Raw genomic sequence first — 53,679 nt, 5'->3', positions numbered from 1 at the left:
GGACAGGCTCGCCAAAGCGCTCGAGTCCGAACTACGCGCATACCAGTCCATCGGAGCCAGCGTCCGGGCGATGTTCAACGTCGCCGGCCGCGGGGAATAGGAGACACCCATGAGCGATTACACATTGGGCCAGCGCGTCCGCTTCACCCGCCCGATGACCCGGCGCGGCATCCGGACACGGGAGGTGAAGGTGGAGTCCAGCGCCTTCGGCGCCCCTTACACCTACACGAAGATGATCAACAGGGAGTGGCAGGGCAACGAGCACGCCGCCGAAGCCGAGGGCATCATTATCGGCCAGCGAACGCTCTCCAACGGGTATGCCCAGTGGGATGAGGACGGGAGCCAATACAGCATGGCCGAGCACTTCACCGCCTACCTGATCGTGACCGGCCTGCGCTCGGCGCCGGTCCACGTCCTGCCCGAACACATCGAGCCGGCATGAGCAAGGACATCCGAGCCCAGGTGAACAGCATCGTCCCGTGGGGCGGCGGCGTGAACACCGTCGAAGTGACGCTACTCGTCACCACCGAGGGCGCCGAAGCACTCGCAGGCCAAGACACTGTGACCATCAACGTGAAGGAAAGCTGATGGCACGCATACCGGACAAGGTGCGGGCACTCATCTACGCCCGCGACGGCGAGCACTGCCCACACTGCGGCACCACCGAAGGACTGGGACTCCAACACCGAGTCTCGAAGCAGATGGGCGGGAGCAAGCTCCTGGACATCCCGTCCAATTTGCTGACCTTCTGCAATATTTCGAACGCTGCCATGGAGGCGGACCCGGAGCTAGCCGCTCAGGCCAGATACAACGGCTGGAAACTCTCCCGGTGGGACGATCCACTCGGGTCCACCTTCTACGACGTCACGGACGGCGCTTGGCATCTCATCGACAACACTTATGGAAGGAGGCGTGCCATATGACACGCGGCGACTTGCCGCAGGGCATGGTGACCATCGGAGAAGCTATGGCCGGGCTCCTGGCCGAGCTCGAAGAACGCTGCACCAACCAGGAAGGAGGGAGTGATGTCAGTTTCCAACAGAACCCGGTACGAGGTCCTGCGCCGCGACAACCACGCATGTCGCTACTGCGGCGCTAAGGCACCGGGAGTGCATCTGCAGGTAGACCATGTGATTCCCAAGTCCCGCGGGGGATCGGATGATCCGTCGAATCTGACGGCAGCTTGCGTCGGCTGCAACCAGGCGAAGGGTAACGGGGTCCCTCACGAGGATGTCATCCGGGACGTCCGGCATGACGAGCACTACTACCAATCCAGCAAGGGGTTCCCGGTATACCAGTGCATCCACTGCGGCAAGCCGGTCCAGCATCTCCCGGACGAGGAACTGCCAAGCCAGTGCTCCCCATGCAATGAAGAAGTCTGCAAGGCATACGACGCCGGCATTGAGCACGAAAGGAGGCGGTGGCAGATTGCCGTGGTTCAAAATTGACGACGGGTTCCACGGGCACCCGAAGGTATACGAACTGAGCCTCGCTTCCGTTGGGCTCTGGACGCTGGCCGGCAGTTGGTGTGCCAAGTACCTCACGGACGGCGCGGTGACACCGAAGGCGATCATGCGGCTAGGTGGTACGGACGAGCAGTGCGCGGAGCTCGTAAAGGCCGATCTGTGGATTCCGTCCGAAGGTGGCTACCAGTTCAAAGACTGGGATGACTACCAGCCGTTGAAGGACGACGTAGAAGCTGAACGGGAAGCAGCCAGGGAACGCATGAAGCGGGTTCGGGCGAACAAAAAGGGCGTTTCGCCGGTTGTTCAGCCGAACGTTCAAGCGAACAACATCGGAACGTTCGAGGAAACTTCGGAAGAAGTTCGCGTTACCCCATCCCAGTCCCAGTCCCATCCCAATCCCGTTCTCTTTCCAGTCCCTTCCGGGCCAGAAAAGACCGGGCGCAGGGCGCCGGAGCTACCACTCCCGGTCACATGGAAACCGTCTGCATTACATGAGGAAAAAGCGAGAGAGAAGTACCTCGACGTGAATCTCCAAGCAGAGACGTTCCGCAACCATGCCGAGACAAATGACCGCCGCGCCCGCAACTGGAACGCAGCGTTCAACAACTGGCTCATCAAGGCAACACCCGGCGCGGCGCCTATGGCAACGAAGTCGAGCCCTTGGTCCAAGGAGTTCCACAATGGATGAGTTCGAGGGCCAGGCGCATAACGTCGCGGCCGAGCAGTCAGTCCTAGGCGCGATGCTTCTCTCCCGTGAAGCTATCCAGGATGTCTCGGAGATGCTGAACGGCCCGGACTTCTACCGTCCGGCGCACGACATGATCTATCGGACGATCATGCAGCTGCACGGCAAGGGTGAGCCGGTGGATCCAGTGACGGTCACGGAGGCGCTGACGCGGGAGGGTGAGATTGCCCGGGTGGGCGGGCCGGCGTACTTGCATGAGGTAGCGCAGGCTGTCCCGTCCGCGTCGACGGCAGGGTATTACGCGGACATCGTGGCCCGGGCGGCGATGCTGCGCCGACTGGACCAGGCAGGCAAGCACATCAGTGAGCTTTCCCGTTCTGGCGGGGACGAAGCGGAACTGGTGGAGGCGGCGCGGAAAGCGATCGACCAGACCTCGAAAGCGACGACAGCGCCCGTGTTGTCGTTCGGGGACACGATCGACGTGATGCTGGGGGAGTTGACGGAGAAGCCGAGCCAGTGCCCGACACCGTGGACGTCGTTGAACGAGATTATCGGCGGGCTCCGGCCGGGCGGACTCTACGTGGTGGCAGCACGGCCGTCCGTTGGCAAGTCCGTGGTGGCTCTGCAGCTGGCGCGGGCGTTGACGGCGAAGGGTGCGGTGGCGTTCTCGTCGCTGGAAATGTCGGAGTCCGATGTGCAGATCAGGGCAGTGTCGATGGATTTGCAGATCAACATGAGCAGGCTCATTGAGCGGCGGCTGACGGACAACGACTGGGGGAAGATCCGTTCCCGCCGGGCCGCGTGGCAGGACGTCCCGCTCTACGTCGATGACCGTTCCGGCGTGACCATCACGGACATCAAGCGCTTCGCCCGCAGCGTGAACCGCCGCAAACCCCTCGCCGGCCTTGTTGTCGACTACCTGCAGCTCATGGCCCAGGCGCCGGGGGACAAACGCCCACGGCAGGAGTTCGTGGCGGACATGTCCCGGCAGTTGAAGATCCTGGCGATGGAGATGAAAGTCCCCGTCATCGCACTGTCCCAGTTGAACCGTGGCAGCACGCAGCGGGAGGACAAGCGCCCGGCGATCAGCGACATGCGGGAGTCGGGCGCGATCGAGCAGGACGCCGACGTCGTGATCCTGTTGCACCGGGAAATCATGGGCGAAACCAAGGGCGACCTCGAGTTGCTTGTCGCGAAGAACCGCAACGGGCAGACGAACATGGCCCAGCTGGATTTTTGGGGGCACTACAGCATGGCGCTCGACAAGGGGGCCCACTTACCGAAGGAGAACTAGATGGCCTACCAGTACCGCGGCGCGCAGACGGGAGACAAAGACCCGTGGCAGACCCGACACAGATCAGTCCCGCCGATACAGCAGCCTCGGACGCCGTGCGGCACGTACCCGGCGGCGCTGCGGCACTACCGCCGCAAGGAAGCGCTTTGCGGGCCATGCAGGGCAGCGAAGAACGCCTACCAGAAAGAGCGGCGGGAGAAGGTCCAACGTAAATCGTGGACCCACGGCACGTATTCCGGCGCGGTACAGCACCGGAAGCAGCGAGAGAAACCATGCGAACCATGCCGGGAGGCGTGGAACGTCTATCAGCGCGACTATCGCGCGACCAAGAAGGAAGCAGCACAGTGACGAAGACCATCACCATTTACAGCCGGCCGGACTGCCAGCCGTGCAAGCAGATCAAGCGCTGGTGGAAGGGCAAGGGAGTCACCTTCCAGGAGGTTGACGTCGAGCAGCACCCGGAGAACAAGGCTTCGATCAAGGCCCTCGGCTACGACGGTGTGCCCGTGATCGTCGTCAGTAACGGCGACCCGGAGACGGACATGCACTGGCAGGGCCTCAATATGGATTTCCTCATCAAGTACACCCTCAACGAGAAAGCAGCCTAGACATGGCAGACATCATTTTCACCGGAAACACTGGCAAGGACGACGCAGTTCTGAGGTTCACCCCATCGGGCCGCGCAGTGCTGAACTTCTCCGTCGCGGACTCCAAGTCGAAGCCTGACGGCAACGGCGGCTGGGAGAAGCTGGCTGAGCAGTGGTTCAGCGTCACCATCTGGGGCGACCTCGCTGAGTTCTACTCCGACAAACTGCCGTCAGGCTCCCGAGTCAAGGTCTACGGGGAGTTCTACCAGCGCAAGTACGAGACGAAGGAAGGAGTTGCGGGAACAAGTCTCGACGTCGTGGCGAAGGGCCTGGACATCTTCCCGCCGAAGAATGGCAACGGCCAGCGCAACAGCAACGGCGGCGGCAGCAACCAGCAGCAGAACAACAGCCAGCAGAGCGGCTGGGGCAACCAGCAGCAGGACGCCGGTGGCTGGGGTAACGGAGGGGCCGACGATGCCCCTCCGTTCTGAAACCAGGTGGAACGCTAGGGCGGTCCCCGAGCGCGTGAGGCTGCGCGCGCACACGAGATGGGAAGCTGACGGCGACTGCTGGATCAGCACCTACTCGACCGCAAGCCACGGTTACGCGCAGATTGGATGGCAGGACGGCGAGGGCTTCGGAGTTGTCTTAGCCCACCGCGCGTCTTGGGAGCAGACCAATGGGCCAGTGCCGATCGGAATGACACTCGACCATCTCTGCAAATCACGCCGCTGCGTCAACCCCGGCCATCTCCGGGTACTGCCGAACCATGAGAACGCGCGACGGACATCCGGGAGAGATTGGCCGCTTGGCCAGTGCGCTCACGGGCACCCGAATAGCGAGCTATACACTCAGCCCAGCGGCAAGCGCGTCTGCCGGCCCTGCAAGAAGGTTTGGCAGAATCGGTACTACGCCAGGCAACGGTCACGGAAGGCAACCCCGTGATCCTCGCTGAACTGTCAGTCCCGGCGCCGTGCAAGCTGATGAACAGCAACGACCGGCCGCACCCGCAGGCGAAGGCAAAACTCACCCGGGCATGGCGATTAGCCGGCGCCGTCGCCGCAGCAGGCGAGACACGCCCGGACCTGCCCAAGCCGGTACAGATCATCGCTTACGTGTGGAAGCCGATCAACAACCGCTACGACCCCGGCAACCTGTACCCGACAGCGAAAGCCATCGTTGACGGTGTTGTGGACGCGAAGTGGCTCCCCGACGACGACAGACACCATGTCGAGGGCCCGGACATGCGTCATGGCGGTATCGGCCCGGCCCGCATTGTCTTGCATTTCGTGAACGTTTAGTGCCCGGCCCCGTCCCATATGGCACGACTGGCTCGGAAAGCAGCCACCAGCGCCCGTATGGGGCGGGACCGGCCCCATTACCCCACCCAGCCCAAACTAGGCCCGCAGAAGGGCACAGAAAGGCTCCACCATGTCAGCCGAAGCCGAACCGCGGTACGTCAAAGGCTTAGCGCCTTGCGCGAACCCCGAATGTGGCAACATCACCAGGTCATCCCGGCAGCCCGAAGAAGAAGCCCCCGGCACCGTTCGCCGCGGCGGGAACGGCCTATGCGAAACCTGCTACCGACCGGCACTCCGTGAGCGCGGCCGGTCATTGCAGCCCAGGTATCCGGTGCTGCAGTGCCCGACGCCAGGCTGTGAAACCCTCACCCGTTCCAGCGCGGACAGCGCCGAAGCCGCGCCGGGCACGAAGAAGCGCTTCAAGGGGGTCTGCGTCGATTGCTACAAGGAGCTTGCCGGCACCGGTACCGCCCCGGTGGGCGAGACGAGGAAAGTCCTCGAAACGTACTTGGCCGGCAGGAACGCACGGCTAGCCCGCACCAACCACCGACAACTGACAGGAGCACGAGCATGACCGAGACATTCTACTGCCCGGTCCAGACTCACCCGGCAACCCGGGATTCGCCCCCGGAGTGGTGCGAGAACGAAGTCCCGGGCGAGGGCGACTTCTGTACCACCCATGACGCACCCGAACCCGACTGGGACGCGATCCGCAAGGACGCCCGATACGACGCGAGGCACGGACTGTGAAGACGATCAAGACGACGACCCGCCCCCTCCACTTACCCGAGGACGAGGACACCACCATGAGTGAGCGCGACGAACTGGCGAGGGCGGTGTACATCGCCGCTAGCCCTAGCGCGGAGGCAGATGCCCAATATGACTGGAACTACCTCCAGACGCGCACCCTGCGCGCCAAGGAGAGGGCGCTCGCCGAGCAGTACCGGATCGCCGACGCCCTCCTAGCAGCCGGCTACAGGAAACCCCGCACCATCAGCAGTGTTGAAGAACTCGACGCACTACCGGCGAAGTCGGCCATTCTTGACCGCGAAGGAACGCCTTGGGTTGGTGATGGGGACAAGGTGGAGCCGTGGGCAAGCGTCTGCGAAGACCCTTTCGGCGGTCCAATCTGGAAAGACAGCCGTGACATCGCCCTCCCCGCAACGGTCCTGTACGGGGCCGCAAAGTGACCGCCCAACCAACCCCGGCGTCAGTGTTGCGGATCGCGGAAGCGGTCCCGGAGACGGCTGAGAACTACCCCATCCTGCGGGAACTCAAAGCAGCCCTCGCCAAACTTGTCGAGGTGGCAGCATGAGCGCCCGTGTAGAAGCCGCCGCCGAAGCCATTGAGGGTTACTCAGGAGCGTTGTACCTGTCAGAGATTGAAGCTCGCTTTTATGCGGAAGACGCCCTCTCCGCTGCTGACGCGGTCATGTTCAACGAGGCTGCCGTGGGGCGGGTGGCGCGGGCCATCGCAAGCAATAGCGGGGCGTGGAGTTCTGAGGAATGGGATAAGGGGCGCGTTCCCGACCGCTACATGGAGCGGACCCGCCATCAGGCCCGCGCCGTGATCGCCACGCTCAAGGGAGCTGGGCAGTGAGCCAGGAACAGATCGCCGGGGTGCTCGAAGGGCACCCGCACTGGGAGTGGAGCATCGGGGATCACGCCGTGATCTGCGGCGGCTGCCATTGGACGAAGCGAATCCCGATTGAGGTCTCGGCCACTGACACGTTCCGAGCCCATCAGGCCGCTGTCCTCGCCCCCCTCATTGTCGCCGCGCAGGCCGAAGCGTTACGGGATGCTGCGGACGCGCCTCTGCCAGCACCGGAGCGCAAGGGCATGACATCGGGCTTCCGCTTCTGGCTCCGCAACCGCGCCGCGACACTCGAAGCCGAGGCGGACCCGGAAGGCCTGGCACTCGTCCAGGCAATCCACGACAGGAAGGCGCAGGGATGAGCACGGTCAAGATGTGCGACGTATGCGGCAAGGTTGCCGAGAAGATGGCCGTCAAGGTCACCGAGGACAAGCCCCGCGAGGTATGGGAGGCATGCACTGTCGAGTGCTACCTAAAGGGCCGCAGAGAGCGCGAGGCACAACGATGAGCCGTTCAGTGACGACAGACTACGAGGCCCTGCGCGCGCAGCAGGCCCGCCAGCAGGAACCCGCCACCTGCATCTGCTACTGGACCGACCAGAAGTACTGGACGACGCACTACGGAGCAGTCGAGCCGGGATCCACGATGGAACCGAACCCGGATTGCAAGGTCCACTTCTGATGGCCCTCGATCACAACGGCGTGAACCATCCCGACGTCGGCACCGGGTCCGAGTCTTTCTGGCACCGGCCGACGAACCGCTACCCGGGATGCACGTGCCCGCCGTGGCGCTACAACCCGAGATACCCGAAACCCACCAACCCTGCTTGCGAACAGCACGGGGAACAGGAGACGCCATGATCGCCAAGACCCCAACGTGCCCGTCCTGCTTCCGCCCCGGAGGCGCACTCACCGCCAAACCCCACTGCGCATCCGGGAACTGCAGTTGGAACATCTGCAACTGCGGCACCATCTACGACCGCAAGACCCTGGCCGGGTTCGGGAACAACCCGAAAGCCGTCCACTACCCCGCACCGGAGGCGAAATGAAGATGGAGCAGGACGGCAAGACGGCCATCGTCTACACCCCCGACACCGCTGCAGGGATCCGCGCCGCGCTAGCCCGCGTACTAGGTCAGGCGCCGACAGTCGAATGGGCACGCAAGGTCCCGCGTCCATCGAACGAGCGCCCCTGGCACAAGCACACGCTACCGAACAGGAGACGCCGATGAGCGCCATAGACCCCGCAGCGGTATGGCAGGGGCTCCAAGAGGTCCATGACGGCGCGGACCCCGCAGACATCTACGCGCGGATTGTCAGCGATTCGGTAGACCCGCTCGAAGCCATCGAGAACGACTACCAGGACTGCTACGAGGAAGCCCATGACTTCCCCGAGTGCCTGCATAAAACCGTGATGACTCACTTCTGTCACGGCTTCACATGCGTCCCCATCCCGGGCGGGAATATGATGACCGACTGCCCCTGCAAATGCCACAAGGAGGAACTATGACCTGCGACTGCGGGACCACACTATGCCCGGAGCACACCCGGAGCTTCTTGGACATCCTGGCCGATGTCCCCGCCCAACTCACAGCCATGAACGCGAGCATCACGAAGCAGGCTGTTGCCGGAGGGCAGGGCGGGAAGCCGGTGAACGATGACGACAGGCCAATGCCGATCAACTTCGGCGCTGCGGAAGCACAACGGGACCTCATGCTCGAGCTCGCCCGTGTCACCCGCCGCATCCGCCACTGCCTCCCCGAGGGCACCTGCCCGTCCTACCCGAGCATCCCCAAATGGATGACAGGACTCATGCCCCGAATGGCGGCGCACCCGGAAGCCGTGGACTGGTATCACGGGATCCGCACAGCCTACGAGCGCACCGTCAAAGCGATCGACCTGCCACCCGAGCAAGTCCGCGCCGGCACATGCGCCGAATGCAACGCGCCCCTGTACTGCGCTGCCGGCAACGCGAAAGTCCGCTGCCGGCCATGCGGAATCAGCTACGACGTGGACGCGCTGCAAGGCGAGATGCTGGAACGGGTCCTCGACTACAACAGCACTGCCCAACAGGTAGTCCGAGTCATGACCGCCGCCGGCATCAAGATCAAGCTCACCCGGCTGACGATGTGGGCTGACCGCCGCCAGGTTGTCTTCACTGACAGCGACATAGGAAGAATCTTCACAGTCCGAGACGTATTGGAGACACACAAGGCCATGAGTAAAGGAGCCGAAACCGCGTCTCACATGGGACGATAGTTGCCGTATGGCACCTTGTGGAGTAACCTAGGAGTATTCTTTGGCAACAGGTGAGGATGAGGGAAGGGCCGGGACTAGCGTTCCGGCCCTTCCCTCGTTAACACTGGGGGTCAACCCTGGGGTGCACCCTATGGGGGTCCCCAATCCCAGGTTGGAAAACTTGGTTGGAAAAAGCACGTTAGAAACACCCTGGGGGAGACTGCACGATGCCGTCACGTATCTGCTCCAAACCCGGATGCCCGACCATCCACGACGGCGACACCGGCTCCCGCTGCCCCACACACACCCGCGAAGCGATGAAAGCCCACTGGGCCCGCACACGCGCATACAGCAGCAAAGGCCACCGGGAAGTGTTCCGCGCCGGCGTCCTCGCCCGCGACCATGTATGCGTACTCTGCCGCAACGCCATAGCGACGGTAGCCGACCACCACCCCAAATCACGGGCCGACCTCGAGCAGCTTGGCATGAACCCCAACGACCCGGCCCACGGCCGCGGCCTCTGCAAACCCTGCCACGACACCGAGACAGCCCGGAACCAACCCGGCGGCTGGAACATGCACAACTGAGACTGTGCACAAACCATACGTACCAGCCAAAGCCGCCCCGCGGGAAACACAAAAGGCGGGCCCGCAAAAATACAGGTCCGCCAAAAATACAGCTAAGCCACAAAAATACAGCCAGCGGAGGTCCCCGGAAATCGGGTAGAGCCCACCGCCGGCGCTGTTCCATCACTGGCCGTCCGTCATCGCCGGCCGTCCTAAGCTCACCGGGCGCCCGCCATCCCCCATAGGCGCGCGCCCGGTGCCAAACCTGGCACCATACGGCGCCGTAACCTATCCCGCGGGCGCCGTAGCATCCCGCGCCGTCTCATCCCGGATCTACTCACAATGTCCCCAATCTCGCCGGCCCCGCCGTTATCGCTTAGTCCAGGGGTAAAGACCGGCGATGGCCGGCCCCGCGTATCCGTATTCGCAAAGGTCGCCCTCGTTGACGAGCTCACCAGCCGTAACCAGTGCAGTAAGCACCGGCCAATCATTCGCCGGCTCATCGTCTTGTATCGCGTGTTGCCTGGCGTAGTCAAGGGACGTCGTAACCCAATCCCCAGTGTTGATGACGTCGACACCCTGGGGGACGGCGCGGAATATCCTGACCTCAGCATGAGGCCGGCCGCGTAGCTGCTTAGCAACGGCGAACGCTGCTTTCCATTCGGCGCCGTGCACGTAGAGATGCGGCATAGCGTAGATGTCCGGCATGACCGGTTCTAGGTTGTCCAGTGTCGCCGCCGATCCGTCTTCGACTGAATCTAGGCCTGGCGCCTGGTGCTGTAGCTGGTAATCCATTGCTCAATCCTTCCCTAATGGTTGAAACGGGTAAACCCGCTAGGCGTCATGTCCTAGCGGGAATATCCGGCGCAACTACTTGCGTAGGCAGGTCCGGCACGTAACCGCACTGTCTGCCCACACGGCCGGCCGTGTTTCGTATGTGGCGCCCGTTTCCGGTGCAACGCCGTGGTAGTCCGAGTAGCCAACGACTCCACACCGGCCGATAACGCGGATGCTTGTAGGGAACGCGCTAGGGTGATGCACCGTCTTGGACTTGCCAACGGTGAACGCGCGCGCATCCCAGATCTTTTCCGAGTTGTTAGATCGTGCCATGGCCCTAGTCTCCATTCCTAGACTGTCCACACGTTGCGCAGTGCCAGCCCTGCCAGACGTGCGCGTGGCGGTGTGCTTTCGTGAAACTCATCTTGTCCCCTTACTTGTTCGAGTAGATGACAGTGGAACCAGTCCACGTGAAAGACTGGCCGGCGCCGTTGCCCTGGGTCTGTGCATCCCAGTAGCAGGCAACGGGGCCGGAGTAGTCTTCTTCCTGGCAAGCCGGCTTGGCGGCCGGCGCTGCACAACCTGCTAATAACGCGCCCGTGACGGCGATAACGGCGAATGTCTTTTTCATTGTGTCCCCTTGCTTAGTAGTGGATCCGGTCTAGCTTGCCCGGCGGCGCCCCATATGAACCGTTTGAGCCCATATGGAGCACCGTCAAGCAAGCTAGACGAGTTCCCAGCCTGTAACGCGGCCGGCCGGCGTGAGAGTCAGGGTAGCGGCCACGCCGTCGCCGTTGTTCAGTGACTCGTTGACCTGGAAAGTGTTTGTGAGCGCGTAGGCCATTGCCGTATTGGCTTGGGTGCGGAACTGTCCGTGATCCGTGTGGAACTTGAACATCGGGTTTCCGTAGCTAGTGCTCTTGGTCCGCTCCACGCGGAAGACGGTGACGGTGATAGTGGTATTCTTAGCCATTGTGATCATGTCCTTTAGTTAGTGGTCACCTGGCCCCGGGATATTTGCCGTATCCGCGGGGCCGTTTCTTTGCTGCTTATGGATCTATCTTAGCATAGTTTCTATACTGCAAACCAGCTTTACGGGAGCTTCCCGTCATTGTTTTTCTTGACGATATTGTTCAGTGCAACGCGCGTCATGCCCGTAGCCGTCTCCAACTCAGGCCAGGTAATGCCGGCCTCACGCGCTTGGATGATCCACTCATGCCTTATGGCCAGGTCTAGGCGTAGCTGCTCCAAGTTCCGTACTGCAGCGGCGCCGCGCTCCCGTGCACGTAGATCCACACTCGCCGGCTTCATATCCTGCATGAAGTCAGACCATGTCATCCGCGGATTAGCGTCGAACCATTCCCGCGCATCCTCGGTGATGAGTGTTGCCCAATGGTGCCAGGGGCCGGCGAAGATATCTTCCGCCCGCTTCCCCTTCGCGCGTGCAGCGTCGGTTAGGACGTCGCCGCCACGGCAGTGATTACCTAGCTGCTCTATTGAGTTGTCGCGGTAGCTCTCCCATGTCATGCGCAGGTCCCGACGTTCGCTACTATCCATACGTTTGGTCATGTATACATTCTATACCCTTACGCATGTAAAGCCTAATCAAAACACTTACGCAATGTGCGAAACATTGTGCACGAGTGGACATGTGTAGCACGAGCTCCCAGGACGGCCGGCACACGAGCTCCCAGGGCACCGAACCCGGGGGGTGGCCCCCCTCGCAGCCTGTCAAGGGGACGCGCCGGGGAGGGCAAAAAAACCGCGAGTGAGTTCAAAGGGTCCGAAACGTGCGGATTTTCGAACACATGTTCGAGTGATTTCCCCGAAGTCCGGGGTTGCCGGAACGAGTGATTCCGCCCGGCTTTCAGTCTGAGGAAGTGATTTCTGATGGCGAGTGGTGGTTCTAGGGCTCGAAGTGGGCCCCAACCTGATCTAGACGCTTTTGCCCGTGAGTTCGACAAGGGCGAGTGGGCGATGCTGCCGGCGCAGTGGGACTACCCCGCGCCGAAGTGGCCGCTGAACGAATCTTTTGGCCTGACGCAGGGCCGCGGCGAGGATGCGGTCTACACGGAGCTCCATGACCGGGAGATGTACTTCTGGAATAACCTCTGGTCCCAGGGCCAGGCGCCTATGTGGCTCATCAACAAGCAGACGATGAACGTCGCGCTGTACTGCAGGGCGTTCGCAATGGCCGAAGCGTCTTTGGCGCCGTCGTCATCCGGCCTGCTGGGCGAGCTTCGGCAGGCCCGGGAGGATCTTGGGCTGTCCACTGCTGGGCTGTCCCGGAACAAGTGGCGCTTCGCCCGGCAGGATGAGATTTCGGTTGCGACTGCCGAGAAGGTGCAGGACGCGGCCCCGAAGGGTGGCCGGAAAGCCAAGGGCGCCGACGTCGTGGATTTGTTTGCCGGGGTGACTACTCGTGCAGGCTCATGAGGGTTCGATCCCGCAGGTGACGCTTGGCCGGCTGGCCGCGTCTTGGATGTACGCGCACCTTGTCGTCCCGGATGGGGATGCCGCGGGGGATCCGTTCCGGCCGACGCTGGACCACATCGTGTATCTCGGCAACTTCTACGAGGTCCGCCCGACTGCTAAGCCGGGGGAGCGGAACGTCGCTTTCCGGTATCGCACCGCGTTGTGGATGGCTGCGCAGAAGGTGGGCAAGTCTCCGGGCATCGCTGCTGAGGCGTGCTTCGAGTTCGTGGGCCCGGCAGTGTTCAATGGCTTCGCCACGTTCGGTGAGACGTACCGCTGCAGGGATCATGGGTGCCCGTGCGGCTGGGAGTACGAGTATGCCGCCGGTGAGCCGATGGGGCGCCCGTGGAGCACTCCGCGGATCCAGATTGCGGCCGTCGTGGAAGACCAGGTGGAGAACACCTGGGGCGCGCTGGTGCCGATGATCGACAACGGGCCCCTGGCGAACCTGCTGAAAACGGGCGAGGCGTTCATCAAGCATCCGAACAAGAACCGCGACTCCCGCATTGAGACTGTGACGTCGAAGGCTGACGGCCGACTCGGTGCGCGTATCTCCCGCGGCCTCTGTGACGAGATTGGGCTTTGGACTGACTCGAACAAGATGAAGAAGTTCTGGCGCACCCTGGCGCGTGGCGCGGCCGGTATGGGCGGCAGGTTGGGTAACTCGACTAACTGCTATGACCCGGCTGAGGCTTCGCAGGCTCAGGAGTTGCACGAGTCGCGGCAGAAGGACGTCTACAAGCACTACTTTCCGCCGCCGACGTCGCTGGATTTCCGGTTGAAGGCTGACCGGCGGAAGATCTTCGCTTTCAACTACCGATTCAGCCCGTGGGTGGACACTCGTTCGATCGAGTCTGAGGCGTCCGCGGTGATGGAGTCGAACCCGGCTGAGGCTGAGAGGTTCTTCGGGAACCGGATTGTGGCTGGCTCGAGGTCTTGGCTGCAGCCGGCGCAGTGGGAGAAGCGGAAGGCGTCTTTCACGGTGTCGCCGCGCACGAAGGTCTGCGCTGGCTTCGACGGTTCGGAGACGAACGACATCACTGGCATCCGTTTGGAGACTCTGGACTTCCAGCAGTTCACTCCCCGCTATTTCAACGGTGAGCGCGAAACGATTTGGGATCCGACGAACTGGGACGGCCGTGTGCCGCGCCCGGAGGTTCACCGCGCGTGGGAGGACATCTTCCGGGAGTTCGACGTGGTGAGGGCCTACTGCGACCCGTTCAAGTTTGAGACTGAGCTTGACGAGTGGAAGGCCATGTACGGCGACACCATTTTCTTCGAGTGGCGGACTAACCGTATCTCGCAGATGCACGCCTCGCTCGAGCGGTTCAAGACGGACATCATCGAGCCGGACTCCAAGTTCTCCCATGACGGGTGCGAGACGACGGCGATCCACATGAGGAACGCTGTGGAGCGCGCCCGGCCCGGGCAGAAGTACATCTTGGGCAAGGCCACGGAAATGCAAAAGATCGACCTCGCCATGTCATCCACGCTCGCCCATGAGGCGGCTGCGGACGCGGTGGCGAACGGCGACCGGAACATCATCGACACAACAACATACGCCTGGCTTTAGGCGGGAACGGGGACGGGATGCTCGCAGACGAAGCGTTGCGACTTGTGCACCACATCCACGCCCGTATCGTGGGCCGGCGTTCGGAGATTGACAAGTACGAGCGGTATTACTTGGGGGATCAGAACCTCACGTATGCGACGGCTGAGTGGTTGAAGGCGAACGCTGCCCGGTACTCGCAGTTTTCGGACAACTGGTGCGCGCCGGTGGTCAACGCGATCAGTGAGCGCGTCGAGGTTACGGGTATCAAGTTCCGGGACAGCGGCGACAAGGCTGACGGCCTGTGGGATGACTGGCTCCGCAATGAGATGGAGATGCAGTCCTCGCAGGGCTTCTTGACGTCGTTCAACGCGAAGCGGTCTTTCGTGATTGTGTGGGGCTCTGACGATGACGAGCCTGTCATGTCGTGGGAGCACCCGTCGAACGTCGAGATTGAGTACGAGTGGTGGAACGGGCGCCGGCGCAAGGCGGCTCTCAAGACTTGGGTGGACGGCAACACGGAGTACGCCACCCTGTATGCCCCGGACGAAGTGTTCAAGTATTCCCGCGAGATGGGCCGCGCCGCGAATGAGCGCGAGGCCCAGTCGAAGCAGGAGCGGGCGGACGACAATGAGGGCGGCTGGCTGCCCCTCGAGGTTCATGGGGAGTCGTGGCCGCTGCCGAACCCGCTCGGCGTGGTCCCCGTGGTGGAGGTCCCGAACCGGCCGATCCTCCGCGGCGAACCCGTCTCCGAGGTAGCCCAGGTCATTCCCTTGCAGGACGCCATCAATATCCTGTGGGCGTATGCCATGTACGCCGGCGACTACGCTTCCATGCCGGCCCGCGTGTTGTTGAACGTGAATCCTCCCATGCGGAAGATCCTCGACAAGGACGGCAAGCACATCGGTGATTCTCCGGTGACGATGAAGGAGCTCAACGAGTCGCGCTTTGCCGTGTTCAACGGCGGCGTCGGGAATGACGCGAAGATCGACTCTTGGCCGGCGGCGAAGCTGGACGTCTTCACGGACGTCATTGAGCTCGCGGTGGGCCACATCGCTGCACAGACCCGCACGCCCCCGCATTACCTGGTGTCGAACAAGGGACTGTCCAACCTGGCGGCTGACGCATTGAAGGCTGCCGAGATTGGCCTTGTGAAGAAGACGCAGGAGTTCCAGAAGTTCGCCACACCGGCGGTGCGGGAAGTGTTCCGGCTGATGGCGCTCGTGAAGGGCGACAAGGGCTTGGCTGAGCAGGTCCGGTTGGCGAAGGTTGTTTGGCAGAACCCGGAGATGCGGTCTGAGGCTCAGTTGGCGGACGCCTTGGTCAAGAAGAAGACCATTGGCTACCCGATGGAGTACCTGATGGAGCTCGACGGGCTTGGACCTACGGAGATTAACCGTGTGAAGGACATGATCCGCGATGAGCAGGACGCGGCTCAGGAAGATGCGATGAAGGCGGCGGCTGAGTTTGAGCAATCTGGCGGAAATAGCGTCTCAGCACCAGTTGGACCGGTTGCACCTGGCCAACAAGCTCACGGCGGCTCTGGCGCGGCAGTGGCGTAACGTCGATTTCGGCAACATAGCGGCGTCTGTCCTGTCTCTCACGGCCCCGATGGCTTATCTGCTGGTGAGTGCCCAGGAAGCGGCTGCGCGGCAGTCTGTGGGCTTCATGGGGGCTGTGGATGACTTCTACGGCATCTCGTCGGACGCGCAGATCAACCCGGGAGCGTTCGCGGGGATGAATGAGGACGGCCAGGGCGTCGATTCGGCCATGCTGTTCTCGTCGCAGGTCATGTTCGACAAGCTCGCCACCGGTGCGGGCCCGGATGATGTGTTGCGCGCCGGCGGGAACTTTGTGTCCGCGACGGCGCGTACCGCGCTTCTGGACAGTGGCCGCACGGCTGACAGGGTGCAGATGTTCGCCCGGCCGGAGTACAAGCAGTGGGTCCGGCAGATCGGGCCCGGCGCGTGTTCCCGGTGCATCATGCTCGCTGGCATGTCTTCCTGGCGGAAGGCGTTCGCCCGGCACCCGAACTGCCATTGCGTCGCGGTGCCGGCGGGGGAGACGTTCGACGCGGCGATTGAGACTACCCCGAAGGCGTACTTCGACTCGCTATCCCAGGAGGAACAGGCGAGACGGTTCACGAAGGCCGGCGCCCATGTTATCCGTGAGGGCGCTGACATCTCCCGTGTGGTCAACGCCCGCCGCGGCGCTTTGGGTATCAAGTACGGGCCCCGGATCATCCCGGAGCCGGGGAAGCGGTCCATGCTTCCCCGGAACATCGGCACGCAGGACAAGCCGATATGGGTCTACGAAACGGTGGAGCTTACCGGCAAACGCGCCCGCAAGACGTACTCGTATGGCTCGCTGGACAAGCGACTCCCGCAGGGGACGCGCTTGATGCCGGAAACCATCGTGAAGATCGCCCGCGGCGACCGCGCCCGGCTCAACGATTTGCTCCGACACTATGGCTACATCATCTAAGGGGAACCCCATGACACCTTCCATCGGGCGAATCGTCCACTACCACTCCTACGGCACCCCGGGCGGCGAGTACCTGCCCGAGCCGCGCGCCGCGATCATCACGGCCGTCGAGCTCGTGGCCGAGGAACCTGGCACCTACGTCGCGTCACTGTGCGTCCTCAATCCAACGGGGATGTTCTTCAACGAGGGCGTGGAGTTCTCCGAGACGCCGGCGCCCGGGCATTGGACCTGGCCCCCGCGCGCATAGACCCATAACTGAATAGGCAACTGAATAGCCCCCCCCCGGAACATGAGCCGGCGGGAGGGCTGAAAAAGTTTCGCGTCCCAGGGATGCGAGCAGGAGCGTTACCTGCCAGCCCGCTAGCCCGTCCCTGTTGGGGCGGGGTTTATGCGGCGTGATGCCGCAATGTCCCACCCAACTAGGAGTGATTCCGCAATGCCTGATATTGAACCCGGAACCCAGGAGCAGTCCACGGACGAAACCCAGGGCCAGCAGGGCGTGACGCCCGACAGCACGAACGTTGAACCTGCCGGTGAACAGCAGGAGCAGCAGCCCCAGCCAACCGCCGAGGACATCGCCAAGCTCAAGGACGCGCTCGACAAAGAGCGCAAAGCCAACAAGCTCACGACGAAGGAACTCGCCACCCTCAAGGCTGAGCGTGAAGCTCAGGCAAAGACACCCGAGGAAAACGCCCTCGCAGACGCACGCCGCGAAGGTGAGACTGCCGCCGAGAAGCGGGCCAACGAACGACTCGTGAAGTCGGAACTGCGGTCTGCTGCGAAGGGCAAGCTCTCCAACGTGGCCGACGCGCTGGTGTTCATCGACGTGTCCGCGATCGAGGTTGGCGACGACGGCGAAGTGGATCAGGGCGCGCTTGACACCGCCATCGAAAAGCTTCTGGCCGACCGCCCCTACCTGGGGGTCCCGGAGCAGAAGCGATTCCAGGGCAACGCAGATCAGGGATCCGGCAAGGCCGGCGCCCCCAAGCAACTCACACGAGCCGACCTGGCGAACATGTCCCCGCAGGCGATCGTTGCCGCGGAGAAGAACGGCCAGCTTGTCACGCTCTACAAAACCACCACCTAAGAAAGGGTGACCAGAAATGGCTATCGTCAACTTCATTCCCGAGGTCTGGAACGCAAAGCTCCTTGTCGGCCTCGAGACCTCCCACGTCTACGGCGCCGCTGACGTCATCAACCGCGACTACGAGGGTGACATCTCGCAGTACGGCGACACGGTTCACATCACGAACCTCGTGGATCCGACCATCGGCAACTACACCGCGCACACGGACATCACCATCGAAGATGTTGATGACGCCGACACGGTGCTGACCATCAACCAGTCGAAGTATTTCGCTTTCGAGGTTGACGACATCGAGAAGCGCCAGGCGCGCGGCGACGTCATGAACGAGCAGGCACGCAAGGCTGCCTACAAGCTCAAGGACATCTCGGACAAGTACCTCGCCGGCCTCATGGCTACCGGTGTTGCTGCGGGCAACCTGATCGCTGAGCAGACCATCTCCGAGGGCACCAATAAGGCGTACAACATCCTTGTTGGCCTGCGTGTGAAGCTGGACAAGTCCGACGTCCCTTCCGATGGCCGCTGGGTTGTTGTGACCCCGGACTTCCACGGACTGCTGCTGCAGGACTCCCGCTTCATCGCCGCTGGTGATGCCCAGGGCGCCGACGTCCGCACGAACGGTCACGTCGGCCGCGCCGCAGGCTTCAACATCAAGGTGTCGAACAACGCACCTGACGGCCCGGGCGCGGGCGCTGGCAAGCTCATCATCGCCGGCTACAAGGGCGCTACTTCCTTCGCGGAGCAGATCGCCAAGACCGAGGCCACCCGCAAGGAGAAGGGCTTCGCGGACATCGTGAAGGGCCTGCACTTGTACGGCGCCAAGGTCATCCGCTCGACCGGCCTCGCCGCTGCGGACGTTATCGTCTCCTAGCGCGTGCCATATGGCCCGGCTCGCTCCACATGGGGCGGGCCGGGCATCCCCAATCGTTCCTAAAGAAGGGTGGACTTCCAATGTCCGAGAAGGTTTTTGTGAAGGGCCCCAATGGGCTCGTTTTTGGTTTCGATGCAGGCCTTGCCGAGGGCCTGCTGCGGCACTCCGACATCAGCAAGGCAAAGGCGTCTGCCGATTCGCCAGCGCCGGAGCCTGTAGACGCCACGGACACCCCGGGTGCCGAAGACAAGCCGGCCGGGAACGCGCCGACTGCCGACTGGCACTCCGACATCAGCAAGGCAAAGGCGTCTGCCGATTCGCCAGCGCCGGAGCCTGTAGACGCCACGGACACCCCGGGTGCCGAAGACAAGCCGGCCGGGAACGCGCCGACTGCCGACTGGCACTCCGACATCAGCAAGGCAAAGGCGTCTGCCGATTCGCCAGCGCCGGAGCCTGTAGACGCCACGGACACCCCGGGTGCCGAAGACAAGCCGGCCGGGAACGCGCCGACTGCCGACTGGCACTCCGACATCAGCAAGGCAAAGGCGTCTGCCGATTCGCCAGCGCCGGAGCCTGTAGACGCCACGGACACCCCGGGTGCCGAAGACAAGCCGGCCGGGAACGCGCCGACTGCCGACTGGCACTCCGACATCAGCAAGGCAAAGGCGTCTGCCGATTCGCCAGCGCCGGAGCCTGTAGACGCCACGGACACCCCGGGTGCCGAAGACAAGCCGGCCGGGAACGCGCCGACTGCCGACTGGCACGCCTACGCCCTAGCCTCCGGCAAGACCGAAGCCGAACTTGAAGGGCTCGGCCAGCGGGACATCCGAGCACTTTTCGACCAGTAGGAGGCACCCATGACTGCTTTTGCCACGCATGAAGCACTGAGCGCCCGCATGAAGCGGACCTTCACCACGGATGAGCAGGCATGGGCAACTACTCTGCTGGAAGACGCTGCAGGGTTCCTCCGCGGCGTCATGCACGCGGCGGTCTACCCGGTCACGACGTCCACGTTCACGGCATGGCCGTCCGGTGGCAGGGTTGACCTGCCGCAGCCGTTCGTGTTCGTTGTTGACGGCGTGACCCGGGGCGGCGTGCCGCTCCCGTTCAAGCGCCGCGAGGATTCGGTCTACGTGGACGGCGACGACGAGTGCGACGTCACGTTCACCTACGGGCTTGCCACGGCGCCGCCGGACCTTGTGGGTCTGAACTGCGCGATCGTTTCGGGTCAGATCATGCTTGTCGAGGCCGAACTTGGCCTGCAGGTAGGCGGGCTGTCGTCCGTGGCTTTGGATGACTTCAAGATTGCGTTTGCTGACGGCGGCGCCGCGACGGGCCTGTCTCTCCCGGATCCGCAGTTGCGGTATCTGCGGGAAACCTACGGCACGTCCGGCTGGGTTGTTGGGACGTCCCTGTGATCGGCGGCGTCCTGGGTATGGGCAGGCGGTTCGCCCGGGCCAAGATGCGCGATACGTGCAGGATCGTCCGCTATGGCGCCCCTGTGTGGGATGAAGCAACATTGTCCAACGTTCCGTCCGAGACGATTGTCTACGAGGGCCCGTGCGGGCTTCTCCTGCCGTACCGGGCGCCTACCGAGTCGAGCACCCCGGGGCAGGTCGAGACGGACCAGATGGCCCGGCTGTCGCTTCCGGTGGTGACTTCGACGGGCATCCGTGACCAGGATGAGGTTCGCTACCTGACCTCAGCGTCGGACCCTGACCTGCCGGGGAAGAAGTTCACCGTGTCCGGGTACGCGCACCAGTCGGATGCGACGGCCCGGCGAGTTCCTGTCCGGGAGCACTCGTGACGCAGATCAACGTCCGCGGGCTCCAAGCCGTCATCAAGCACATCGACGGCGTGGAACCGAAGCTGCGGAACAACCTTCGCAAGGCTGTGGAAATCACGGCCCGGCACATCAAGGACGACGCCAAGAAGAACATTCAAGGCATGTCCACCCCGTCAATCTCGCACATCCCATGGCTCAAGAACGCCGTCCAGTACCAGATGCACGGAAACCGCTACTACGTGTCGGCCACCGTGAACGCAAAGGGCAAGCAGGCCCGAATGATCGGCGTCATTGAGTACGGTTCCCCGACGTCGGCGCCGCACCCGTTCCTTATGCCCGCGGCCCTGTTCAACCGTGCTGACTTCCTCAAGGGCGTCCGCCAAGCAGTAAAGGACTCCCTTCAATGACTGACCCGATCCGCGGCCACGTAGATGCGTTCCTGGCGAAGCTCGAGGCGGATCCGGTGTTCGCCGGCAAGGTGGTGGACACCAACGATCCGAAGTCCGCTGACCCGCGTCAGCCGCCGTACGTCGTGGTCTACTCCGACACTGGCTCGGCCACGTCTGAGCGGGCGACGGGGGAAGTCCCGAACAGGCTGGATTTCCAGTTCACCGTTCACTGCGCGGGGCAGGACGCCAACCAGGCGCGGGCGTGGGCTGGCCGGCTGCTGGACCTCGTGGGTTGGCGCCCCGTCGTGGACGGCTGGAAACCCCAGGGCGTCACGAAGCGGCGCCAACCCTTGCCGCTGCAGTTCGACAAGACGTTCACACCCGAACTTGTGTACTCAGTTGACATTTTCGACCTAGTGACCCGCCGAGCCTGATTGGAGATTGCGATGGCACTCGTGCCTGTGCGCGACAAAGAAACGGGGGAGGAACGCATCGTCTCTGAGGCGTGGCTGACCCGGTGGCCCGATGATTTCGAGCCCTCTGATTCCCCCCAGGAAACCCCAACGCCGGCTACCGGCACCAATAAGAAGGAGAAGGTCTAGTGGCCCTCGAAAACACTCCCGGTTCCGTCGCATCAGACGGCAACCTCACTCTCTGGTTTGTCCCCTACGGCGTGTCCACCAACCCTGCGTCCAAGGCTGTAATTGACGCCGGCACTACGAAGCTCATCACGTATTCGTTGACCCCGGACGGGTTCAACCACACCACGGATGAGGCGACTGTGGAGGATCCGCGACTGACGCTGCGCCAGCAGTTGCAGCAGGCCGGCGTAATCACGGACAGCCTCGAACTGTCCTACGTGTACGGCGCCTCCGATGATGTTGCCAGCGTGGCCCTGACCGAGGGCACGAAGGGCTGGATCGTGGCCCGGTACGTCACCCCGAACTCCACCACCGTCACCGTATCCACGGACAAGGTTGACGTCCTTCCGATCAAGTGCGGCGTGCAGCGCAAGGCCGCACCCGCCCGCAACGCGGTCTTCACGAAGATGCAGAAGCAGTACATCACCGGCCCCGTGCTGCGTGATGTACCCGTCGTCGCGTAGTTGAAATACTCCTGCCGCCCGTCTTTCCACCGGGACGGGCGGCAGGTCAACAATTCTCCGGTGGAACGGTGGAAGGACTTAGCATGTCGAAATTGAAGCAGAAAACAGACCGGGCCACGTTCAAGTACCGGGACGTGACAGTGATGCTGGACGGCGAGAAGGCCGTTGAGCGGGACGCGCTTATCGAGCTCACCCAGGCAGCGGAGCCGCCGGCAGACTCCCGGCTGGGCAAGGATCCTGCTGCGGAGGCGAAGAAGAAGCTTGCCGCACTCGAGGATGAGATGCGGGAGTCGCTGGTGACTATCCGCATCCGGGCCCTTGATACCGACCGCTGGAACGCGATCTGCGCGGCCCAACCACCCCGCGAGGGCGTGGCGCTGGACCGGCCGAAGGGCTACAACGTCGTGGAGGTCACGAAGGCCGCGGTGGAAGCCGGCGGACACATGATCGAAGACGGAAAGACGGAGCCTGTTGACCCGACCGAGTGGCCGGCGTTTTGGGAGAGCCTGTCCGGCGGCGACTTCGACCGCTTCTGGTTCGCCGTCTACGGACTGAACGAGCAGGACGGCTGGCTTGGGGTTGACTTCCTAAAAAAAGGCTGAGGGAGTCCCCGGAACTGCTGAGGGAAGTCCGGCTGGCGCGGGACATGGGCATCGCCCCGCGCCGGCTGTGGGGCTGGGAACCGGCTGAGGTAACCAAGCACCACTACGACAGTGCGGGGCGGCTGGCGGGCTCCACAACGACCCGGGAGCCGGAGTTCGACGTCGAGCAGCGCGAATGGCTGTCTGCCCTGGCGGAACTGGACTCGGACACCGGCCAGTACGGCGAGTGGATTTCCGAAGCGGCATCCGACGATGCGGACCCGAACAGCAAGAAGCGGCGGTTCCACTACGAAGCGGGCGCCGCGGACGCGCCGAACCTCCCGATCATCAACTGGGCGGAACACGCCGTCGAACGGGCACAGAAACGGTACTACGACAAGTACCCGGACGCCGACCGGGCAGGCCACATGTGGATTGTGCGGAAGGTCAAAAACTAAACATTGGAGGCGGCTGTGGCTGACGAAAAGCTTGAAGTCGAAGTACGCGCAAATGTCAACGGTTTCGACCGGGATATGGCTGCAGCATCCAAGTCCGTCAAGGGCTTGGGGGATGCCTCCGATAAGGCGGCGAAGTCTGCTGACTCCCACGCGAAGAAGATGGAGGACCTGAAACGGGCCTCTACCGAAGTGGGCAAGACGATGATGATTGTCGGCGCCGCGATCGGCGCCGGCGTTGCCTTGGCCGTGGTGGAGTTTGCCAAGTACGACAAGGCTCTGGCTGGGTTCCGGGCAGTGTCCGGCGCTACCAAGGCCGAAACGGACTCCCTGACCAAGACGGCTATGAAACTCGGGGAGCAGTTCGGGTTCACGTCTGTCGAGGTAGTGAATGCGGCGACGGCACTGTCCAAGGCTGGCATCTCGACGGCTGACGTTTTGGGCGGCGCCCTGCAAGGTTCGCTGAACCTGGCGGCTACAGACACGATCGAGGTTGCTGACGCGGCCGAAGTCGCTGCTATCGCCATGACTCAGTTCAAGCTGGCCGGCAAGGATGTCCCGCATATCGCTGACTTGCTTGCAGCGGGCGCCGCTAAGGCTGTGGGCGACGTGAAAGACCTAGCCTGGGGACTCCGACAGTCGGGCCTTGTGGCCTCACAGTTCGGCCTCACAATCGAGGACACTGTTGGCACTCTGGCGGCGTTCGCGTCCGCTGGTCTGATCGGCTCCGATGCTGGCACGTCATTCAAGCAGATGCTTCTTTCGCTCGCGTCCCCGTCAGGTGTTGCAGCTAAGAAGATGGCCGAACTGGGCATCTCAGCTTACGACACGCACGGCAAATTCATCGGCGTCACGAAGCTCGCCGGCGAACTGCAACGCACTATGGGCGGGCTCTCCCAGGAGTCCCGCAACGCTGCCCTCTCAATCATCTTCGGCCAGGACGCTATCCGGTCCGCCGCAGTTCTGTACAAGCTCGGCGCTGACGGCGTCAGCGAGTGGATCAAGAAGACCAACGAGGCAGGCTTTGCCTCGAAGATCGCCGCGGAGAAGCTGAACAACCTCAATGGTGACTGGAAGAAACTGACCGTCTCGGTTCAGAACGCTTTGATCGACATGGGTTCGGACGCGAACGGATTCCTCCGGCCACTAATCCAGTCCGTGACGGGCGCGGTACAGGCATTCCGGGACCTGCCGGAGCCAGTGAAGGGCGGCGTCCTCGCTATGGCAGGGCTGGCCGCTGGCGCCCTCCTGCTGGGCGGCGCGGTCATGACCACCGTGACGAAGCTCGCGGATTTCAAGGACTCCTGGGACAAGATCACCGCGGCGTCCGGCAAGCACAAGGGCGCACTGACCACGATCACCGCCGCCGTTGGTGTGCTGACCGCAGCCTACGCCGGCGCCGTTATCGCCGCGAAGATGCTTGACGGCGCGCTGGACCACGACAAGAAAGCCAACTCGTCCGACATCACCAACAGGCTTGCCGGCGGATCCTTGGACAAACCTAAACTCAGCACGGCGCTGGATGAGTCATTCAGGGGAGTGTTCACGAACAGGAACCCGAATCTGCAAAACGGGCTGTCCGACGTCAACGACTTTTCCGGTGCGCTGAGACGCATTTACAAGCCGACCGATGGCGAGAACCTGACCGACTTCTCCGGCGACTTCCTGCAGCAGGACGGCGCCGGCGGGAAGAAGTCACGCGCGGCGTTCGCGGAACTGGACAAGTCCCTCACGAACCTTGCCTCATCTGGTTCAACAGCGGACGCCACTGCTGCGTTCGCTGAGATGAAGCGCAAGGCCGAGGATTTGAAGGTTCCGGTAGGCGACCTCATCAAGCTCGTCCCGAACTACAAAGATGCGATGCTTGGCCTCGCCACGCAAAACGGCCTGACAAACCTCAGTGAGGACGAGAAGGCGAAGATCCTCGCCGGCACTTCCGACAAGATGAAGCAGGCCGCGGCGGCAACGGCATGGCACGCAACAACTCAGAAGGAAGCCACAGCGCAGACCGAGAAGTTCAACAAGGCACTCGATGACATCGGCCTGTCAGCGTCCGGGGCAATCATCGGCCTGTCGAAGTTCACGGACTGGCTGTCCTCTGCCGGGCTCATCACACTGTCGGCCCGGGACGCAACGGACAAGTTCCACGAAGCACTGGACGGCGTTGGCGACAAAGCGGACAAGATCGCGGCCGGCCAGCAGAAATTCGGCCGGATCCTGAACGACAACGCGACGGACTTCGACTCATTCACGAAGTCCGGCCGAGACGCAAACGCCGTCTACGCCGATGTTGCACAGAAGGGCCTCGCGGCCGCTAGCGCAATGGCGAAGAACGGCGATGCCCAGCCTGCCATTCAGAAGCAGCTCGAAGACACGTACGACGCAATGGTCAATACGGCCAAGGGCTTCGGCATGGGCAAGGACGAAGCAGAGGCTTTGACCCGCGGAATCCTCCACATCCCCCCGGGCGTCGATGTGAAGTCGTGGATGGAAGACCAGGCGCGCATTGAGGCTGAGAAGACGAAGGCCGCTATTGACGCGATCAACAAGAACGTCCAGGTGTCGATCGACATTCACAAGACGACCTTCGAGAAGCTGGTTGGTTTGCCGTCCACTATCGCGGACGGGACCTACGGGCAGGGCCTTGGCGTGTACGCGCCGGGCCAGGCGCCCGGCAAGGCAGGCGGCGGCGGGATCGGCGGCGCCGGGCCCAAGGGCGTTGACAAAGACCTCTACAAGCTGGCCCGCGGCGAGCATGTCTGGACCGCCGACGAAGTGGACAAGGCCGGCGGGCAGGAAGCGATGTACGCGATGCGCTCCGCGGTGCGCTCCGGCCGCGCGTACAGCGTGAACGGCGCAGCAGCGCAGGCAGCGCCGACCGCGGCGCCGGTCACGTTCGCCCCGGTCTTCCACGTCGCATCACAGGACACCGGAGCCGTCGTGCAGGAAGTCAAGGGTTGGCTCCGGTTTGAGGCACAGAAAGCAGGGCTGAGAATTGGCGGCTAAACGCATCACCTTGGACGGGAAGGTATTAGACAACCCGGACCAGTACGGCGACTGGGGGGTTGCCACCATCGAGGGCTGGTGGCACACCCCGGACGGCAAGGGGCAGAACGAGGAACGGCCGCAACAGGATGGCGACTTCGACCTGCCCGTCTATTACGGGGCCCGGTACATCACCCTCTCGGGGAGCTTCACCGCTGACAGTGAGGCACAGATGTTCCAGGGGATGATCCGGTTCGCCGGGCTCCTACGGTCCCCAGGGCGGCTTGTCGTGACCGGGTATGGGCCGGACATGTGGGCGGACGTGAAACGCTCGTCCGGGTCAGCAATGGTCATCGACCCAGTGACGGACAGGCATTGCAAGTGGCAGGCCAAGATCAAGTCCTCTGACTCGCGCAAGTTCGGTACGACGGCGACGTTCACGATGCCCGCCGGGGCGACGGTCTCCGTGTTTCATCGCGGCAACTACCCGGCGACTCCGCGGATCACCGTCACGGGTTCCATGCCGGGCTACACGCTGACGGTGAACGGCGCGAGCTACGCGGTGTCCGTGCCGCTGGTGTCGGGCACTCCGCACGTCATCGACTACAACGATGGCCGGTTGCGCGTGAACGGGTTGGTGGTGCAGAACTCAATCGGCAACACCAACCTCTCCACCATCCCGCCGGGCCTGTCCGTGGCGGCTGGCCTGTTCGCCACGTCCGGCGGTACCGGCACGGCCACCATGGCACTTCCCGACACCTACATCTAAGGAGCATCCGTGGCGTTTTGGCGTGTTTTCTCGGTCAGTACGCTGGATTGGCGGACGAAGGTCAGGGTTACCCCATCGGCCTTCCCGTGGGGCCGGGCGATGAACGGCGGTAAGGGCGGTTCGGCGACGTTCAAGCTCGGCGACCCTGCCGTGGCGGAGACAGCGAACACGACGACGCTTGCGCCGTGGTCGCGGATGCTGGTCGCGGAATACAGCGGCCAGATCGTGTACGCCGGGTTCATCACGGGCACCGAATACGACCGGGACGCCCAGACGTACACAGTGACCCACGAAGACCTGTGGGCGGTGCTGGCCCGCCGGCTGATGGCCGACACGGTCAGCGACGGCTTGCAGACCCGGGCGCTGGTCTACACGGGCGTAACTCCGGTGCAGATCGCGAAGAACGCGGTCTATCAGAGCAACGACGACGCGGTCAGGTTCGCCCTGCCCATCGCGCTACCCGCCGACGAGACCGGAACCGTAGCCCGGACGTACTACGGCTACCACCTGCCCACTGTGGCGTCTGTCCTGAGCGACATCATGGACGACGAGGGCGGCCCGGACATCGACTTCTTCCCGCGCTGGTACGGCGATGATCAGGTGGAGTGGCTGATGCGCGTCGGGGCGAACACGGACGGTCAGTGGGAATGGGACGTGACCGCCCCCAAGTCGCAGGCCTCGGGTTTGAAGGAGCGCCGCGACGGGTCGCAGATGGCAAACCGGATCGCCGCCATCGGTGAGGGCTCCGAGAAGAAGATGCTCGTCAGCGTCGCCGACGGGTCCGCCGGCTCGACGTTCCTGCCGCTGGATGCTTCGCCGTCGTACAAGGACGAAACGGAGCAGGGCAAGCTCGCCGCCCGCGCCCGCGCCGACCTCGCGGCCCGCTCCAAGCCCACGACGCAGGTCAGCATGGATGTCCAGATGGACGCCGACTTTGCCGTCTACATGCTCCGGCTCGGCGGCACGGTGCGGTGGAAAACGCAGGGTGACCCGTACTTCCCGGACGGCTGGAAATCCTCCCGGCTCATCGAGTTCTCCGGCGACCTGACGAACAAAATACATCTCGAATTCCAGGAGGCATAGTGGCACAGGTCGACAATTTGAACCAGGGCCAGCTCGGCGCACTGATCAGGCGGATTGAGAAGCTGGAACGCGGAACCCCGGTCAATAACGCAGCGATCGGACGCTCCGGTTTGCTCGTGTACGGCGGCGGCGTGATCACCATCGAAAATGGCGGGCTCTACGTCACCGGAACAGCAGAAATCATTGGCCGGCTTATCGCGTCCGGGATTATCGACTTCACCGGCGACGTGACAATCTCAGGGCCCCTGGACGTGACCGGCCTCATGACCCTCGCGGGTGACCTTGTGGTTGCCTCGGGCGGCAAGATCACCGCCGGCACTATCGAGCTCAACCCTGACGGCTCCGCGAAGTTCGGATCCATGACGATCAGCCCGGCAGGGAAGATCACCAGCGGATCCGCAGAGATCAACCCCGACGGCTCGGTGAAGTTCGGCACGTTCCTGATTGATACGGCCGGGAAAGTCACCCTCGCTAACGACATGGAGGTCACGGCCGGCGGGAAGATCATCGCCGGCGAGACAACCATCTGGCCTAGCGGATTCATGGACATCGGCCCGCTGACGATCACCCCGGACAACGGCTTCGGATTGGCGGGGATCACCAACGGCGCCGCGCAGCTGTTTCTCACGCCGAATAGCGGCACCTACTTATTCCAGTTCACCGGCGGCGCCTACTTCTCCGGCACGGTTTCCGCCATGGGCCTGAAACTGTCGTACGCCGACTTGCCGACCACGACCGCCCCGGCGAACCTCCACGTCGACGCCCAGGGCGTCGTGAAGCGCTCCACCGCCTAGACCGGCACAACCCCACCTATCCGAGCCCTTCCCAGGAGGACCCCATGCCCGTCATTTCCGGCACCCTGCGCGACTTCGGTCTCGCAGCTTTCCCCGGGCAGCAGCCCGAAATCGTCTTCCGGGCGAACCAGCCTGCGGTGACCTCAGGCGGGGCCATCCTCGCGACGAAGGAAATCAAGGTCACCCCGAACAGCGCCGGGGATTGGTCGGTGACGCTGTCCGCGACGGACACCCTCGCGACCGGTGGGATCTGGTACACCATCGAAATCACTTGGCAGGACCCGGCGAACAACTACACGCAGGTCGACTTCCCCGACTGGCGGTTGTTCGTCCCCGGGAAGGGCGGCGACCTCGCGGACCTGCTCGAGAAGCCCGCGAACCCGTCCCTTGTGTGGGTCAGTCTCACCGCGCCGTCGCCGACGCCCGGCATGAAGTGGCTCGAAGCGAGCCCGGACGGTGCTGCCGGCACCGGCAACCTTTACGAATGGAGCAACTAAATGCCGTGGACCCTTATCGCTAACCTTCGAGGCACCCGCGGCGTGCAGGGCCTCCGTGGTCTGCGCGGCATCCAGGGCCTCCCCGGTGCGGCCACCCTCCCCGCTGACTCCGCGGTCGCGGGCTACATCGACACGCTGGGCACGAGCGCGACGAAGACGGCGCTGCAAAAGGCGTTCGTGCACAAGCCGGACCTGATCGAACGGTTGCAGTCGCCCACGTATATCGCGCACCGCGGCGGATACTACCTCTACCCCGAAGAGGGTTTGGAGGGGATGCGCGCCGCTGCGGCGTCCCAGTTCCTCCCCGAAGTGGACGTCAAGGCACTGGCTGACGGCACGCTCGTCTGCCTGCACGACGACACGGTGGACCGGACCATGACGGGGCAGACCGGGGCGCCGTCCGCACTGACCCGCGAGCAGTGGCTCGCCATGCAGATCCGGCCCGCCGTCAAGGGTGGCAGGTCCGGGCAGTGCTTCCTTTTTGACGACTGGCTGGACGAGTTTGGCGGAAAAGTTGTCCTTGTCCCCGAAATCAAGGACAACACCACTGCCGTGATCAACGCCGTCATTGCGGCGATCAAGGACCGCGGCCTCGAACGGTCCGTGATTGTGCAGTCCTTCAACTTTGAGACGTGCCGGACCCTCGCCACCGCCGGGCTACAGGCCCTCTTCCTGTTCGGCAGTTCCACCGGGTACACCCCGGCGGAAATCAAGGCCGCGGGCATCAACTACGTTGGCCCCGGCAGTGGCGTCTCCACGGGGACCGTCGCGGCCATGCAGACCGCCGAACTGATCGTGTGGGTTTACACGATCAACACCCCCAGCGCGTGGGAAGAGCAGCGCGCCAAGGGTGTGGACGGGGTCTTCTCCAATGACCCGTGGTTCGTCGCCGGGCGGCAGGAGATCCGCAGCAGCGACCCGTTCGGCGAAGGCTTCGGCTGGCCCGGGATCCGCGCACGGTACGAAATCGGCGGGACCATTTACACCACCGCCGCCGCCCTCGCCGGGAACGCATTGCAGTTCCTCCCGGTCGGCAGCGGCACGTCGAACGAGATCCAAGTCGTGCACCAGGGCTGGGCGGGCATGCTGGCGCTCCCGGTCGAAGTCAGCATGAGCATTGAGTTCGGGGCGGATACCAGCGAATCCGGCCACGGCTTCGGCCTCGTGCTGTATAGCAACCTCTCTGATCCTGACGGGGATTTCCTAGATGGCGCCAAGGCGGGGCAGAACGGGTTCACGGCCATCGTGCGGCGCAACGGGCTGGCTGAGGCGTGGTCTTACACGGACGGCGCCGCGTCGGTGAAGTTCTTCACCCAGGCGCTCGCCACGCAGTTCCCCGCCGTTGACCTTGCCCCGGACTTCAAACCGGGCCGCGTCGATGTCACGTTCCGTTTCACCGGATCGGCACTGACGGTCGAAGTCCCGACGTTCAACTTCGCGGCGACGGCCACGCACGGCCTCACCATCGCCGCCCCGCTGCGCTTCGCCCTCCGCGGCGTCAACTCCAGCTCCGGCCGGATCAGCAACGTCCGCGTCCGGGCGCTCTAAATGACTCCGGCCACCACTACTCAGCAGAGGAGCACCCCTAATGGCGCTGCCCACTAACGTCTCGACCGGCACGGTCACAGGGCAATTTATCGTCGCCGCAGCAGACGGCGCCGATACCGACTTCGCCCAGGACACTTACCCCGTCCAGGGCACTGTCACGTTCACCGCGTCCGTGCCGTACCTGCCGGACCCTACCGCTACCGAGCCGGTAACGATCCTCCCGGAACCGATCGTGTGCGTCCTCGACGACGCGGGCTACGTGTGCTCACCGGACCCGGACGACCCGAAGCTTCCGGGCCGGCGCGGTGTGGAGCTCATCGCCACGGACGACCCCGACGTGTCCGTGACCGGCTGGACATGGCAGGTCACCTACGCTTTCAGCCCGCGGGGCAAGAACGCACTGCCACAGATACCCGCTCATTCCATCCTCATCCCGTCCAGTGGCACTGTGGACCTCGCATCAGCGGTCAACGTCCCGTCCTCGACCGGCGTCGGCGTGGATCAGGTCATGGTCGTCCGGTCCGAAGCGATCCAGGCAGCAGCTGACGCTGGCGCTTCCGCTACGTCATCGGCGCAGTCGGCAACGACAGCCTCGGGCTTTGCGTCGGCGGCCGCAGGTTCGGCATCGTCCGCCGCAGGCGCCGTCGCTGCCGGACTCGCGGGCAAGGCCGACACCGTCCACACGCACGCGGCGGCGGACACCACCAGCGGGACGTTCGCCGCTGCCAGACTCCCCGCTGCAACGACGTCCGCCGCAGGGTCAATGTCGGCAGCGGACAAGGCCAAGCTGGACGCGGCCACTGCCAGTAGCTCCGGCGTCAACCAGGTCGTCACGCGCAACGGCTCCGGTACGTCCGCGTTTGCCTACGTCATTCTTGACAATGATCCGACCACGAGCACTCACGGCGCCCGCAAAGGTTACGTGGACGCGGCAACGGCAGCCAATAAGACGGCCCTAGCCGATGCCTCCGACCCGCTCGCGTACCTGAACAGCATTAGCGTGATTTGCTCATGGGATACGCGCCCGGCAGGGTCCGAAGCAACATTCTCCCAGGGCGTGAGCATCAACGACGCGGCCCAGGAAATTTACGTCGCCAACCAGGGCGGAACTCTGCTCCGCATCGACGTGCGGAACATGGACGGCACGCTCAAGTCCACCAAATCCGTGACCACGGCCAACGGCGCATACACCGAAGGGATGCCGTGGTTCTACAACGGCTCCGGGCAACTCTGCTTCTTCATTCGTACTGGCGTTGCTGCGACCGAATCAACGTACAACATCTACAACTACACCCTCGGCACACTCGGCCCGCAGATCGCCATCAAGGGTCTATGGAAAGCCGACGTCCAGGGAGACTCCCTGATCACGACCGACGCCCGCAACGAGACAATCAAAACGATCTTCGTGTACGACTGGCCATCAGTCCAGGCCGGTACGCCCGTCCTGAAAAGCACCATCTACGTGGAAACGTCCAACGAGACAGCGGCGAAGAACCAGGGCCTTGTTATCAACGGCGGCTACATCTTCATATTGCAGGGCGCGGGCGGAACCTCCCCGACGATCACGGTCTACAACCTCGCCGGGCGCGTCGTCACGATCCAGCAGTACGGCAAGGCTGAGTTCGGTGCCGCGTTGAACTCGGCCAAGCCCGGTTTGATTACCGACCTTGTGAACTACACCTATGAAAACGAGGCGGGGTGCACCTACCGGGGCAAGCTCGTGAGCATGGATGTCGTCAACAGCACGACAGACATTGTGACCTCAAAGACCGTCCTGACCCTGCACAACGTGGCAAACGGCGTGCGAATCAAAGCCGGCACCGTCCCCACCGCCTATGTCCACGACACGGGCTGGGTAGACCTCGCTCTCCTTGGAACGGCAGTGACCTACGGCGGTGACACCATCCCGCGCATCCGGCGCATCGGCAATCAGATTTACATGCAAGGTGCCATCAAGGGCCTGACCGCCGCCGACGTGGATGTCGCCACGATCCCAGCAGAGTTCTTGCCCCAGTACAACCTACAGTTTGTTCAGATTTTCGGGTCTACGGGGCAGTGTGCAACATGGCAGATCACGGCGGCTGGTGCCGCCCCTGACGGCAAGCTCAAGATCATGGGCGTCACGTCGGGCACCATAGCCGCTACTAGCTGGACACCTCTGGCTCAGAACTGGCTCAAGGCCTAAAAACTCCACCCGCCCAACCCATCCCGCCCCTGACCGGGGCTTTTTTTATGCCCCAGCAAGGAGCCCCGCACCTTACTTCTCACCCGGCTTAGGAGTGCCACGTATGGAACAAACAAACCCGGCCCGCAATGACTGAGGCCGTCACCCTGAACGCCGCCGCGGCGACCGGGCAGTGGCAGGCCCGGCAGATGACCAGTACGACGGCGGCCGGATAACCAGTAACCAAAGCAACGTGCGGCCCCCGGTATTGCACTGGGGGCCACACCGCCGATCCCACCCTTTAGGAGAACCCGTGACTTACCCTCCCGGCGTGCAGCTCGCCACGCTGACGTTCAGCAACCCCAGTACGTTCCTCGGCGCCGCGGCGCTCCGCACGGAAATGACGGTGCAGTCCACGGCCTCCGTGGTGTGGACTGCGACCGGCCAGCCCATTGACGACTTCGCCGAAACGGTCGCCCCCGGTGAGGGGATGCCGGGGTCGTTGACGGCACCCTTCGTGGATCAGGCAGGGTTCACGGACCAGTCCGGGAGCGCCTTCACTAACTGGTCGTATGTCCTGACCAGGCGGACGTTCTTCGGGGCGTCGATGAAGACCGTACGGAAGGCGTGGGCACCCGTCTTGGGGCAGGCCACGATTGACTTCGACAACCTGCCCGGCGGGGAGGTCGGGCTCCCTGTGTCCGCGCCCCCTGTCCCGGTTACGTCGGTGGCCGGGGAGACCGGCGCGGTTGCCGCCCAGGCGCTCGCGGACAGGCTCGCGCCGCTGCTGCCCGCCTCGGTCACGCCGGCGTATGTCACCGCGGCGGTGGCACCCAAGCTGGACGCCAGCCAGAAGGGCGCTGCGTCCGGTGTGGCGCCGCTCGGCGAGGACTCCAGGGTGCCCGACGCGGCCCTGCCGGGGCGGCTCTCGGATGCGACACTGGCTGCCACTTATGGCCCGGCAGCACAGGTCGTTTCTGAGCCGCTGGTTACCGCCTTCGGCAATAGCCTGGGCTACGGCAAGGTACTGGCGCTGGGCACCAGCATTGCAAACTCCGTTGGGGCAACGTCTACCGCGACCGGCTACCCGGCACGCATGGCATCCCACCTGAACACGCTTCTGGGTGCAATCGCCGTTATAGCCGCAGGCGCGGACGGGAACAATACTGGGCAGATGTTGGGTAGGCTGTATGCGCTGCTGCAAACTCACAAGCCCACGTACGTCACGATCGAAGTGTCAGTCAATGACACCCGCAAGGACGTGCTGACAAGCGACACCAGCACGGAGAACTACCTCCGCAGGATGATCGCCCTGACCCGCATGGCGGGGGCGACGCCGATACTCATCACTGCAGCGCAGTTCGATGCAACCTGGATCGCATCGACGGGCAACACCGCCTACGACCTGACAAGCACGCCCAAGCTACTCCAAAAGAACGCCATCGCAAGGAGCCTCGCGACAGAACTGGGCGTGCAACTGGTGGACATGTTCACCATCCTCCGCGACAAGGTGGATATCTGGTTTGACGGCCTGCACCCGAATGACGCCGGACATAACCTCTGGGGGCAGGCCATAGCCCAGAAGATCGCCCAGCTCGCCGTCGTCAACCAGCAGGTGTCCATCATCACCGACACGTTCGACCGGGCGGACAGCACCACGGCCATTGGCGGCGCATCAGACGGCGGAACATGGACGGCCACCGGCACTTGGGGCATCATGGGAAACTGCGCCTATTCCCCGGCAAACACCAACGGGGCCACGCTGGTCCGGGATGCGGGCCAGGCGGATCATGTCATCTCGGCAGTTGTTTCCGCACAGTCAGGGTCCGCCAGCAAGGCCAACGTTGGCCTGATCGCACGGTACACCGATGAAAGCAACTACTACCTGCTGGACCTGAATATCACCGCCACCGGCCACGCCCGGATTTACAAGCGGCAGGCCGGAGTGTTCACCGTCCTGTCCGCTACCGTAGCCCCCATATGGAACATCGGGAACGACGTCGAGTTCATGGTGGACGGCACCCACCTGTCCGCCTACATCAACGGCGTAGAAATCGTCGGCGCGACCGACACCACGCACACCACCGGCAACAAAGCGGGACTGTGGAACTCATCAGGCGGCGGCGGCGGATCGTCCACATGGGCATCCGTCAAGGTGACGAAGTAAGCCTAGGCTGCGTATTCGGCGTAGGCGTCATTCCAGCAATCGGCACATGCCGTCTCGCTATGGGTGCACGCCTGTGCCGCGGCGTCCTCAACTGATGCGTAATGCTTTTCCACGGAAAGCCCCGCAAAGAAGTTGATCGAACGCCAGAAGTCCCCCAGGAGAAGTGTTTGAGCCCGATTCTACCGGGCAGATAAATCCGGCCATGCACCACCTGTAAACGTGTGGCCCCCGGTATTGCGCACCGGGGGCCACACCGCATTGACACTACGCCAGGAAGACGGCAAGCGCAGCCATGACACGCAGCCTAGCCCCGTATGGGGTAACACACCAAAGGATCCCCACATGGACGAATATAGCCCCCGCACAGAAGAATCCGTCCCCGTCGTACTCGCCCGCATGGAAGGCAAACTCGACCGGGTGCAAGACAGGGTGACCGAACTCATCCCCCGCGTCAGCAAAATCGAGGAACGGCTGAAAGCGCAGGAGGACTTGACGCTCACCCTGTCCAAAGATGCACAAGCGGAAGAGGCCAAGAAAATTGCTTTGGCGCTCGCACTGAAAGAAGCGGACGCGGAACGCCGCAACCAGTCGGAGCAGTCATGGACCCCGGCCCAACGGTTCATGGCCGTCCTCGCCTGCGTCATCGGCGCCGTGTCGCTTGTCATTTACTGGTACTCGACCAACCGCTAGGGGCAGCACATGAACATCGATGAATCACGAACAGCCAAGGGCTTTACGCCTGCGGCATCCGTTCGGCAGGTCTTCGGCCAAGAGCGTGTCATCAAATCCATCACGATCCACTGGTGGGGCGCCTTGGGCCAGACGCATGACGGGGTGAACAGCTTCTTCGTGAACGGCCCCGGCACGACCTCGGCGCACTTCGTGGCGTCGGATGGCCGCGTGACCTGCCTCGTAAACCCGGCCGATGCTGCATGGCACTCCGGGAACGCGGAGGGCAACGCAACTTCCATCGGGATTGAATGCCGGCCCGAAGCCACGGACGGCGACTACAACACCGTCGCAGAGCTCGTCGCCTACCTCCGCAGCGAGTACGGCGCAGACCTCCCCCTCATCCCGCACCGTGACTGGCACAACACCGCCTGCCCCGGCGTGTGGGACCTCGACCGCATTGACTCACTCGCCCGCGGCGGCATCAACCCGCAAGGCACCATCACACAGGAGGACACCGTGACCGAAGAACAAATGAACACGCTCGTTGCCGAGATCCGGGCCAGCAGGACCGTGAACCAGCAGATCGAGGACGTGACCCGCGCCCACGTCGAAAGACTGATCAAGGGCCTGAACGGGAACCTCGTCATCAACACCGGGCAGGCGGAGGACATTGTCGCCGCGACGGCCGCACGCGTTGGGGCACTGAGCCCCGCCGCGATTGCTGACCTCATCCCCAAAGACATCGCGCAGGCAGTCGTTGACCTGCTCGCCAAGAAACTGAAGTAGGAGAGAACCATGTCTGACCACGCAGCACCCGGCACCAGCACACAGACGGCACACCCGTGGCGGGCTACCGTCCGAACGGCGTTCGCCTTCCTCGTCGGCCTCGCCGCGGCGTGGGCCCTCATCATTCAGGCGGCAGGGCTCGACGCCGGCCCGGCGTGGGTGGCGACGTCCCTGACCGTCGCGGCCGGCATCACCCGCGTCATGGCACTCCCCGCAGTCGATGACCTGATCCGACGATTCGCACCCTGGCTTGCGCCTTCCGAGGGGCCAGAAAAGGGCCGGTAATTCATCAAAGCTCAGAGTACGTGAGCGTATCGTGCAGTATGGCACGGCGACCACCAGATGGAACCCCCGGAAACAAAGGGGCCGGGGGAGTGCCATAGCGTACTCTAGGGTATTGTCAAGACATGCCGATTGTAGAAAGCCTCGTGGGCGAATGGCTGCCCCTGCCCGATGTTGCCCAGCTTCTGAATGTTTCCATTACGAAGGTCCATGCGCTGCTCGATGAACGCGCACTGGCGGCACTAAGGGTCGGTGACCGGCGTATCCGTTCGGTGCCGGCGGCTTTCATCCAGGACGGCCACGCCGTGGAGAGCCTGAAGGGCACCATAGTGGTCCTCGCAGACGCTGGCTACTCGGACGAGGAACTCATCACCTGGCTCTTTACGCCCGACGAATCCCTGCGCGGACGGCCGATCGACGCCCTCCGCGAAGGACGTAAGACGGAGATCCGCCGCCGGGCACAGTCCCTGGCCTGGTAGCACGTGCCACTCCCGTAGAGTCCGTCCACGGACTCCCGGGGATGGCCGGCCTGACCGGCGGCAGGCCTCTCAGGCTTTTAGGCTGATCAGGCCGTTCGGCTCACAGTGGCTTCGGCGAGCTTCCGGAGCGCCGTCTTGGGCAGCTCCTCGAGCGGCAACAGGTCCAGGGCCGCGAAGGCCGCGCGACCGAACTCCTCAATCAGCACTTCGGTGGCCTGCAGCGCACCGCAGTCCACGATGATGCGTCGGATCGCGTCCACGTCCGCCTCGCTCAGCCCGGGGTTGCCCAGCTTGGCATCGATGAACGCTGATTCGGCAGGGGTGGCCTGGTCCAGGGTGAAAGCCACCAGGACGGTGCGTTTGCCTTCGCGCAGATCGTCTCCGGCGGGCTTACCCGTACTGACCGGATCGCCGAAGACCCCCAGCACGTCGTCCCGGAGCTGGAAGGCCTCGCCGAGCGGGAGGGCGAAGGCCGAGTAGCCGCGGAGCAGCTCATCGGGCGCACCCGCCAGGGCACCGCCGAGGGCCAACGGGTGCTCGGTGGAGTATTTGGCCGACTTGAACCGGATGATGGACTGGGCACGGCCGACGGCGCCGGCGCGGTCCCGCCGCGGTCCGGCGACCTCCTCGAGAATGTCGAGGTACTGGCCGGCCATGACCTCGGCGCGCATCAGGTTGAAGATGAGCCGGGCCTGGCTTCCGGAAGCGGCCCGGTCCCCGATTTCGGTGAAGGACTCCTCGCTGAAGGACAGGCACAGGTCGCCGGTCAGGATGGCCGCAGCGTGCCCGAACCGTTCGCGGTCCAGGGCCCAGCCCTGCGTCTCATGCAGATCGCTGAAACGGCGGTGCACGCTGGGTCCGCCGCGGCGGGTGTCCGAGCGGTCAATGATGTCGTCGTGGATAAGGGCGGCGGCCTGGAACAGTTCCAGGGCGGACCCGGCCGTGACCACTTCGCCGGCCCCGGCCTCACCGCCTGCACCGCGCCAGCCCCAGTAACACATGAGCGCCCGAAGTCTCTTACCGCCGGTGACGAGGTTGGAGATGGAGCCCATCAGCGGATCGATGTCCTGGGATATTGAGGACATGACGGCCTGGCGGGTGGTCAGGAAATCGGTGAGCTTGCCGGCGACGGCGGCTACGTAGGCAGTCTGCTCGAGGCGCAGCTGTTCCGCGAGGGTCACTTGACGGACTCGGCGGCGACGTTCGCGCCGATGGTGAAGGTCGAGACGCCCGCGGTCTCGATCACCGAGGTGTTGACCGTTTCATTGTCACCGCGCAGGAAGTCCTTGGACGGGACCGAGCCCACGGCCTCGCCCGGAACGGCCGTGAAGCCTTGGGCCTCCAGCTGCGTGGTGTAGAAGGCCAGGACCGTGGCGGCCGGCGAGGTGATGCTGCCGACCAGTGCCACCGTGGCCGGCGCCGTGGTCTTGTCGAAACTGCTCGAGACCACCTTTGCCCCGGGCATCAGGGGCAGCAGTTGCTGCGGGAAACCGGAAACCACGGCCCCTACCGTGGCCGAGGTGCCGGGCTCCGCGGAGGGGCTGGGGGGCGCGGTGGTGGTGGGCGGGGCGGTCGATGCCACCGCCGGCCCCGCCTGCGCCGCCGAGGAAGCCGAGGAAGCGGTCCCGGGGGCGGCGGGCGTGCAGGCGGCCAGGGCCATGATGGCGCCTGCCGCAATAACGGCAACCGCAGCACGTTTGCGCTCTCCAAAAACCTTCACAGACACTTTCCTCCTGGTGTTGACGCCGGATTCAGCCTCCAGTTTAGTCAGTCCCGGGGCATAGGATTGAAGTTGTGGGGCCGGACAGGGAGAAACAGCAGCTTGAAGCGACGCTTCGCGAACTCCGGCGCAGCAGCATCATGCACGTGGACATGGACGCGTTCTTCGTCTCCGTGGAGCTGCGCAGCCGGCCCCAGCTGTTGGGAAAACCCGTCATCGTCGGCTACCCCGCGGACCGGTCCGTGGTGCTCTCCGCCTCGTACGAAGCCCGCGCCTTCGGCGTGCGCTCGGCGATGCCGATGGTGGTCGCGGCCCGCATGTGCCCCTCGGCCGTCATCATCGAGCCCCGGCACAAGCTGTACTACGAAGTGTCCGGCCAGATCATGGCAATCTTCGGCTCCATCACCGATCTGGTGGAACCGCTGAGCGTGGATGAGGCCTTCCTCGACGTCGGCGGGGCGATCCGCCGGCTGGGTACGCCCCGCGAGATCGGCGAACTCATCCGGGCCCGGGTCCATCGGGAACTGGGAATCACAGCATCCGTCGGGATCGCGGCCAGCAAGTTCGTGGCGAAAATCGCCTCCACCCGGTGCAAGCCGGACGGACTGCTGCTGATCGGACCGGAGGAGACGGTGCCCTACCTTCACAGTCTTCCTGTCAGCGCACTCTGGGGCGTCGGCGCCAAGACGGTCGAGGTGCTCGCCCGAATGGGCATCCGGACCGTGGCGGACGTCGCCGCCTCTCCGCTGCCTTCCCTGCGCAAGGTGCTCGGCGCCTCCGGCGAACACGTCTACAACCTGTCATGGGGGATCGATCCCCGTCCGGTAACACCGGTCCGGCTGGAAAAAAGCATCGGGGCGGAAGAGACCTTCGCGGTGGACACGGCCGACGAGGCGCTGTTGCACCGCGAACTGCTGCGGCTCTCACACCGCACGGCGGAGAGGCTCCGCAGCGCCGGCATGCATGCCCGGACCGTGGCGCTCAAGCTGCGGTACGCCGATTTCTCCACCATCACGCGCAGCCGGACCGTCAGCACCCCGATCGACAGCGCCCAGCTGCTCTACGCCGTGGCCGTCCAGCTCCTGGAATCCGTCGGGGACCGGCCCATGACGGTGCGGCTCGTCGGCATCCGGGCGGAGCAGCTTGAGGAAGCCGCCCAGGCGCCGCTGCAGCTGAGCCTGGACCGCAGGGATGACAACTGGCGTGCAGCCGAACAGGTACTCGACGCGGTGACGCGGAAATTCGGGACAAAATCGGTGCTGCCGGCCCGGCTTCTCGATCCCGGCAGCGGCTCCGGCTGACATCTGCGGCCGGGTCGGCCGTCTTGAACGCGCCAAGCTTGTGCAGCGTCTTTCAGAACGGGCCGCAACAAACTATCCTTAGATGTACGTAGGTTTAGAACGACTGGAACGAGCGTTCGGGCTGATGCGTGACCAGTTGAACACCCAAAGGGACCGTGGAAAACCACCGGTGGGAACCCCGATTCGCGCAACGATGGCGGACGGGAACCACTCCGGAATCCCGGTCGTTATGGGATTAGGGACACTGGCCATGTCAAGTCTGGACGTTGGCCGACTTAAGGAGGTCGTGATGCCGCTCTCGGAGCACGAACAGAAGTTGCTTGAGCAACTTGAGAAGCAGCTGCATGAGGACGATCCCAAGTTCGCCAGCTCGATGGACTCGGACCATGGACGTTCATGGTCTACCCGCCATCTGGTGATTGGGGTCTTGGCCACCCTGGCAGGCATAATGCTCCTGCTGTTCGGCGTTACCGTCCAAAACATCTTGGTCGGGGTCTTGGGTTTTGTCGTGATGGGAGCCGGCGTCTATTTCGCGACAATGCGCAGCTCCACCTCCGGCAAGGCAAAAGCCGCCGGGTCGTCCCGGAAGTCCGGAAAGCCCAGGAAATCGTTCATGAGCAACCTCGAGGAACGTTGGGACGAACGGCACCGCGGGGATTCCTGAGCGAACTCGGGAGCATCCTCCATTTCCCGCCACCCGGCTAGCCCGGAGGCACGCAAAGACCCGCTTCGGCGGGTCTTTTGCCGTTATCGGGGGCTTTTGGCGGCAACCGCAGGCGATTCGCCGGCTCGCGCGGACGCGGGTACGCCCGGCCGTGTCCGTCGTCGTGATTGTAGGGGGGCCCGCCCGCGCCGGATGCCGGAATCCCTCCACTACGCACCACCGGGCCCTGTTCGCTGCCGTTGCACGGAACTTCGGGACCCACATGCCCACGGAAATGCGCAATTGTCTTCGGCGTGTCGTTGACTGTGGAGGGATGTGGAGTAATGTGGAGGACGTAAGAGGGTAGTGGCAGCAAGGGGACGTTGGGCTTCCTACGAACAGACAGGCGGTGGGCCGTGTTTCTCGGCACACATTCGCCGCGTCTGGACGAAAAGGGCCGGATCATCCTTCCCGCCAAGTTCCGCGAGGAACTTGCCGGCGGGCTGGTTCTCACAAGGGGCCAGGAACGTTGCATCTATGTCTTCAGTGAGGCTGAATTCGGCCGGGTGCACGAGCAGATGCGGGAGGCTCCAATCTCCAGTAAGCAGGCGCGTGACTACATCCGGGTGTTCCTCTCTGGAGCCTCTGACGAGGTACCTGACAAGCAGGGGCGCGTGACGATTCCGCCGGCGCTCCGGGAGTACGCAGGACTCGGCAGGGAACTGGCCGTCATCGGCGCCGGTACCCGGGCGGAGATCTGGGACGCCCAAGCCTGGAATGAGTACCTGGCCGAAAAGGAAACAGCCTTCTCGGAGACCGACGACGCCATACCGGGGATTTTCTGAGCCCCACGGATCCACCAGCACTACGTTTCTTGACCAAGATCTCCAGCCGCCCATCCAGTTGTTCTCCTGGCTCACTTCCCCGGAGCCAGGCGGACGCCGGGTAGGCGCGGATGGGGATCTGGATCAAGAAGCGGGAAGCGCAGCCGCGCAGGCAGCACAGCAAGCACGCCCGGACAAGGAAAGGACGCAGGCATGACTGACCCTCACCAGAAGCCCACGTCCGAACGCCATGTACCGGTCCTCAAGGACCGGTGCATCAATTTGTTGGCACCGGCATTCGAGGCGGCCCGCGGCCGCGGCGAGTCCCCGGTGGTCATCGACGCCACCCTTGGCATGGGCGGGCACTCCGAGGCCATGCTCCAGCGCTTCCCGGATCTCCACCTGATCGGCATCGACCGCGACGAGGAAGCCCTGGCCCTGGCGGGGGAGCGGCTCAAGCCCTTCGCCAGCCGGATCGACCTCGTGCACGCCGTTTACGACGAAATCCCGGAGGTCCTGGCGGACCTTGGCTTCAGCCAGGTCCACGGCGTCCTGATGGACCTGGGTGTCTCCTCGCTCCAGCTGGACGAGCGGGAACGCGGTTTCGCCTACTCCTTCGATGCCCCACTGGACATGCGGATGGACACGAGCCGCGGCCAGACCGCCGCCGACGTCGTCAACAACTACAGCGAAGAGGACCTCGTCCGGATCATCCGGAAGTGGGGCGAAGAGAAGTTCGCCGGCCGCATCGCCAACAGGATCGTCACCGCCCGCGCCGGGAAGCCCTTCAGCACCACCGGTGAGCTCGTCGAACAGATCCGCGGGGTTGTCCCGGCGGGCGCTGCGAAATCCGGCGGGCACCCCGCCAAGCGCACTTTCCAGGCGCTCCGGATCGAGGTCAATGAGGAACTCGACGTGCTGGAGCGCGCGATCCCCGCGGCGGTCAGCGCAATCGCCGTCGGTGGCCGCGTCGTCGTCATGTCCTACCACTCGCTGGAGGACAAGATCGTCAAGGGCTTCTTCCAGGCCGGCTCCAAATCTTCTGCCCCGCTCGGTTTCCCGGTGGAGCTTGAGGAACACAAGGCTGAACTGAAGACCCTGACGAAGGGCACCGAGGTGCCTACCGCAGCCGAAATTGCCGAGAACCCGCGCGCAGCCTCCGCCAGGCTCCGCGCCGTGGAACGCATCAAAGCCAGGAGAGCCGTATGAGCACCGCTGCCGTCAACCGATTCCCCGTTGCCACTGGCGCCACCGCCCGCGCCCTTCCCGGGCTGAACCCCGGTCCGGCCCGCAAGTCCCGCACCCCGCTCTCGCTGGTTCGCTCGGCCCCGCGCAAGCGCCGGGCCCCGTTCGTCGTGCTCTGCTTCGGCATCCTTGCCGTAGCCCTGATGGCGGTGCTGGTCCTGAACATCTCCGTATCCACCTCGCAGTACCAGCTGGTCCAGCTCAGGAGCGATCAGCTGACCTTGACGAAGCAGAACCAGGACCTGACGCAGCAGGTGCAGCACTTCGACGCCCCCCAGAACCTGGCGGCAAAAGCCACCGAGCTGGGCATGGTGGCCTCCACCGGCAAGGGCCAGATCGACCTGTCCACCCTCCGCGTCACCGGCAAGGCCAAGGCCGCGGTGAAGGGCGACGCCCCAGGTGCCGTCATCGCCGCGCCGGCTGTCGCGGGGCAGCTTAATGTCGTCCCGCCCGCCATCGGCAAGGAGCCGCTGGTGAACCGCAAACCGGCAGCCGACGTGCCGGCACAGCCCGCCGCGGAGGCAACACCGGCACGGGCTACTGCCGCTGCGCCCGCCGCAGAAGCCACACCGCGCACGGCAGCCGCACCAGACCTACCGGCTGCGCCGGCTGTGGAACTCCATGGCGGGTCCGTTCCGGCCCCGGCCCAGAAAGTTCCCGCCCAAAAGGTCCCCGGACAGTAACCCAGGCCGGATCACCAGCCAGGCAAGCAGCAAGGAATCATCGTGGCGCAGAACACCGGCAAGGCACGCAAGGCAAAAGTGCCAAGCGCCACGCGGCGGCTGCGGCTCGGCCTCGGCCTCATGCTCACGCTCTTGCTCGTCGTCGGCGGCAAGCTCTTCCTGGTCCAGGGACTCGACGTCGGCGGCATGGCCGAGGCGGCCCTCAAAAACCGCCTCACGCCGATCGAACTCCCTGCCGAACGCGGCAGCATCCTGGACTCCGGCGGCACCGTTCTGGCCAGCAGCGTGATCCGCTACAACATCGTGGTGGACCAGACCGTCAACACCAAGACCCAGACGTTCCCAAGGCTCGACGAGGGCAAGGACGAGATTGTCAAGGTAACCCGGGACCAGGGCATCTCCGAGCTCGCCGCGGCGCTTGGCATGGACCGGGACGACGTGAAGGACGCCCTCACGGGCGACAAGCGGTACTACATCGTGGCCAAGGACCTGTTGCCCGACGTCGAAGACCGGATCTCCAAGCTGCATGTCCCCGGCGTCGAGAGCGAAGGCACCAGCAAGCGGGTCTATCCCAACGGGGCAGTCGCCGGCGGAATCGTGGGTTTCCTGAAGGATGGCACCACCGGCCAGGCCGGGCTCGAACAGACCCAGGACGAGATCCTCAAGGGCACCCCGGGCAAACGGCTCTTCGAAATCGGCGCCGACGGGCTGCGCATCCCGGTAGGCGTCGACCAGTTGACCCCGGCCGTGAACGGCAAGGACATCAAGCTCACGCTCAACTCTGATCTCCAGTACTTCGCCCAGCAGGCGATCCAGAGCCAGCAGGACAAGTTCAGCGCCGAGTGGGGCGTCATCATCGTCTCGGACGCCAAGACAGGCAACATCATCGCGATGGCGGACACCAATACCTCGGATCCCAACGACCCCGGAAACTCCGCGCCGGAGGACCGCGGTGTCCGGGCAGTTACCGCCGCCTATGAGCCCGGGTCGGTGGAGAAAATGATCACCGCCGCCGCGCTCATCGAGGAAGGCAAGTCCAGTCCGCTGGACACGTTCACCATCCCGCCGACCTACACCGTGGACGGGCAGACCTTCAGCGATGCGTTCGAACACGGCACAGAGGAACGGACCCTGGCCGGCATCCTGGGCTGGTCGATGAACACCGGCACGGTCATGGCAGGCCAGCGGCTGAGCAAGGACCAGCGCCACGACTGGCTGCAGAAGTTCGGCATCGGCGAGGCACCCGACATCGGGCTTCCCGCCGAAGCCAAGGGCATCCTGACGCCGGCTGAACAATGGGACGGACGCCAGGAGTACACAGTCCTCTTCGGCCAGGGGGTGTCGCAGTCGACCCTCCAGACGGTGCGGGCCTTCCAGTCCGTCGCCAACGACGGCGTCATGCTCCAGCCGCGCCTGATCGACAGCTACATCAGCCCCGACGGCACCGAGGAAAAGGTCCCGGCCCAGCCCCCGCGGCAGGTCGTCTCCAAGGACACCGCCAAGCAGGTCCGCGACATCCTCGAAAGCGCCGTCACGGAAGGCCAGATCAAGGAAGCCGGCATCGACGGCTACCGGGTCGGCGCCAAGACGGGAACGTCACAGTCGCCGTGCGACGACGGCAAATCAGGGTTCTGCGGCTTGACCGCCTCCATGGTGGGGATGGCGCCGATGGACGATCCGCGGTTTATTGTTGAAGTGGTCCTGCAACGGCCCAAGGGCGATATTCACGGCATCTCGAACGGACCGGTGTTCCGCTCGGTGATGAGCCAGACGCTGCGCACCTTCAACGTCCAGCCGTCCACCGGCGAACCCGTCCGGCTGCCGCAGTACGCCAAGTAGCGCCCGCACCATTCAGCACCCAGTACGAATACGAAGCCTGCGGGCCGGAGCATCTTTCCGTGCGCAGCGCCAGATCCACTAGCACCGCAAACGGAGATCCCCTTGTCAGAGCTCAACGCCCCAGACGCTTCCACCGCGCCCTCCGGCCAGGACGCCACCTCGGGCTTCCGGCCCGCTATGGTCGCCGCGGTGCCGCTGGAAACTATCGGTGAGGCGATCGGCGTCGTCGTTCCCGGGGCATCCGGCTCAGTAGCCGTCACCGGGATCTCACTGAACTCCCGGGCCGTTCAGCCGGGCGACCTGTACGTCGCCCTGCCGGGCGCCACCCGGCACGGGGCCGACTTTGTCTCCCAGGCAGTGGAGGCCGGGGCCGCCGCGGTGCTGACGGACGACGCCGGAGCGCACCTGCTGGCGCTCTCGAACGACATCTCCGTGCCCGTGCTGCTGGCCGGGGAACCCCGCGGGCTCGTCGGACGGCTCTCCGCCCTGATTTACCGGAGCCGGCCGGACGACGCGGCCGCGCCTGCCCTCTACGGCGTCACCGGCACGAACGGCAAGACGACCACCACGTACTTCATCAACGCCCTGCTGCAGGCCCTGGGCCAGAAGACCGGCCTGATCGGGACCATCGAGATCCTCGCCGGCGGCGAGCCGATTCCCAGTCTGCTCACAACACCCGAATCCACGGACGTCCACGCGCTGCTCGCCCTCATGCGCGAACGCGGCCTCGATGCGGCCTCCATGGAGGTCTCCTCGCATGCCGTCTCCTTCCACCGCGTGGACGGTGTGGTGTTCGACGTCGCCGGCTTCAGCAACCTGACCCAGGACCATCTGGACCTGCACGGCAGTATGGAGGAGTACTTCCGGACCAAGGCCCGGCTCTTCACGGCAGAACGCGCCCGCACCGCCGTAGTCACAGTGGACGATGAATGGGGCGTGAAGCTGGCAGCCTCAGCCGAAATCCCGGTCACGACCCTCGCGGCCGCCCCGGCACCACACGACGCCGGCGGGAAAGTAGCCGACTGGACCGTCACCGGCCTGTCCCCGCGCGGACTCGGCACCGATTTCACGCTCCAGCACCGCGACGGCACCGCCCTGCGCGTTCACACCGGCCTCCCGGGCAGCTTCAACGTCGCCAACGCCGCACTGGCCACCGTCATGGTGCTCGCAGGCGGCCACGACGCCGCGGCGGTGCAGGCCGCCCTCGAGGCCCGGGATCCCTTCACCGTCGCCGTCCCCGGCCGCATGCAGCTCGTCTCCACGGCGCCCGCCTCGGTGGTCGACTTTGCCCACAACCCGGATGCCCTGGCCCGGGCCCTGGCGGCCGTCCGCTCACCGGAGCCGGGCTCGAAGCTGATCATCGTCTTTGGCGCCACCGGTCAGCGCGACCAGGGCAAACGCCCGGCGATGGGTGCCATCGCCGCCCGGCTCGCGGACACCGTGATCGTCAGCGACGATGACCCGCACGACGAGGACGCCGCCGCCATCCGGGCAGGCGTACTGGCCGGAGCCCTCGATGCCAAGGACCGCGAGGGCCTTGACTGCACGGTGGAGGAGGTCTTCCCGCGCGACGCCGCCATCCGCAGGGCCGTCGAGCTGGCCGGGCCGGAGGACACCATCCTCGTCGCAGGACGGGGCCACGAAGTATGGCAGGAAGTCAAGGGCGTCAACCTCGCCCTCGACGACAGGGTGGAGCTCCGCTCCGCCTTGACAGCACGGGGATTCACCGTTCTGCAAGACCAGCGGATAGAGTCCTAAACCGAGATGATTGCATTTACCGCGGCGGAAATCGCCGACCTGACCAACGGCCGGCTGGCCGCCGAACCGGGCATCACGCCCGGCTCCGTGGTGACCGACTCCCGCGAAGCCACAGCGGGTTCCCTCTACGTGGCCAAGCCGGGGGAGACGGCCGACGGCCACGACTTCGTGGGCGCCGCCTTCGCGCTCGGTGCTGTGCTGGCCCTCGTGGAGCATGACGTCGCCGACGCCGCGGGCCGGAACTACCCTGCCGTCGTGGTTGAGGACTCGGTCCTCGCCATGGGGGCACTCGCTGCCGAGTCTGTCCGCCGGATCCGGGCCCGCCGCGAAGCCGAAGGCGCTGCGCTGACCGTCATCGGCATCACCGGTTCCGCCGGCAAGACCACCACCAAGGACCTGCTCGCCGGGATCCTCGCCGAAGAATCCGGCGCGGGCCACACCGTCGCCCCGCAGGGCTCCTACAACGGTGAGGTCGGCGTCCCGCTCACCGTCTTCAAGGCCGGCTACGACACCCGGTACCTCGTGATCGAGATGGGCGCCACGGGCGTCGGGCACATCCGCTACCTCGCGGACATGGTGCGCCCGGACATCGGCGTCGTGCTCGGCGTCGGCACCGCCCACGCCGGCGAATTCGGCGGCGTGGAGAACATCGCCGTCGCCAAGGGCGAACTTGTCGAAGCCCTTCCGGCCACCGGCACCGCCGTGCTCAACCTGGACGACGCCCGCGTCGCAGCCATGGCGGGCCGCACCGGTGCCGCCGTGCTCGGCTACTCCTCCCAGCCCTCCCGCGACCGCCGCTCCGACAGAGTCGGTGCAGAGCGTGTCCGCGCGGAAGGCGTCGAACTGAACGCCGCCGGCCACCCCGAATTCGAACTCTTCCTGCCCGGCGACAGCGCCCCGGATGGGACGGCCCCGCAGCACGTCACAGCCAAGCTGATCGGCGCCCACCACGTGTCCAACCTGCTGGCAGCCGCCGCAGCAGCCCACGCCGCGGGCATTCCCGCAGCGCGCATCGCGGCCTCGCTGAGCGCACAGACGGCTGCCAGCCGGTGGCGGATGGAACGCACCGAGCGCGCCGACGGCGTCACCGTCATCAACGATGCGTACAACGCGAACCCGGAATCCATGCGGGCCGCCTTGCGGACACTGGCCGACCTCGGCCGCGGACGCCGGACCTGGGCGGTGCTCGGCGCCATGCTCGAACTGGGACCCGACTCCATCCGGGAGCACATGGCCGTCGGCACCCAGGTGGTCCGGCTCAACATCTCCCGGCTGGTCGTCGTCGGACGGGAGGCACGATCGCTCTACGTCTCCGCCGTCAACGAAGGATCCTGGGGCAACGAATGCGTCTTCGCCGAGACCGCGGAGGAGGCCTACCAGCTCCTGCAGGCCGAGCTTGAGCCGGGTGACCTGGTGCTGTTCAAATCCTCGAACAGCATCGGCCTGCGCCATCTGGGCGATCGGATAGCATTACCTCCACAAGCCGCCCGACGCGGTGCCGAAGTCACTGCTGGAAATGCCGCTGGAAAACCTGCCGGAACCGCCGTTGAAGGGAGTTCGCTGCCGTGATTGCACTGCTGATGGGCTCCGGCCTGGCGTTGCTCTTTGCCCTCGTGGGCACCCCGCTGTTGATCCGGCTGCTGGTCCGTAGGAGCTACGGGCAATTCATCCGCGATGACGGTCCCACCTCGCACCACACGAAACGCGGCACCCCCACCATGGGCGGCACCATCGTGGTCCTGGCGGTCCTCGCCAGCTACGGGCTCACCCACCTCATCATGTGGATGATCAACCCGGTCTCACCGGGCCCCTCCGCCTCGGCACTGCTCCTGCTGTTCCTCATGGTCGGGATGGGACTCGTCGGTTTCCTGGACGATTTCATCAAGATCTCCAAGCAGCGCAGCCTCGGCCTGGACGCCAAGGCCAAACTGATCCTGCAGGCCGGCGTAGGCATTATTTTCGCGGTCCTGGCGCTGCGGTTCCCGGACGAGAACGGGCTGACTCCCGCGTCCACGCAGATTTCCTTGGTCCGCGACATCCCGTGGCTGAACCTGGCCTTCGGCGGAACCGTGCTCGGCGCCATCCTGTTCGTGCTGTGGTCGAACCTGATTATCACGGCCGCGACCAACGGCGTGAACCTCACCGACGGCCTCGACGGGCTCGCAGCCGGCGCCTCGATAATGGTTTTTGGCGCCTACACGCTGATGGGTATCTGGCAGAGCAACCAGGCCTGCGGCTCCCCGCGGCAGGCCGGCAGCGGCTGTTACTCCGTCCGCGATCCGCTGGATCTCGCGCTGCTGGCGGCCATCCTCAGCGCCGCCTTGGTCGGTTTCCTCTGGTGGAACACCTCACCGGCAAAAATCTTCATGGGAGACACCGGATCGCTCGCCATCGGCGGCGCCGTCGCAGGCTTCGCGATCCTCTCCCGGACCGAACTGCTCCTTGCCTTCATCGGCGGCCTGTTCGTCCTGATCACCCTGTCCGTCATCATCCAGGTCGGCTACTTCAAGATCACCAAGGGAAAGCGGTTCTTCAAAATGGCCCCGCTCCAGCACCACTTTGAACTCAAGGGCTGGGCGGAAGTCACCGTCGTTGTCCGGTTCTGGATCCTCTGCGGACTGTTCGTCGCCGCCGGGCTCGGGATCTTCTACGCCGAATGGGTGGTGCTCCTGTGACCGACTCCATCCCGGCAGCGCTCACCACCTCGCCCCGGCTGAAGGACCTGGTCAGCTGGGATTCGGACTGGGCCGGCCTGCGCGTTGTGGTCACTGGCATCGGCGTCTCCGGCTTTGCCGCCGCCGACACCCTGATCGAGCTCGGCGCGCGGGTGGTCGTCGTGGACTCCGCTACCAGCCCGAAGGCGCAGGCGCAGGCGGAAACGCTGCGGATTGTCGGGGCCGTGGACGTGCTGCTGGGCGAAGAGGGCGTGACCGCCGTGCCCAGGATCGACGGCGGGAAGCCCGATCTGATCGTCACCTCCCCGGGCTGGCGGCCGGACCAGTCGTTGCTGGCCGCCGCGGCGAGGGCACACATCCCGGTCTGGGGCGACGTCGAACTCGCCTGGCGCGTGCGCGAACGCAAGGGCCGCAAGACCGCCGACTGGCTCACCATCACGGGCACCAACGGCAAGACGACGACCGTGGGCCTGACCGAGTCCATGCTGCAGGCCGCCGGACTCAAGGCGATCGCCGTCGGCAACGTCGGGACGCCGATCCTGGACGCTCTCCGGGACCCGGTGGACTATGACGTCTTCGCCGTCGAGCTCTCCAGCTTCCAGCTGCACTGGAGCCATTCCGTGTCCCCGGTCGCCAGTGTGTGCCTCAACGTCGCGGAAGACCATGTGGACTGGCACGGCTCCTACGCCTCCTACCTGGCCGACAAGGCGAAGGTCTACGAAAACACCCGGAAGGCCTGCATCTACAACGCGGAGCAGATCGAAACCGAACGCATGGTGGAGGAAGCCGACGTCGTGGAGGGCTGCCGCGCCGTGGGCTTCACCACCGTCACGCCCGCCGTCAGCATGCTCGGCGTCGTCGAGGGCCTCCTGGTGGACCGCGCCTTCATCGCCGAGCGCAGGGACAGCGCCGTCGAGCTGGCCTCCGTCGCCGACCTGGGCCCGGTGGCACCGCGGCACATGGTGGCGAACGCCCTGGCCGCGGCAGCCCTGGTCCGGGCCTACGGGGCGGAGCCGTCCGCAGTCCGCAAGGGCCTGCTGGACTACCTGCCGGGCGACCACCGCATCCAGCTGGTCGCCCGCCACAACGGCGTGCTCTGGATCAACGATTCCAAGGCCACCAACCCGCACGCCGCCGCAGCCTCGCTGTCAACGTTCGAAAACGTGGTGTGGATCGCCGGGGGACTCTCCAAGGGCGTCAACTATGAAGCGCTGGTCCGGGAGCAGGCCCACCGGCTCAAGGCAGTGGTGCTGATCGGGGCGGACTCCAGCGCGCTCCGGTCCGCGCTGCAGCGACACGCACCCGATGTCCCCGTGATCGGGCAGGCGAAGGGCGACACTGAAGTCGTGCAGACTGCCGGACCGGCCGATGCCGAAGCAGGTCCTTCGCCGATTTTCGGTGAGACTGTGATGGCCCGGGCCGTTGCGTCGGCGGCGCAGTTGGCCGCCTCCGGGGACACTGTGCTCCTGGCCCCGGCGGCTGCATCCATGGATCAGTTCTCTTCCTACGCTCACCGTGGCGACGCCTTCATCGAAGCCGTCCGCGGGCTCGTGGAAGGGCAGGCTCAGACCAGCGAGGAGTAACAATGGTCAGCACGCCCACACGCACGCCGGCGGCCAGGCCCGCCGCAGCGAGACCCGCGGCGGCCAAGCCCGCCGCGGCCAAGCCCGCCGCGGCCAAGCCCGCCGCGGCCAAGCCCGCCGCGGCAAGACGTGGCACAGCCGGGAACAAAGCGCCCGCCGCAAAGGTGCCCGGCCAAGCGCCGGGAAAAAGACTGTCACCCGCAGCAAGGGTCCGCGGCTGGTTCCGGGGCTTCTGGTCCGCGCTGGAAGGCACCGGAAAGTCCCGCAACGGCTCCACTTACTACCTGATCCTCGGCGCCACGCTGGCGCTGACGGCGATCGGCATCATGATGGTGCTCTCCGCTTCCAGCGTGGAGGCCATCGCTGCGGGGGAGTCGCCCTACTCGGCCGCCCTCAAGCAGGGCGTGTTCGCCGCCATCGGCGTCTTCTGCATGTTCCTGCTCTCCCGCGTCAACGTCGTGTGGCTCAAACGTTTCGCGTGGCTCGCCATCTTTCTCGCGCTGATCCTGCTGGTGCTGGTGCTCGTGATGGGGCGCAGCGCCCTGGGCAACAAGAACTGGATCGACGTCGGGCCGTTCACCTTCCAGCCCTCCGAGGCCGCCAAGCTGGCCCTCGCCCTGTGGATGGCGACGGTGCTTGGCGCCAAGACGAAGCTCCTCAGCCAGTCGAAGCACGCACTGATCCCCGTTGCCCCGGTAGCCGTGCTCGTGATCGGCCTCATCCTGGCCGGCAACGACCTCGGCACGGCGATGATCGTCATGATCATCACCGCAGCGGCGCTCTTTTTCGCGGGTGTCCGGCTCTACGTGTTCGGCATTGGCGCGATATTCCTCGGCGCCGCCACCGCTGTCCTGGCCATCACGAGCCCCAACCGCGTCTGCCGCATCCTGTCCTGGACCGGCCAGACCTGCGCCGACGGCTCGGATCTGAATTACCAGTCGACCAACGGCCTCTACGGGCTCGCCTCCGGCGGCTGGTTCGGGGTGGGGCTGGGCCAGAGCCGGCAGAAGTACAGCTGGATCCCGGAAGCCCACAATGACTTCATCTTCGCGATCATCGGCGAAGAACTCGGGCTGATCGGCACCCTCGTGGTCCTGGTCCTGTTCGGCATCCTGGGAACCGCCATCTACCGCGTCGTCGTGGCCCAGAAGGACATGTTCCACCGGGTCCTTGCCGGCACCATCATGGTCTGGCTGCTGGGCCAGGCGACCGTTAACATGGCCGTTGTCACCGGCCTGGCTCCGGTGGTGGGCATTCCGTTGCCGTTCATTTCCTATGGTGGCTCCGCCCTGCTCATGTCCTTGTGCGCCATCGGCGTAGTCTTGTCTCTGGCCCGGGCGCAGATGGCGCCGGGCCTGCAGCCCAAGCGGATGTTCAAGTTCGGCCCGGCCGGGCTGGCCAAGATTCTGCGGAAGCGGTTCGGGACCAGCAGTTCCGCCGCCCGGGCCGCTGCCAGGAACGCGCCGACGAACCCGGCGCCCAAGAAGCCCGCCCCTCAGGACTCCGCCCCCGGAAGCCCACCCTCAAGAACCCCGCCCCCAAGAACCCAGCACGAAAGCGTAAATAGGCCTTCATGAGCACCGAGTCCTCTTTGTCCGTCGTCCTCGCCGGCGGCGGTACAGCCGGGCACATCAGCCCGCTCCTGGCCATCGCCAACGCGGTCCGGGAAGCCCGTCCCGGTGCGCGGCTGCTCGCGGTCGGCACGCCCAACGGGATGGAGGCCCGGCTGGTCCCGGCCGCGGGGCTGGACCTCGCCACGATCAGCCGTGTCCCCTTCCCGCGCAAACCGTCGCTGGACCTGCTGCGGCTCCCCGGCCGGCTCGCCGGTGCGGTGAAGCAGGCAGGGGTCATTCTCGATGAGGCCGGAGCTGACGTGCTGGTCGGCGTCGGCGGATACG

Annotated in this window: 70 protein-coding genes (2 of these 70 only partly in view); 64 read left to right on the top strand and 6 right to left on the bottom strand. The window is 64.6% G+C overall.

The genetic code is table 11. From position 1 onward, the window contains the following. From ACVWZ8_RS21810 to ACVWZ8_RS21695, 24 genes are all read left to right on the top strand, one after another. Window positions 1–100, top strand: partial view of a hypothetical protein gene (locus ACVWZ8_RS21810; RefSeq protein WP_456505822.1) — the 3' portion only. Its footprint begins 257 nt before the window's first position; 100 of the gene's 357 nt are visible here — the last part of the coding sequence; its start codon lies off the left edge, out of view; it ends in the stop codon at window positions 98–100. A gap of 9 nt (window positions 101–109) precedes the next feature. Then, entirely contained in the window at window positions 110–442 is a 333-nt protein-coding gene (locus ACVWZ8_RS21805) for a hypothetical protein (RefSeq protein WP_456505821.1), read from the top strand. Next, complete coding sequence (locus tag ACVWZ8_RS21800) at window positions 439–588, top strand: hypothetical protein (RefSeq protein WP_456505820.1); 150 nt, start codon at window positions 439–441, stop codon at window positions 586–588. Before ACVWZ8_RS21805 ends, ACVWZ8_RS21800 begins: the two co-directional genes overlap by 4 nt. After that, window positions 588–923 carry a hypothetical protein gene (locus ACVWZ8_RS21795; protein ID WP_456505819.1) on the top strand — a complete coding sequence of 112 codons (336 nt, stop codon included), beginning with the start codon at window positions 588–590 and terminating at the stop codon, window positions 921–923. The genes ACVWZ8_RS21800 and ACVWZ8_RS21795 overlap by 1 nt, the downstream gene beginning before the upstream one ends. A gap of 102 nt (window positions 924–1,025) precedes the next feature. Beyond that, window positions 1,026–1,448 (top strand): HNH endonuclease, encoded by a 423-nt coding sequence (locus ACVWZ8_RS21790; RefSeq protein WP_456505818.1) that lies wholly within the window; start codon window positions 1,026–1,028, stop codon window positions 1,446–1,448. Next, window positions 1,369–2,154: a hypothetical protein gene (locus ACVWZ8_RS21785; RefSeq protein WP_456506012.1), complete on the top strand. Its 786-nt coding sequence runs from the start codon at window positions 1,369–1,371 to the stop codon at window positions 2,152–2,154. Before ACVWZ8_RS21790 ends, ACVWZ8_RS21785 begins: the two co-directional genes overlap by 80 nt. Continuing rightward, window positions 2,147–3,445 carry a replicative DNA helicase gene (locus ACVWZ8_RS21780; RefSeq protein ID WP_456505817.1) on the top strand — a complete coding sequence of 433 codons (1,299 nt, stop codon included), beginning with the start codon at window positions 2,147–2,149 and terminating at the stop codon, window positions 3,443–3,445. The genes ACVWZ8_RS21785 and ACVWZ8_RS21780 overlap by 8 nt, the downstream gene beginning before the upstream one ends. Then, window positions 3,446–3,793 (top strand): hypothetical protein, encoded by a 348-nt coding sequence (locus tag ACVWZ8_RS21775; protein WP_456505816.1) that lies wholly within the window; start codon window positions 3,446–3,448, stop codon window positions 3,791–3,793. It abuts the gene before it with no gap. After that, window positions 3,790–4,053 (top strand): glutaredoxin family protein, encoded by a 264-nt coding sequence (locus ACVWZ8_RS21770; protein WP_456505815.1) that lies wholly within the window; start codon window positions 3,790–3,792, stop codon window positions 4,051–4,053. Before ACVWZ8_RS21775 ends, ACVWZ8_RS21770 begins: the two co-directional genes overlap by 4 nt. Before the next feature lie 2 nt (window positions 4,054–4,055). Further along, window positions 4,056–4,523: a single-stranded DNA-binding protein gene (locus ACVWZ8_RS21765; RefSeq protein WP_456505814.1), complete on the top strand. Its 468-nt coding sequence runs from the start codon at window positions 4,056–4,058 to the stop codon at window positions 4,521–4,523. Continuing rightward, a complete protein-coding gene (locus ACVWZ8_RS21760; RefSeq protein ID WP_456505813.1) occupies window positions 4,507–4,977 on the top strand; it encodes an HNH endonuclease signature motif containing protein in 471 nt (156 codons plus the stop codon). Before ACVWZ8_RS21765 ends, ACVWZ8_RS21760 begins: the two co-directional genes overlap by 17 nt. Next, complete coding sequence (locus tag ACVWZ8_RS21755; protein ID WP_456506011.1) at window positions 4,926–5,333, top strand: hypothetical protein; 408 nt, start codon at window positions 4,926–4,928, stop codon at window positions 5,331–5,333. Before ACVWZ8_RS21760 ends, ACVWZ8_RS21755 begins: the two co-directional genes overlap by 52 nt. A 331-nt stretch (window positions 5,334–5,664) precedes the next feature. Beyond that, complete coding sequence (locus ACVWZ8_RS21750; RefSeq protein ID WP_456505812.1) at window positions 5,665–5,907, top strand: hypothetical protein; 243 nt, start codon at window positions 5,665–5,667, stop codon at window positions 5,905–5,907. Beyond that, on the top strand, window positions 5,904–6,083 hold the full coding sequence (locus tag ACVWZ8_RS21745) for a hypothetical protein (protein WP_456505811.1): 180 nt from the start codon (window positions 5,904–5,906) through the stop codon (window positions 6,081–6,083). The genes ACVWZ8_RS21750 and ACVWZ8_RS21745 overlap by 4 nt, the downstream gene beginning before the upstream one ends. Further along, window positions 6,080–6,523 (top strand): hypothetical protein, encoded by a 444-nt coding sequence (locus ACVWZ8_RS21740; RefSeq protein WP_456505810.1) that lies wholly within the window; start codon window positions 6,080–6,082, stop codon window positions 6,521–6,523. The genes ACVWZ8_RS21745 and ACVWZ8_RS21740 overlap by 4 nt, the downstream gene beginning before the upstream one ends. Then, window positions 6,520–6,648, top strand: a complete 129-nt coding sequence (locus tag ACVWZ8_RS21735; protein ID WP_456505809.1) for a hypothetical protein — start codon at window positions 6,520–6,522, stop codon at window positions 6,646–6,648. The genes ACVWZ8_RS21740 and ACVWZ8_RS21735 overlap by 4 nt, the downstream gene beginning before the upstream one ends. Then, on the top strand, window positions 6,645–6,932 hold the full coding sequence (locus ACVWZ8_RS21730) for a hypothetical protein (protein ID WP_456505808.1): 288 nt from the start codon (window positions 6,645–6,647) through the stop codon (window positions 6,930–6,932). Before ACVWZ8_RS21735 ends, ACVWZ8_RS21730 begins: the two co-directional genes overlap by 4 nt. After that, the gene (locus ACVWZ8_RS21725) at window positions 6,929–7,288 is read left to right on the top strand and encodes a hypothetical protein (RefSeq protein ID WP_456505807.1); all 360 of its coding nucleotides are present in this window, start codon (window positions 6,929–6,931) and stop codon (window positions 7,286–7,288) included. The genes ACVWZ8_RS21730 and ACVWZ8_RS21725 overlap by 4 nt, the downstream gene beginning before the upstream one ends. Beyond that, window positions 7,285–7,434: a hypothetical protein gene (locus ACVWZ8_RS21720; protein WP_456505806.1), complete on the top strand. Its 150-nt coding sequence runs from the start codon at window positions 7,285–7,287 to the stop codon at window positions 7,432–7,434. The genes ACVWZ8_RS21725 and ACVWZ8_RS21720 overlap by 4 nt, the downstream gene beginning before the upstream one ends. 8 nt (window positions 7,435–7,442) lie before the next feature. Next, entirely contained in the window at window positions 7,443–7,607 is a 165-nt protein-coding gene (locus ACVWZ8_RS21715) for a hypothetical protein (protein WP_456505805.1), read from the top strand. Window positions 7,608–7,782: 175 nt separating this feature from the next. Then, window positions 7,783–7,974 (top strand): hypothetical protein, encoded by a 192-nt coding sequence (locus ACVWZ8_RS21710; RefSeq protein ID WP_456505804.1) that lies wholly within the window; start codon window positions 7,783–7,785, stop codon window positions 7,972–7,974. 178 nt (window positions 7,975–8,152) lie between these two features. Further along, window positions 8,153–8,434, top strand: a complete 282-nt coding sequence (locus ACVWZ8_RS21705) for a hypothetical protein (RefSeq protein WP_456505803.1) — start codon at window positions 8,153–8,155, stop codon at window positions 8,432–8,434. Beyond that, window positions 8,431–9,183, top strand: a complete 753-nt coding sequence (locus ACVWZ8_RS21700; protein WP_456505802.1) for a hypothetical protein — start codon at window positions 8,431–8,433, stop codon at window positions 9,181–9,183. Before ACVWZ8_RS21705 ends, ACVWZ8_RS21700 begins: the two co-directional genes overlap by 4 nt. Window positions 9,184–9,389: 206 nt before the next feature. Beyond that, the gene (locus ACVWZ8_RS21695) at window positions 9,390–9,749 is read left to right on the top strand and encodes a hypothetical protein (protein WP_456505801.1); all 360 of its coding nucleotides are present in this window, start codon (window positions 9,390–9,392) and stop codon (window positions 9,747–9,749) included. Between the two features lie 348 nt (window positions 9,750–10,097). Here ACVWZ8_RS21695 and ACVWZ8_RS21690 read toward each other — a convergent pair whose 3' ends face one another. The 4 genes from ACVWZ8_RS21690 to ACVWZ8_RS21675 form a co-directional block, all read right to left on the bottom strand. Then, complete coding sequence (locus ACVWZ8_RS21690; RefSeq protein WP_456505800.1) at window positions 10,098–10,523, bottom strand: hypothetical protein; 426 nt, start codon at window positions 10,521–10,523, stop codon at window positions 10,098–10,100. 415 nt (window positions 10,524–10,938) lie between these two features. Continuing rightward, window positions 10,939–11,136: a hypothetical protein gene (locus ACVWZ8_RS21685; RefSeq protein WP_456505799.1), complete on the bottom strand. Its 198-nt coding sequence runs from the start codon at window positions 11,134–11,136 to the stop codon at window positions 10,939–10,941. A gap of 93 nt (window positions 11,137–11,229) precedes the next feature. Next, window positions 11,230–11,478, bottom strand: coding sequence for a hypothetical protein (locus ACVWZ8_RS21680; protein WP_456505798.1), 249 nt, complete (start codon window positions 11,476–11,478; stop codon window positions 11,230–11,232). 119 nt (window positions 11,479–11,597) lie between these two features. Further along, window positions 11,598–12,074: a hypothetical protein gene (locus ACVWZ8_RS21675; RefSeq protein ID WP_456505797.1), complete on the bottom strand. Its 477-nt coding sequence runs from the start codon at window positions 12,072–12,074 to the stop codon at window positions 11,598–11,600. A 408-nt stretch (window positions 12,075–12,482) separates the two neighbouring features. Between ACVWZ8_RS21675 and ACVWZ8_RS21670 the strand changes: the two genes are divergently transcribed. The 28 genes from ACVWZ8_RS21670 (at window position 12,483) to ACVWZ8_RS21535 (ending at window position 37,510) form a co-directional block, all read left to right on the top strand. Then, the gene (locus ACVWZ8_RS21670) at window positions 12,483–12,941 is read left to right on the top strand and encodes a hypothetical protein (RefSeq protein ID WP_456505796.1); all 459 of its coding nucleotides are present in this window, start codon (window positions 12,483–12,485) and stop codon (window positions 12,939–12,941) included. Beyond that, on the top strand, window positions 12,928–14,553 hold the full coding sequence (locus ACVWZ8_RS21665; protein ID WP_456505795.1) for a hypothetical protein: 1,626 nt from the start codon (window positions 12,928–12,930) through the stop codon (window positions 14,551–14,553). The genes ACVWZ8_RS21670 and ACVWZ8_RS21665 overlap by 14 nt, the downstream gene beginning before the upstream one ends. A gap of 17 nt (window positions 14,554–14,570) precedes the next feature. Next, entirely contained in the window at window positions 14,571–16,091 is a 1,521-nt protein-coding gene (locus ACVWZ8_RS21660) for a phage portal protein (RefSeq protein WP_456505794.1), read from the top strand. Beyond that, window positions 15,997–17,013, top strand: coding sequence for a hypothetical protein (locus ACVWZ8_RS21655; RefSeq protein ID WP_456506010.1), 1,017 nt, complete (start codon window positions 15,997–15,999; stop codon window positions 17,011–17,013). The genes ACVWZ8_RS21660 and ACVWZ8_RS21655 overlap by 95 nt, the downstream gene beginning before the upstream one ends. Before the next feature lie 10 nt (window positions 17,014–17,023). Beyond that, a complete protein-coding gene (locus ACVWZ8_RS21650) occupies window positions 17,024–17,260 on the top strand; it encodes a hypothetical protein (RefSeq protein WP_456505793.1) in 237 nt (78 codons plus the stop codon). 189 nt (window positions 17,261–17,449) lie between these two features. Then, window positions 17,450–18,100 carry a hypothetical protein gene (locus tag ACVWZ8_RS21645; RefSeq protein ID WP_456505792.1) on the top strand — a complete coding sequence of 217 codons (651 nt, stop codon included), beginning with the start codon at window positions 17,450–17,452 and terminating at the stop codon, window positions 18,098–18,100. Window positions 18,101–18,116: 16 nt separating this feature from the next. Beyond that, a complete protein-coding gene (locus ACVWZ8_RS21640; protein WP_456505791.1) occupies window positions 18,117–18,968 on the top strand; it encodes a phage major capsid protein in 852 nt (283 codons plus the stop codon). 80 nt (window positions 18,969–19,048) lie between these two features. Further along, window positions 19,049–19,816, top strand: coding sequence for a hypothetical protein (locus ACVWZ8_RS21635; protein WP_456505790.1), 768 nt, complete (start codon window positions 19,049–19,051; stop codon window positions 19,814–19,816). Window positions 19,817–19,825: 9 nt separating this feature from the next. Continuing rightward, the gene (locus ACVWZ8_RS21630; RefSeq protein WP_456505789.1) at window positions 19,826–20,386 is read left to right on the top strand and encodes a hypothetical protein; all 561 of its coding nucleotides are present in this window, start codon (window positions 19,826–19,828) and stop codon (window positions 20,384–20,386) included. Beyond that, the gene (locus tag ACVWZ8_RS21625; RefSeq protein WP_456505788.1) at window positions 20,383–20,775 is read left to right on the top strand and encodes a DUF6093 family protein; all 393 of its coding nucleotides are present in this window, start codon (window positions 20,383–20,385) and stop codon (window positions 20,773–20,775) included. Before ACVWZ8_RS21630 ends, ACVWZ8_RS21625 begins: the two co-directional genes overlap by 4 nt. Continuing rightward, a complete protein-coding gene (locus tag ACVWZ8_RS21620) occupies window positions 20,772–21,161 on the top strand; it encodes a hypothetical protein (protein WP_456505787.1) in 390 nt (129 codons plus the stop codon). Before ACVWZ8_RS21625 ends, ACVWZ8_RS21620 begins: the two co-directional genes overlap by 4 nt. Next, window positions 21,158–21,577, top strand: coding sequence for a hypothetical protein (locus tag ACVWZ8_RS21615; protein WP_456505786.1), 420 nt, complete (start codon window positions 21,158–21,160; stop codon window positions 21,575–21,577). Before ACVWZ8_RS21620 ends, ACVWZ8_RS21615 begins: the two co-directional genes overlap by 4 nt. A 12-nt stretch (window positions 21,578–21,589) precedes the next feature. After that, window positions 21,590–21,745, top strand: a complete 156-nt coding sequence (locus ACVWZ8_RS21610; protein ID WP_456505785.1) for a hypothetical protein — start codon at window positions 21,590–21,592, stop codon at window positions 21,743–21,745. After that, the gene (locus tag ACVWZ8_RS21605) at window positions 21,745–22,248 is read left to right on the top strand and encodes a phage tail tube protein (RefSeq protein WP_456505784.1); all 504 of its coding nucleotides are present in this window, start codon (window positions 21,745–21,747) and stop codon (window positions 22,246–22,248) included. Before ACVWZ8_RS21610 ends, ACVWZ8_RS21605 begins: the two co-directional genes overlap by 1 nt. An 83-nt stretch (window positions 22,249–22,331) precedes the next feature. Beyond that, window positions 22,332–22,850, top strand: a complete 519-nt coding sequence (locus tag ACVWZ8_RS21600) for a hypothetical protein (protein ID WP_456505783.1) — start codon at window positions 22,332–22,334, stop codon at window positions 22,848–22,850. Between the two features lie 44 nt (window positions 22,851–22,894). After that, a complete protein-coding gene (locus ACVWZ8_RS21595; protein ID WP_456505782.1) occupies window positions 22,895–23,287 on the top strand; it encodes a hypothetical protein in 393 nt (130 codons plus the stop codon). A gap of 15 nt (window positions 23,288–23,302) precedes the next feature. After that, complete coding sequence (locus tag ACVWZ8_RS21590) at window positions 23,303–26,290, top strand: phage tail tape measure protein (protein WP_456505781.1); 2,988 nt, start codon at window positions 23,303–23,305, stop codon at window positions 26,288–26,290. After that, window positions 26,280–27,038, top strand: a complete 759-nt coding sequence (locus tag ACVWZ8_RS21585) for a hypothetical protein (RefSeq protein ID WP_456505780.1) — start codon at window positions 26,280–26,282, stop codon at window positions 27,036–27,038. Before ACVWZ8_RS21590 ends, ACVWZ8_RS21585 begins: the two co-directional genes overlap by 11 nt. Before the next feature lie 99 nt (window positions 27,039–27,137). Further along, window positions 27,138–28,121, top strand: coding sequence for a hypothetical protein (locus ACVWZ8_RS21580; protein WP_456505779.1), 984 nt, complete (start codon window positions 27,138–27,140; stop codon window positions 28,119–28,121). After that, window positions 28,121–28,915 carry a hypothetical protein gene (locus ACVWZ8_RS21575; RefSeq protein ID WP_456505778.1) on the top strand — a complete coding sequence of 265 codons (795 nt, stop codon included), beginning with the start codon at window positions 28,121–28,123 and terminating at the stop codon, window positions 28,913–28,915. Before ACVWZ8_RS21580 ends, ACVWZ8_RS21575 begins: the two co-directional genes overlap by 1 nt. A gap of 44 nt (window positions 28,916–28,959) precedes the next feature. Beyond that, a complete protein-coding gene (locus tag ACVWZ8_RS21570) occupies window positions 28,960–29,412 on the top strand; it encodes a hypothetical protein (protein WP_456505777.1) in 453 nt (150 codons plus the stop codon). Further along, on the top strand, window positions 29,413–30,960 hold the full coding sequence (locus tag ACVWZ8_RS21565; protein WP_456505776.1) for a glycerophosphodiester phosphodiesterase: 1,548 nt from the start codon (window positions 29,413–29,415) through the stop codon (window positions 30,958–30,960). 40 nt (window positions 30,961–31,000) lie between these two features. Next, entirely contained in the window at window positions 31,001–33,145 is a 2,145-nt protein-coding gene (locus tag ACVWZ8_RS21560) for a hypothetical protein (RefSeq protein WP_456505775.1), read from the top strand. A 292-nt stretch (window positions 33,146–33,437) separates the two neighbouring features. Further along, a complete protein-coding gene (locus tag ACVWZ8_RS21555) occupies window positions 33,438–35,291 on the top strand; it encodes an SGNH/GDSL hydrolase family protein (RefSeq protein WP_456505774.1) in 1,854 nt (617 codons plus the stop codon). Window positions 35,292–35,633: 342 nt separating this feature from the next. Next, window positions 35,634–35,981 carry a hypothetical protein gene (locus ACVWZ8_RS21550; protein ID WP_456505773.1) on the top strand — a complete coding sequence of 116 codons (348 nt, stop codon included), beginning with the start codon at window positions 35,634–35,636 and terminating at the stop codon, window positions 35,979–35,981. Between the two features lie 9 nt (window positions 35,982–35,990). Then, window positions 35,991–36,749, top strand: coding sequence for a peptidoglycan recognition protein family protein (locus tag ACVWZ8_RS21545; protein WP_456505772.1), 759 nt, complete (start codon window positions 35,991–35,993; stop codon window positions 36,747–36,749). Between the two features lie 9 nt (window positions 36,750–36,758). Then, window positions 36,759–37,034 (top strand): hypothetical protein, encoded by a 276-nt coding sequence (locus ACVWZ8_RS21540; RefSeq protein WP_456505771.1) that lies wholly within the window; start codon window positions 36,759–36,761, stop codon window positions 37,032–37,034. Between the two features lie 122 nt (window positions 37,035–37,156). Then, window positions 37,157–37,510, top strand: coding sequence for an Rv2175c family DNA-binding protein (locus ACVWZ8_RS21535; RefSeq protein ID WP_456505770.1), 354 nt, complete (start codon window positions 37,157–37,159; stop codon window positions 37,508–37,510). An 86-nt stretch (window positions 37,511–37,596) separates the two neighbouring features. Here the strand turns inward: ACVWZ8_RS21535 and ACVWZ8_RS21530 are convergent, their stop codons facing one another. Both ACVWZ8_RS21530 and ACVWZ8_RS21525 read right to left on the bottom strand, forming a co-directional pair. Next, a complete protein-coding gene (locus tag ACVWZ8_RS21530) occupies window positions 37,597–38,691 on the bottom strand; it encodes a polyprenyl synthetase family protein (protein WP_456505769.1) in 1,095 nt (364 codons plus the stop codon). Then, the gene (locus tag ACVWZ8_RS21525; RefSeq protein WP_456505768.1) at window positions 38,688–39,230 is read right to left on the bottom strand and encodes a hypothetical protein; all 543 of its coding nucleotides are present in this window, start codon (window positions 39,228–39,230) and stop codon (window positions 38,688–38,690) included. Before ACVWZ8_RS21525 ends, ACVWZ8_RS21530 begins: the two co-directional genes overlap by 4 nt. Before the next feature lie 140 nt (window positions 39,231–39,370). On the opposite strand from ACVWZ8_RS21525, the gene dinB reads away from it, so the two are divergent. The 12 genes from dinB to ACVWZ8_RS21465 form a co-directional block, all read left to right on the top strand. Beyond that, window positions 39,371–40,531 carry a DNA polymerase IV gene (gene dinB / locus ACVWZ8_RS21520; RefSeq protein WP_426979866.1) on the top strand — a complete coding sequence of 387 codons (1,161 nt, stop codon included), beginning with the start codon at window positions 39,371–39,373 and terminating at the stop codon, window positions 40,529–40,531. Between the two features lie 289 nt (window positions 40,532–40,820). Continuing rightward, window positions 40,821–41,195: a DUF3040 domain-containing protein gene (locus ACVWZ8_RS21515; protein ID WP_456505767.1), complete on the top strand. Its 375-nt coding sequence runs from the start codon at window positions 40,821–40,823 to the stop codon at window positions 41,193–41,195. 395 nt (window positions 41,196–41,590) lie between these two features. Further along, complete coding sequence (mraZ, locus tag ACVWZ8_RS21510; RefSeq protein WP_354243998.1) at window positions 41,591–42,019, top strand: division/cell wall cluster transcriptional repressor MraZ; 429 nt, start codon at window positions 41,591–41,593, stop codon at window positions 42,017–42,019. A 192-nt stretch (window positions 42,020–42,211) separates the two neighbouring features. Beyond that, window positions 42,212–43,207, top strand: a complete 996-nt coding sequence (gene rsmH, locus ACVWZ8_RS21505; RefSeq protein WP_426977017.1) for a 16S rRNA (cytosine(1402)-N(4))-methyltransferase RsmH — start codon at window positions 42,212–42,214, stop codon at window positions 43,205–43,207. Continuing rightward, the gene (locus tag ACVWZ8_RS21500; RefSeq protein WP_426977018.1) at window positions 43,204–43,926 is read left to right on the top strand and encodes a hypothetical protein; all 723 of its coding nucleotides are present in this window, start codon (window positions 43,204–43,206) and stop codon (window positions 43,924–43,926) included. The genes rsmH and ACVWZ8_RS21500 overlap by 4 nt, the downstream gene beginning before the upstream one ends. A 42-nt stretch (window positions 43,927–43,968) precedes the next feature. Further along, window positions 43,969–45,765, top strand: a complete 1,797-nt coding sequence (locus ACVWZ8_RS21495; RefSeq protein WP_456505766.1) for a peptidoglycan D,D-transpeptidase FtsI family protein — start codon at window positions 43,969–43,971, stop codon at window positions 45,763–45,765. A gap of 102 nt (window positions 45,766–45,867) precedes the next feature. Then, the gene (locus ACVWZ8_RS21490) at window positions 45,868–47,523 is read left to right on the top strand and encodes a UDP-N-acetylmuramoyl-L-alanyl-D-glutamate--2,6-diaminopimelate ligase (protein ID WP_456505765.1); all 1,656 of its coding nucleotides are present in this window, start codon (window positions 45,868–45,870) and stop codon (window positions 47,521–47,523) included. A 6-nt stretch (window positions 47,524–47,529) separates the two neighbouring features. After that, on the top strand, window positions 47,530–49,092 hold the full coding sequence (locus ACVWZ8_RS21485; protein WP_426977021.1) for a UDP-N-acetylmuramoyl-tripeptide--D-alanyl-D-alanine ligase: 1,563 nt from the start codon (window positions 47,530–47,532) through the stop codon (window positions 49,090–49,092). Beyond that, the gene (mraY, locus tag ACVWZ8_RS21480) at window positions 49,089–50,198 is read left to right on the top strand and encodes a phospho-N-acetylmuramoyl-pentapeptide-transferase (RefSeq protein WP_426977022.1); all 1,110 of its coding nucleotides are present in this window, start codon (window positions 49,089–49,091) and stop codon (window positions 50,196–50,198) included. The genes ACVWZ8_RS21485 and mraY overlap by 4 nt, the downstream gene beginning before the upstream one ends. Next, the gene (gene murD, locus ACVWZ8_RS21475) at window positions 50,180–51,781 is read left to right on the top strand and encodes a UDP-N-acetylmuramoyl-L-alanine--D-glutamate ligase (protein ID WP_456505764.1); all 1,602 of its coding nucleotides are present in this window, start codon (window positions 50,180–50,182) and stop codon (window positions 51,779–51,781) included. The genes mraY and murD overlap by 19 nt, the downstream gene beginning before the upstream one ends. Window positions 51,782–51,783: 2 nt before the next feature. Next, window positions 51,784–53,358, top strand: a complete 1,575-nt coding sequence (gene ftsW, locus ACVWZ8_RS21470) for a putative lipid II flippase FtsW (protein WP_456505763.1) — start codon at window positions 51,784–51,786, stop codon at window positions 53,356–53,358. Beyond that, window positions 53,355–53,679: the beginning of a UDP-N-acetylglucosamine--N-acetylmuramyl-(pentapeptide) pyrophosphoryl-undecaprenol N-acetylglucosamine transferase gene (locus ACVWZ8_RS21465; RefSeq protein ID WP_426977025.1), read on the top strand. Its footprint extends 833 nt past the window's final position; only the first 325 of its 1,158 coding nucleotides appear in the window; it begins with the start codon at window positions 53,355–53,357; its stop codon lies off the right edge, out of view. The genes ftsW and ACVWZ8_RS21465 overlap by 4 nt, the downstream gene beginning before the upstream one ends.

Source organism: Arthrobacter sp. UYCu723 (genome assembly GCF_054059215.1).
This window is presented reverse-complemented; position numbering and strand designations above follow the sequence as displayed.

Coding starts and splice junctions, on each gene's coding strand:
- ACVWZ8_RS21805 (WP_456505821.1), top strand. CDS start 110: ATGAGCGATTACACATTGGGCCAGCGCGTCCGCTTCACCCGCCCGATG.
- ACVWZ8_RS21800 (WP_456505820.1), top strand. CDS start 439: ATGAGCAAGGACATCCGAGCCCAGGTGAACAGCATCGTCCCGTGGGGC.
- ACVWZ8_RS21795 (WP_456505819.1), top strand. CDS start 588: ATGGCACGCATACCGGACAAGGTGCGGGCACTCATCTACGCCCGCGAC.
- ACVWZ8_RS21790 (WP_456505818.1), top strand. CDS start 1,026: ATGTCAGTTTCCAACAGAACCCGGTACGAGGTCCTGCGCCGCGACAAC.
- ACVWZ8_RS21785 (WP_456506012.1), top strand. CDS start 1,369: ATGAAGAAGTCTGCAAGGCATACGACGCCGGCATTGAGCACGAAAGGA.
- ACVWZ8_RS21780 (WP_456505817.1), top strand. CDS start 2,147: ATGGATGAGTTCGAGGGCCAGGCGCATAACGTCGCGGCCGAGCAGTCA.
- ACVWZ8_RS21775 (WP_456505816.1), top strand. CDS start 3,446: ATGGCCTACCAGTACCGCGGCGCGCAGACGGGAGACAAAGACCCGTGG.
- ACVWZ8_RS21765 (WP_456505814.1), top strand. CDS start 4,056: ATGGCAGACATCATTTTCACCGGAAACACTGGCAAGGACGACGCAGTT.
- ACVWZ8_RS21760 (WP_456505813.1), top strand. CDS start 4,507: ATGCCCCTCCGTTCTGAAACCAGGTGGAACGCTAGGGCGGTCCCCGAG.
- ACVWZ8_RS21745 (WP_456505811.1), top strand. CDS start 5,904: ATGACCGAGACATTCTACTGCCCGGTCCAGACTCACCCGGCAACCCGG.
- ACVWZ8_RS21730 (WP_456505808.1), top strand. CDS start 6,645: ATGAGCGCCCGTGTAGAAGCCGCCGCCGAAGCCATTGAGGGTTACTCA.
- ACVWZ8_RS21720 (WP_456505806.1), top strand. CDS start 7,285: ATGAGCACGGTCAAGATGTGCGACGTATGCGGCAAGGTTGCCGAGAAG.
- ACVWZ8_RS21710 (WP_456505804.1), top strand. CDS start 7,783: ATGATCGCCAAGACCCCAACGTGCCCGTCCTGCTTCCGCCCCGGAGGC.
- ACVWZ8_RS21705 (WP_456505803.1), top strand. CDS start 8,153: ATGAGCGCCATAGACCCCGCAGCGGTATGGCAGGGGCTCCAAGAGGTC.
- ACVWZ8_RS21700 (WP_456505802.1), top strand. CDS start 8,431: ATGACCTGCGACTGCGGGACCACACTATGCCCGGAGCACACCCGGAGC.
- ACVWZ8_RS21695 (WP_456505801.1), top strand. CDS start 9,390: ATGCCGTCACGTATCTGCTCCAAACCCGGATGCCCGACCATCCACGAC.
- ACVWZ8_RS21690 (WP_456505800.1), bottom strand. CDS start 10,523: ATGGATTACCAGCTACAGCACCAGGCGCCAGGCCTAGATTCAGTCGAA.
- ACVWZ8_RS21685 (WP_456505799.1), bottom strand. CDS start 11,136: ATGAAAAAGACATTCGCCGTTATCGCCGTCACGGGCGCGTTATTAGCA.
- ACVWZ8_RS21680 (WP_456505798.1), bottom strand. CDS start 11,478: ATGGCTAAGAATACCACTATCACCGTCACCGTCTTCCGCGTGGAGCGG.
- ACVWZ8_RS21675 (WP_456505797.1), bottom strand. CDS start 12,074: ATGACCAAACGTATGGATAGTAGCGAACGTCGGGACCTGCGCATGACA.
- ACVWZ8_RS21670 (WP_456505796.1), top strand. CDS start 12,483: ATGCTGCCGGCGCAGTGGGACTACCCCGCGCCGAAGTGGCCGCTGAAC.
- ACVWZ8_RS21660 (WP_456505794.1), top strand. CDS start 14,571: ATGCTCGCAGACGAAGCGTTGCGACTTGTGCACCACATCCACGCCCGT.
- ACVWZ8_RS21650 (WP_456505793.1), top strand. CDS start 17,024: ATGACACCTTCCATCGGGCGAATCGTCCACTACCACTCCTACGGCACC.
- ACVWZ8_RS21645 (WP_456505792.1), top strand. CDS start 17,450: ATGCCTGATATTGAACCCGGAACCCAGGAGCAGTCCACGGACGAAACC.
- ACVWZ8_RS21640 (WP_456505791.1), top strand. CDS start 18,117: ATGGCTATCGTCAACTTCATTCCCGAGGTCTGGAACGCAAAGCTCCTT.
- ACVWZ8_RS21635 (WP_456505790.1), top strand. CDS start 19,049: ATGTCCGAGAAGGTTTTTGTGAAGGGCCCCAATGGGCTCGTTTTTGGT.
- ACVWZ8_RS21630 (WP_456505789.1), top strand. CDS start 19,826: ATGACTGCTTTTGCCACGCATGAAGCACTGAGCGCCCGCATGAAGCGG.
- ACVWZ8_RS21615 (WP_456505786.1), top strand. CDS start 21,158: ATGACTGACCCGATCCGCGGCCACGTAGATGCGTTCCTGGCGAAGCTC.
- ACVWZ8_RS21610 (WP_456505785.1), top strand. CDS start 21,590: ATGGCACTCGTGCCTGTGCGCGACAAAGAAACGGGGGAGGAACGCATC.
- ACVWZ8_RS21600 (WP_456505783.1), top strand. CDS start 22,332: ATGTCGAAATTGAAGCAGAAAACAGACCGGGCCACGTTCAAGTACCGG.
- ACVWZ8_RS21595 (WP_456505782.1), top strand. CDS start 22,895: ATGGGCATCGCCCCGCGCCGGCTGTGGGGCTGGGAACCGGCTGAGGTA.
- ACVWZ8_RS21580 (WP_456505779.1), top strand. CDS start 27,138: ATGAACGGCGGTAAGGGCGGTTCGGCGACGTTCAAGCTCGGCGACCCT.
- ACVWZ8_RS21570 (WP_456505777.1), top strand. CDS start 28,960: ATGCCCGTCATTTCCGGCACCCTGCGCGACTTCGGTCTCGCAGCTTTC.
- ACVWZ8_RS21565 (WP_456505776.1), top strand. CDS start 29,413: ATGCCGTGGACCCTTATCGCTAACCTTCGAGGCACCCGCGGCGTGCAG.
- ACVWZ8_RS21560 (WP_456505775.1), top strand. CDS start 31,001: ATGGCGCTGCCCACTAACGTCTCGACCGGCACGGTCACAGGGCAATTT.
- ACVWZ8_RS21550 (WP_456505773.1), top strand. CDS start 35,634: ATGGACGAATATAGCCCCCGCACAGAAGAATCCGTCCCCGTCGTACTC.
- ACVWZ8_RS21545 (WP_456505772.1), top strand. CDS start 35,991: ATGAACATCGATGAATCACGAACAGCCAAGGGCTTTACGCCTGCGGCA.
- ACVWZ8_RS21540 (WP_456505771.1), top strand. CDS start 36,759: ATGTCTGACCACGCAGCACCCGGCACCAGCACACAGACGGCACACCCG.
- ACVWZ8_RS21535 (WP_456505770.1), top strand. CDS start 37,157: ATGCCGATTGTAGAAAGCCTCGTGGGCGAATGGCTGCCCCTGCCCGAT.
- dinB (WP_426979866.1), top strand. CDS start 39,371: ATGCACGTGGACATGGACGCGTTCTTCGTCTCCGTGGAGCTGCGCAGC.
- ACVWZ8_RS21515 (WP_456505767.1), top strand. CDS start 40,821: ATGCCGCTCTCGGAGCACGAACAGAAGTTGCTTGAGCAACTTGAGAAG.
- rsmH (WP_426977017.1), top strand. CDS start 42,212: ATGACTGACCCTCACCAGAAGCCCACGTCCGAACGCCATGTACCGGTC.
- ACVWZ8_RS21500 (WP_426977018.1), top strand. CDS start 43,204: ATGAGCACCGCTGCCGTCAACCGATTCCCCGTTGCCACTGGCGCCACC.
- ACVWZ8_RS21485 (WP_426977021.1), top strand. CDS start 47,530: ATGATTGCATTTACCGCGGCGGAAATCGCCGACCTGACCAACGGCCGG.
- murD (WP_456505764.1), top strand. CDS start 50,180: ATGGGTGGTGCTCCTGTGACCGACTCCATCCCGGCAGCGCTCACCACC.
- ftsW (WP_456505763.1), top strand. CDS start 51,784: ATGGTCAGCACGCCCACACGCACGCCGGCGGCCAGGCCCGCCGCAGCG.